50 protein-coding genes (1 of these 50 only partly in view) are annotated in these 56,449 nt (G+C 70.9%); 19 read left to right on the top strand and 31 right to left on the bottom strand.

The genetic code is table 11. The features are described 5' to 3' along the window. Window positions 1-15: 15 nt before the first annotated feature. A complete protein-coding gene (locus tag CRP50_RS19675) occupies window positions 16-1,551 on the top strand; it encodes a M48 family metalloprotease (protein ID WP_097280900.1) in 1,536 nt (511 codons plus the stop codon). Between the two features lie 49 nt (window positions 1,552-1,600). Here CRP50_RS19675 and CRP50_RS19680 read toward each other — a convergent pair whose 3' ends face one another. Beyond that, the gene (locus tag CRP50_RS19680; RefSeq protein WP_097280901.1) at window positions 1,601-2,386 is read right to left on the bottom strand and encodes a class I SAM-dependent methyltransferase; all 786 of its coding nucleotides are present in this window, start codon (window positions 2,384-2,386) and stop codon (window positions 1,601-1,603) included. Between the two features lie 77 nt (window positions 2,387-2,463). Further along, window positions 2,464-2,733 carry a hypothetical protein gene (locus CRP50_RS19685; RefSeq protein ID WP_097280902.1) on the bottom strand — a complete coding sequence of 90 codons (270 nt, stop codon included), beginning with the start codon at window positions 2,731-2,733 and terminating at the stop codon, window positions 2,464-2,466. A 264-nt stretch (window positions 2,734-2,997) separates the two neighbouring features. Here CRP50_RS19685 and gloB point away from each other — a divergent pair, with 264 nt between their 5' ends. Continuing rightward, entirely contained in the window at window positions 2,998-3,768 is a 771-nt protein-coding gene (gloB, locus tag CRP50_RS19690; RefSeq protein ID WP_097280903.1) for a hydroxyacylglutathione hydrolase, read from the top strand. A gap of 49 nt (window positions 3,769-3,817) precedes the next feature. On the opposite strand, the gene CRP50_RS19695 is transcribed toward gloB, so the two are convergent. Next, the gene (locus tag CRP50_RS19695; RefSeq protein WP_097280904.1) at window positions 3,818-4,030 is read right to left on the bottom strand and encodes a dodecin; all 213 of its coding nucleotides are present in this window, start codon (window positions 4,028-4,030) and stop codon (window positions 3,818-3,820) included. A gap of 111 nt (window positions 4,031-4,141) precedes the next feature. Here CRP50_RS19695 and CRP50_RS19700 point away from each other — a divergent pair, with 111 nt between their 5' ends. Then, window positions 4,142-5,368, top strand: coding sequence for an NAD(P)/FAD-dependent oxidoreductase (locus CRP50_RS19700; RefSeq protein ID WP_097280905.1), 1,227 nt, complete (start codon window positions 4,142-4,144; stop codon window positions 5,366-5,368). A gap of 141 nt (window positions 5,369-5,509) precedes the next feature. Here the strand turns inward: CRP50_RS19700 and CRP50_RS25660 are convergent, their stop codons facing one another. Next, window positions 5,510-6,517, bottom strand: coding sequence for a DUF6635 family protein (locus CRP50_RS25660; protein WP_097280906.1), 1,008 nt, complete (start codon window positions 6,515-6,517; stop codon window positions 5,510-5,512). 111 nt (window positions 6,518-6,628) lie between these two features. Between CRP50_RS25660 and CRP50_RS19710 the strand changes: the two genes are divergently transcribed. Then, entirely contained in the window at window positions 6,629-6,805 is a 177-nt protein-coding gene (locus CRP50_RS19710) for a CsbD family protein (RefSeq protein WP_097280907.1), read from the top strand. A gap of 78 nt (window positions 6,806-6,883) precedes the next feature. Here CRP50_RS19710 and CRP50_RS19715 read toward each other — a convergent pair whose 3' ends face one another. Next, a complete protein-coding gene (locus tag CRP50_RS19715) occupies window positions 6,884-7,078 on the bottom strand; it encodes a DUF2892 domain-containing protein (protein WP_097280908.1) in 195 nt (64 codons plus the stop codon). Between the two features lie 218 nt (window positions 7,079-7,296). Here CRP50_RS19715 and CRP50_RS19720 point away from each other — a divergent pair, with 218 nt between their 5' ends. Then, window positions 7,297-8,280 carry an HpcH/HpaI aldolase/citrate lyase family protein gene (locus tag CRP50_RS19720; protein WP_097280909.1) on the top strand — a complete coding sequence of 328 codons (984 nt, stop codon included), beginning with the start codon at window positions 7,297-7,299 and terminating at the stop codon, window positions 8,278-8,280. Between the two features lie 46 nt (window positions 8,281-8,326). Here CRP50_RS19720 and CRP50_RS19725 read toward each other — a convergent pair whose 3' ends face one another. Both CRP50_RS19725 and CRP50_RS19730 read right to left on the bottom strand, forming a co-directional pair. After that, a complete protein-coding gene (locus tag CRP50_RS19725; protein ID WP_097280910.1) occupies window positions 8,327-8,668 on the bottom strand; it encodes a transcriptional regulator in 342 nt (113 codons plus the stop codon). Next, window positions 8,665-8,952, bottom strand: coding sequence for a toxin-antitoxin system TumE family protein (locus tag CRP50_RS19730; protein WP_097280911.1), 288 nt, complete (start codon window positions 8,950-8,952; stop codon window positions 8,665-8,667). The genes CRP50_RS19725 and CRP50_RS19730 overlap by 4 nt, the downstream gene beginning before the upstream one ends. A gap of 129 nt (window positions 8,953-9,081) precedes the next feature. Here CRP50_RS19730 and CRP50_RS19735 point away from each other — a divergent pair, with 129 nt between their 5' ends. Then, a complete protein-coding gene (locus CRP50_RS19735; protein ID WP_097280912.1) occupies window positions 9,082-10,035 on the top strand; it encodes an acetyl-CoA carboxylase carboxyltransferase subunit alpha in 954 nt (317 codons plus the stop codon). A gap of 922 nt (window positions 10,036-10,957) precedes the next feature. Then, entirely contained in the window at window positions 10,958-11,782 is an 825-nt protein-coding gene (locus tag CRP50_RS25265; RefSeq protein WP_141415207.1) for a hypothetical protein, read from the top strand. A gap of 17 nt (window positions 11,783-11,799) precedes the next feature. On the opposite strand, the gene CRP50_RS19740 is transcribed toward CRP50_RS25265, so the two are convergent. Both CRP50_RS19740 and wrbA read right to left on the bottom strand, forming a co-directional pair. Then, window positions 11,800-12,741, bottom strand: coding sequence for a glutathione S-transferase family protein (locus tag CRP50_RS19740; RefSeq protein ID WP_097280913.1), 942 nt, complete (start codon window positions 12,739-12,741; stop codon window positions 11,800-11,802). Between the two features lie 64 nt (window positions 12,742-12,805). Then, on the bottom strand, window positions 12,806-13,402 hold the full coding sequence (gene wrbA, locus CRP50_RS19745; protein ID WP_097280914.1) for an NAD(P)H:quinone oxidoreductase: 597 nt from the start codon (window positions 13,400-13,402) through the stop codon (window positions 12,806-12,808). A gap of 128 nt (window positions 13,403-13,530) precedes the next feature. Between wrbA and CRP50_RS19750 the strand changes: the two genes are divergently transcribed. Further along, on the top strand, window positions 13,531-14,451 hold the full coding sequence (locus CRP50_RS19750; RefSeq protein ID WP_097280985.1) for a LysR family transcriptional regulator: 921 nt from the start codon (window positions 13,531-13,533) through the stop codon (window positions 14,449-14,451). Window positions 14,452-14,572: 121 nt separating this feature from the next. Further along, window positions 14,573-15,520 (top strand): hypothetical protein, encoded by a 948-nt coding sequence (locus CRP50_RS19755; protein ID WP_141415208.1) that lies wholly within the window; start codon window positions 14,573-14,575, stop codon window positions 15,518-15,520. 9 nt (window positions 15,521-15,529) lie between these two features. On the opposite strand, the gene CRP50_RS19760 is transcribed toward CRP50_RS19755, so the two are convergent. From CRP50_RS19760 to CRP50_RS19785, 6 genes are all read right to left on the bottom strand, one after another. Then, window positions 15,530-15,916 (bottom strand): hypothetical protein, encoded by a 387-nt coding sequence (locus CRP50_RS19760; protein WP_097280916.1) that lies wholly within the window; start codon window positions 15,914-15,916, stop codon window positions 15,530-15,532. Between the two features lie 13 nt (window positions 15,917-15,929). Next, window positions 15,930-16,406, bottom strand: a complete 477-nt coding sequence (locus tag CRP50_RS19765) for a hypothetical protein (RefSeq protein WP_097280917.1) — start codon at window positions 16,404-16,406, stop codon at window positions 15,930-15,932. An 84-nt stretch (window positions 16,407-16,490) separates the two neighbouring features. After that, window positions 16,491-17,618: an HD-GYP domain-containing protein gene (locus tag CRP50_RS19770; protein ID WP_097280918.1), complete on the bottom strand. Its 1,128-nt coding sequence runs from the start codon at window positions 17,616-17,618 to the stop codon at window positions 16,491-16,493. A gap of 4 nt (window positions 17,619-17,622) precedes the next feature. Further along, the gene (locus tag CRP50_RS19775) at window positions 17,623-21,435 is read right to left on the bottom strand and encodes a response regulator (protein WP_097280919.1); all 3,813 of its coding nucleotides are present in this window, start codon (window positions 21,433-21,435) and stop codon (window positions 17,623-17,625) included. 13 nt (window positions 21,436-21,448) lie between these two features. Beyond that, window positions 21,449-22,603, bottom strand: a complete 1,155-nt coding sequence (locus tag CRP50_RS19780; RefSeq protein ID WP_097280920.1) for an FIST signal transduction protein — start codon at window positions 22,601-22,603, stop codon at window positions 21,449-21,451. Next, the gene (locus tag CRP50_RS19785; RefSeq protein WP_101614024.1) at window positions 22,600-24,831 is read right to left on the bottom strand and encodes an ATP-binding protein; all 2,232 of its coding nucleotides are present in this window, start codon (window positions 24,829-24,831) and stop codon (window positions 22,600-22,602) included. Before CRP50_RS19785 ends, CRP50_RS19780 begins: the two co-directional genes overlap by 4 nt. 364 nt (window positions 24,832-25,195) lie before the next feature. Between CRP50_RS19785 and CRP50_RS19790 the strand changes: the two genes are divergently transcribed. Next, window positions 25,196-29,161: a PAS domain S-box protein gene (locus CRP50_RS19790; protein WP_101614026.1), complete on the top strand. Its 3,966-nt coding sequence runs from the start codon at window positions 25,196-25,198 to the stop codon at window positions 29,159-29,161. After that, window positions 29,158-30,150: a diguanylate cyclase gene (locus CRP50_RS19795; protein ID WP_097280923.1), complete on the top strand. Its 993-nt coding sequence runs from the start codon at window positions 29,158-29,160 to the stop codon at window positions 30,148-30,150. Before CRP50_RS19790 ends, CRP50_RS19795 begins: the two co-directional genes overlap by 4 nt. Before the next feature lie 31 nt (window positions 30,151-30,181). On the opposite strand, the gene CRP50_RS19800 is transcribed toward CRP50_RS19795, so the two are convergent. Genes CRP50_RS19800 through CRP50_RS19840 form a run of 9 tightly spaced genes read right to left on the bottom strand, consistent with a single transcriptional unit; the run spans window position 30,182 to window position 39,211 of the window. Beyond that, on the bottom strand, window positions 30,182-31,759 hold the full coding sequence (locus tag CRP50_RS19800; RefSeq protein WP_097280924.1) for an aldehyde dehydrogenase family protein: 1,578 nt from the start codon (window positions 31,757-31,759) through the stop codon (window positions 30,182-30,184). A gap of 23 nt (window positions 31,760-31,782) precedes the next feature. Continuing rightward, window positions 31,783-32,616 carry a 3-keto-5-aminohexanoate cleavage protein gene (locus CRP50_RS19805; protein ID WP_097280925.1) on the bottom strand — a complete coding sequence of 278 codons (834 nt, stop codon included), beginning with the start codon at window positions 32,614-32,616 and terminating at the stop codon, window positions 31,783-31,785. A gap of 55 nt (window positions 32,617-32,671) precedes the next feature. Then, entirely contained in the window at window positions 32,672-33,436 is a 765-nt protein-coding gene (locus CRP50_RS19810) for an SDR family NAD(P)-dependent oxidoreductase (RefSeq protein ID WP_097280926.1), read from the bottom strand. A gap of 13 nt (window positions 33,437-33,449) precedes the next feature. Then, window positions 33,450-34,970: an AMP-binding protein gene (locus CRP50_RS19815; RefSeq protein ID WP_097280927.1), complete on the bottom strand. Its 1,521-nt coding sequence runs from the start codon at window positions 34,968-34,970 to the stop codon at window positions 33,450-33,452. A 19-nt stretch (window positions 34,971-34,989) separates the two neighbouring features. Beyond that, on the bottom strand, window positions 34,990-35,436 hold the full coding sequence (locus CRP50_RS19820; protein ID WP_097280928.1) for an acyl-CoA thioesterase: 447 nt from the start codon (window positions 35,434-35,436) through the stop codon (window positions 34,990-34,992). Window positions 35,437-35,458: 22 nt separating this feature from the next. Continuing rightward, window positions 35,459-36,613 carry an iron-containing alcohol dehydrogenase gene (locus CRP50_RS19825; RefSeq protein WP_097280929.1) on the bottom strand — a complete coding sequence of 385 codons (1,155 nt, stop codon included), beginning with the start codon at window positions 36,611-36,613 and terminating at the stop codon, window positions 35,459-35,461. A gap of 17 nt (window positions 36,614-36,630) precedes the next feature. Beyond that, window positions 36,631-37,833: an acetyl-CoA C-acyltransferase gene (locus CRP50_RS19830; RefSeq protein WP_097280930.1), complete on the bottom strand. Its 1,203-nt coding sequence runs from the start codon at window positions 37,831-37,833 to the stop codon at window positions 36,631-36,633. A gap of 17 nt (window positions 37,834-37,850) precedes the next feature. After that, the gene (locus tag CRP50_RS19835; RefSeq protein WP_097280931.1) at window positions 37,851-38,735 is read right to left on the bottom strand and encodes an SDR family NAD(P)-dependent oxidoreductase; all 885 of its coding nucleotides are present in this window, start codon (window positions 38,733-38,735) and stop codon (window positions 37,851-37,853) included. Between the two features lie 11 nt (window positions 38,736-38,746). Then, window positions 38,747-39,211, bottom strand: coding sequence for a MaoC family dehydratase (locus CRP50_RS19840; RefSeq protein WP_097280932.1), 465 nt, complete (start codon window positions 39,209-39,211; stop codon window positions 38,747-38,749). A gap of 257 nt (window positions 39,212-39,468) precedes the next feature. Between CRP50_RS19840 and CRP50_RS19845 the strand changes: the two genes are divergently transcribed. Beyond that, window positions 39,469-40,113: a TetR/AcrR family transcriptional regulator gene (locus CRP50_RS19845; protein ID WP_097280933.1), complete on the top strand. Its 645-nt coding sequence runs from the start codon at window positions 39,469-39,471 to the stop codon at window positions 40,111-40,113. Between the two features lie 25 nt (window positions 40,114-40,138). Here CRP50_RS19845 and CRP50_RS19850 read toward each other — a convergent pair whose 3' ends face one another. Next, the gene (locus CRP50_RS19850; protein ID WP_097280934.1) at window positions 40,139-41,755 is read right to left on the bottom strand and encodes an AMP-binding protein; all 1,617 of its coding nucleotides are present in this window, start codon (window positions 41,753-41,755) and stop codon (window positions 40,139-40,141) included. 226 nt (window positions 41,756-41,981) lie between these two features. Between CRP50_RS19850 and CRP50_RS19855 the strand changes: the two genes are divergently transcribed. The 6 genes from CRP50_RS19855 to CRP50_RS19880 all read left to right on the top strand — a co-directional run bounded on the left by CRP50_RS19855 (window position 41,982) and on the right by CRP50_RS19880 (window position 47,475). Beyond that, the gene (locus tag CRP50_RS19855; RefSeq protein ID WP_176525270.1) at window positions 41,982-42,731 is read left to right on the top strand and encodes an enoyl-CoA hydratase/isomerase family protein; all 750 of its coding nucleotides are present in this window, start codon (window positions 41,982-41,984) and stop codon (window positions 42,729-42,731) included. Between the two features lie 93 nt (window positions 42,732-42,824). Further along, window positions 42,825-43,580: an ABC transporter ATP-binding protein gene (locus tag CRP50_RS19860; protein ID WP_097280986.1), complete on the top strand. Its 756-nt coding sequence runs from the start codon at window positions 42,825-42,827 to the stop codon at window positions 43,578-43,580. Continuing rightward, window positions 43,573-44,277 (top strand): ABC transporter ATP-binding protein, encoded by a 705-nt coding sequence (locus CRP50_RS19865; protein ID WP_097280936.1) that lies wholly within the window; start codon window positions 43,573-43,575, stop codon window positions 44,275-44,277. Before CRP50_RS19860 ends, CRP50_RS19865 begins: the two co-directional genes overlap by 8 nt. A 52-nt stretch (window positions 44,278-44,329) precedes the next feature. Then, entirely contained in the window at window positions 44,330-45,544 is a 1,215-nt protein-coding gene (locus CRP50_RS19870) for an ABC transporter substrate-binding protein (RefSeq protein WP_097280937.1), read from the top strand. A gap of 33 nt (window positions 45,545-45,577) precedes the next feature. Then, window positions 45,578-46,465 carry a branched-chain amino acid ABC transporter permease gene (locus tag CRP50_RS19875; protein ID WP_097280938.1) on the top strand — a complete coding sequence of 296 codons (888 nt, stop codon included), beginning with the start codon at window positions 45,578-45,580 and terminating at the stop codon, window positions 46,463-46,465. Continuing rightward, on the top strand, window positions 46,462-47,475 hold the full coding sequence (locus CRP50_RS19880) for a branched-chain amino acid ABC transporter permease (protein WP_245913551.1): 1,014 nt from the start codon (window positions 46,462-46,464) through the stop codon (window positions 47,473-47,475). Before CRP50_RS19875 ends, CRP50_RS19880 begins: the two co-directional genes overlap by 4 nt. A gap of 59 nt (window positions 47,476-47,534) precedes the next feature. Here the strand turns inward: CRP50_RS19880 and CRP50_RS19885 are convergent, their stop codons facing one another. Continuing rightward, window positions 47,535-50,723: an efflux RND transporter permease subunit gene (locus CRP50_RS19885; protein WP_097280939.1), complete on the bottom strand. Its 3,189-nt coding sequence runs from the start codon at window positions 50,721-50,723 to the stop codon at window positions 47,535-47,537. Window positions 50,724-50,769: 46 nt separating this feature from the next. Continuing rightward, window positions 50,770-52,044, bottom strand: coding sequence for an efflux RND transporter periplasmic adaptor subunit (locus CRP50_RS19890; protein WP_097280940.1), 1,275 nt, complete (start codon window positions 52,042-52,044; stop codon window positions 50,770-50,772). Window positions 52,045-52,156: 112 nt separating this feature from the next. Between CRP50_RS19890 and CRP50_RS19895 the strand changes: the two genes are divergently transcribed. Then, entirely contained in the window at window positions 52,157-52,738 is a 582-nt protein-coding gene (locus CRP50_RS19895; RefSeq protein ID WP_097280941.1) for a TetR/AcrR family transcriptional regulator, read from the top strand. Between the two features lie 77 nt (window positions 52,739-52,815). On the opposite strand, the gene CRP50_RS19900 is transcribed toward CRP50_RS19895, so the two are convergent. The 4 genes in view from CRP50_RS19900 to galE are tightly spaced (at most 46 nt apart) and all read right to left on the bottom strand, a layout consistent with a single transcriptional unit that may run on beyond the window. After that, window positions 52,816-54,060, bottom strand: a complete 1,245-nt coding sequence (locus tag CRP50_RS19900; protein ID WP_097280942.1) for a hypothetical protein — start codon at window positions 54,058-54,060, stop codon at window positions 52,816-52,818. Next, a complete protein-coding gene (locus CRP50_RS19905; RefSeq protein ID WP_097280943.1) occupies window positions 54,057-55,280 on the bottom strand; it encodes an SAM-dependent methyltransferase in 1,224 nt (407 codons plus the stop codon). Before CRP50_RS19905 ends, CRP50_RS19900 begins: the two co-directional genes overlap by 4 nt. A 46-nt stretch (window positions 55,281-55,326) precedes the next feature. Further along, entirely contained in the window at window positions 55,327-56,271 is a 945-nt protein-coding gene (locus CRP50_RS19910; protein WP_097280944.1) for a fatty acid desaturase family protein, read from the bottom strand. 30 nt (window positions 56,272-56,301) lie between these two features. After that, window positions 56,302-56,449 carry the 3' portion of a UDP-glucose 4-epimerase GalE gene (gene galE / locus CRP50_RS19915; RefSeq protein WP_097280945.1) on the bottom strand. It continues 854 nt past the right edge of the window, so 148 of the gene's 1,002 nt are visible here — the last part of the coding sequence; its start codon lies off the right edge, out of view — the gene reads right to left on this strand; it ends in the stop codon at window positions 56,302-56,304.

The raw sequence follows: 56,449 nt of genomic DNA on the forward strand, positions 1-56,449 counted from the left end.
CGCAGGAGAGGCCCGATGACTCCGCCGCGCCCGCCCCATGGCTCCCACCTGCACCACGCCGGCTGCGGCTGTGCGGCCGGCGGCGGGCTCAGTCGTCGGCGCCTGCTGCTGGGCGGGGCGGCGGCGGGCGCGACGCTGGCGCTCGCCGGCTGCGCCCAGAATCCGGCGACCGGGCGGTCGAGCTTCACCGGCTTTTCCGACATCGGCGACGACGTCCGCCTCGGTGCCCAGGAATATCCCAAGCTGCTGGAGGAATTCGGCGGCCCCTATCAGGACAGCCGCCTGCAGGGCTATGCCGACGCCATCCTGCGCAAGCTGGTGCCGTTCACCGAGTTCCCCGACCTGCCGTGGCAGGTGACGGTCGCCAACACGCCCATCGTCAACGCCTTCGCCCTGCCGGGCGGCAAGATCACCATCACCCGCGGCCTGCTCGCCATGGCCTCCAGCGAGGCGGAACTGGCCGGCGTGGTGGCGCACGAGGTCGGCCACGTCACCGCTCGCCATTCCGCCGAACGCCAGGGGGCCGGCCTGCTGGCCCAACTGGGCGTGCTGGTGCTGGGGGCGGCGACCGGCTCGTCGGAACTGGCGAACCTGGCCGGCTACGGGGCGCAGGCCTACATCAAGGGCTATTCCCGCGACCAGGAGATGGAGGCCGACCTGCTCGGCGTCCGCTACATGAGCGCCGCCGGCTACGACCCGGAGGCCATGGCGACCTTCCTGCAGACGCTGGGCGATCAGGCGCGGCTGGAGGCCCGCATGGCCGGGCGCGATCCGGGCGATGTCGATGCCTACAACATCATGGCGACCCACCCGCGCAGCGTCGACCGCGTGCGCCAGGCCATGCAACTGGCCGAGGCGGCGCGGCCGCCCGCCCCGGTGGTGGCGCGCGAGCCCTACCTCAACGAGATCAGCGGCATGCTGTTCGGCGACGACCCCGAGCAGGGCTTGATCCTCGACCGCGGCCGGCGCTTCGTACACCCGCAGTTGCGCATCGCCTTCGACGCGCCGGACGGCTTCCGCCTCGTCAACGGCAAGAGCCGCGTGACGGCGCAGCATCCCTCCGGCGCCGCGGCGGTGGTGGACCTCGCCCGCGGCCGCACGCCGGACGAGGCGCTCGCCCGCTGGGCCGGCCGCGCGGCGGCGGGACGGGCCGAGGCCCTGGCGCTGAACGGCCTGCCGGCGGCGACGGTGCCGGTGCGCCTCGACAGCCGCAGCGGCCCGGTGCGCGGCCAGGCGGTGGTGGCGCCCGCCCCGGCGGCGGGTACGGTGGTGCGCTTCCTGTTCATCGCCCCGGCGGGCCAGTTCGGCCGCTACGACGAGGCCTTCCGCCGCATGACCTACAGCTTCCGCCACCTGAGCGCGGCGGAGGCGTCGGCGGTGCAGCCGCTGCGGCTCATCGTGACGCGGGTGGAGGCGGCGGACACCATCCGCGACCTGTCCGCCCGCATGCCCTACGGTGCCTTCAACGACGACTGGTTCCGTCTGCTCAACGACCTCGCCGTGACCGACGGGCTGCAGGCGGGGGAACTGGTGAAGATCGTGACGCAGTAGGGCGGGGCGGCTGCGGTTCCCGCGCGGCATCCCGCGCGGGCGGGGGCGGTCACCCCTCGCCGTCCATCCCCTCGCGCATGGCCGGACGCACCGGGCGGCCCGAGGTCGCCGGGCGGAAGGGACCGGAGATGACCGAATAGGCCCGCCGCCGCGCCGGCACCTTGTCGTGCGGGGCGGCGTAGATCTGCTTGGCGGCCTCCACCACCAGCACGCCGGCGACCGCGTTGGTCCAGCGCCAGCGGCTCGCCAGGTCCTCGACCCCCTTGGCCCAGGCCAGCGCCATGCGCCAGCGCACCGGCGGCATGTAGAGGGCGGCGGTCACTTCCAGGGGCGTGAACATGTTGTCGCGCAACAGCCGCGTCACCTGGCCCTCGCTGTAGGGGCGCCCGGTGCCGAAGGGGGTGCGCTCCATGCGGGCCCAGATGCCGCGCCGGTTGGGCGTGACGATGGCCATGCGGCCGCCGTCGGTCAGCACCCGCCAGCATTCGCGCATCATCGCCCGCATGTGCTCGGTGTGCTCCAGTCCGTGGACGATGATCAGGCGATCGACGGAGCGGTCGGGCAGCGGCAATTCGGTCTCGTCGGCCAGCATCACCCGGTTGGGGCCGTCGGCGGGCCAGCGCAGCACGCCCTGGGCCGGCGGCATGACCGCCATCACCCGCTCGCTGCCGTCGAGGAACGGGCGCAGGAACGGCGTCGCGAAGCCGAGGCCGAGCACCCGCATGCCGCGGGTGTCCGGCCACAGCTGGCGCAGGCGGCGACTCAGCAGCCGGCGCGCCATCTGGCCGAGGCCGCTGTCGTAGAAGTCGCGCAGGTCGACGATATCGGTCCACATCGCGGCAGGCAGTCTACCACGGGGTTCCGGGGGCTGTCGCGCCGGGGCCGGGAGCACGGGCGGGCGTCGTCCTTTCGTCAGCGCATGTCGGCCCGCATGCGCTCCGACAGGGCGATGCAGGCGTCGATGAGGGCGGGGTCGAGCGCGTCCGCGGGCCGCTCGCGCACCAGCGGCGCCAGTTTCAGCGCCAGCGGATCACCGCCGCAGGCGGCGTGGGTCACCGCCTCGGCGTCGAGCCGGCGCCCGGTGCGGTCGCAGCGGCCGGTCGCCGACTGCTCGATGCGGGAGATCTCGCCGGGCGAGAAACCCCGGCGTCGCAGCGTGTGAAGGGTCTTCTGGGTCAGCATGGCCGTCGTCCTCCTCGGCACCCGACGCTACGCTTTCACATGCGGTCCGGCAGTGAGGCCGGTCACCGTCGGCCGCGACATTTTCGCGGCACAGCCGACAGATAATCGCGCATCTCCGCCAGACAACGCTCCGGAACCCGATCCGGGCGCAGGGATGATACGCCCTTCGATGGTCGAACGGAACGGCCCTTGGGCGGGTGGCGGCGGCGCCCCGTGCGATGATAGCCTGCGGGAAACCCCGTCCTCGCACTGAAGGAGGCGCCCGTGGCGCGGCTCGCGATCGAGCAGATCCCCGTCCTGTCCGACAACTACGTCTATCTGGTGCACGAACCCGACAGCGGCGCCACGGCGGTGGTCGATCCGGCGGAGGCGGCGCCGGTGCTGGACCGGGCCGAGGCGCTGGGCTGGACCATCACCCACATCCTCAACACCCACCATCACCCCGACCACGTCGGCGGCAACCTGGAGGTCCAGGCGCGCACCGGCTGCACCATCGTCGGCCCGCGCGCCGACGCCGGCCGCATCCCGGGCATCCAGGTGCAGGTGGGGCAGGGCGATACGGTGCGGCTGGGGGAGGCGGTGGCGCAGGTGTTCGACGTGCCGGGCCACACGCGCGGCCACATCGCCTATCACTTCGCCGAGTCGGAGGCGCTGTTCTGCGGCGACACCCTGTTCTCGCTCGGCTGCGGCCGCATGTTCGAGGGCACGCCGCCGCAGTTCTGGGACTCGCTGACCAAGCTGCGCGCCCTGCCCGACGGCACGCGCGTGTTCTGCGCCCACGAGTACACCCAGGCGAACCTGCGCTTCGCCCTGTCGCTCGACCCGGAGAACGAGGCGCTGAAGGCCCGTGGCCGCGAGATCGAGTCGCTGCGTGCCGCCGGCCTGCCGACGGTGCCGTCGCTGCTGGGGGAGGAAAAGCTCGCCAATCCCTTCCTGCGGGCCGACGACGCCGACCTGATGGCGCGGCTCGGCCTCGCGGGGGCGGCGCCCGAGGCGGTGTTCGCCGAAGTGCGCGGGCGCAAGGACCGGTTCTGAGGGCAGGAGGGCGGCGCCGCTGCGCCGCTCCCCGCCCGGCGGTGCCGGATCAGTCCTTCTCGTAGCGGAAGCCGATTTTCAGGGTCACCTGGAAGTGGCCGACCTCGCCGTCGACGATGTGGCCGCGCAGTTCGGAGACCTCGAACCACTCGGTGTTGCGCACGCTCTTGGAAGCCGTGCGGACGGCGTTGCGGATGGCGTCGTCGATGGACGTCTTGGAGGAGCCCACGACCTCGGTCTTGCTGTAGACGTTGTCGCTCATGCGCGTCTCCTGTCGCTGGGGGGATGGGGCGGGGAAGGGAAGATCCGTCGCCCTCCTCAACGGGTGCGGGCAGGCTTGCGTTGCCGCCCCGGCTGGGGCACATAGGCGGCCATGACGCCCGCCTCCGCGCCCTCCCGCCGCCCCTCCGTCGCCGTCGTCGGCGCCGGTCCCGCCGGTCTGTTCGCCGCCGAGATCCTGGCGGCGCGCGGTGCCGCCGTCACCGTCTACGAGGCCAAGCCCTCGCCGGCGCGCAAGCTGCTCATGGCCGGACGCGGCGGGCTCAACATCACCCATTCCGAGCCGCTGGAGCGCTTCGTCGGCCGCTACGGCGCCGAGGCGGGCTATTTCGCCGACCTGCTGGCCGCCTTCCCGCCGGACGCGCTGCGGGCGTGGTGCGCCGGGCTCGGCATCGACACCTTCGTCGGCACCTCGGGCCGCGTCTTCCCCGACAGCTTCAAGGCGAGCGTGCTGGTGCGCGCCTGGCTGCGGCGGCTGGAGAGCCTGGGCGTCGTGCTGCACACCCGCCGCCGCTGGCTCGGTTTCGGCACGGATGCCCGGACCCTGCGCTTCGATGGCGGCGAGGACGTGACGGCCGACTCCGTTCTGCTGGCGCTCGGCGGCGCGAGCTGGCCGCGCCTCGGCTCCGACGGCGGCTGGGCGGCGGAACTGGCGGCGCGCGGCGTGCCGCTGGCGCCCTTCCGGCCGAGCAACTGTGGCTTCGTCGCCGGCTGGAGCCCCTATCTCGCCGAGCGCTTCGCCGGCGCACCGGTGAAGACCATCGCGCTGACCTTCGCCGGCCGCACCGTGCGCGGCGAGATGGTGCTCACCGCCCGCGGCATCGAGGGCGGCGCCGTCTACGCCCTGTCGGCGCCCTTGCGCGACGCCATCGAGCGCGACGGCACGGCGACCCTGCTGGTCGACCTCAAGCCCGACCTGACCCCGGCGCAGGTGGCGGAACGGCTGGCGGCGCGGCGCGGCAAGTCCCTGCCGGCCCACCTGAAGGCCGCGCTGAAGCTGGCGCCGGCCCAGGTCGCCCTGCTGCACGAGGCGACCGACGACGCCACCCGCGCCGATGCCGGCCGTCTGGCGGCGGCGGTGAAGGCCCTGCCGCTGCGGCTGACGGCGACGGCGGGGCTCGACCGCGCCATCTCCTCGGCCGGCGGCGTGCGGTTCGAGGGGGTGGACCGGGCGACGCTGGAGTTGCGCGCCCTGCCGGGGGTCTTCGTGGCGGGGGAAATGCTCGACTGGGAGGCGCCGACGGGGGGCTACCTGCTGCAGGGCACCTTCGCGACGGCCCTGCGGGCGGCGGAGGGGATTGCTGCGCGAGTCGGTTTGTAGGCCCTCAAGCGCCGGGCGCGCGCTCCGCGCGCTTGGCTTCCGCGGCAGGGGCCGCGCGGCGCGGTCGCGCCGTCCACTCCTTGACCGGGCAAGGAGTGGCATGAGCCATGCTCCGATCGGTCGCGACCCCGTCCCCGGCCCTCAGCGGGCGCCGAGGGCACGCCAGCAGGCGGCGGTGACGTCCAGCACGTCGAACACGCGGGCGACGTAGTAGTCCTTCACCCGCAGTTCCGCCTCGCGGTCGCCGGTCAGCTGGCGTTCCACCACGTCGACCAGCGTCGTCAACCGGCGGCGATGCAGGCCGAGGCGGCGCTGCACCGGGTCGGTCACCACGCCGGCGAAGGCGGTCAGCACCGCCACCGGCGCGGCCAGGGCCAGCGCCACGCTGCCGACCAGCAGGGGGCTCGCCGCCGGGGCGCCGACCATGCCGTACCACAGGCCGCCGGCCCACGGCCCGGCCCAGAAGCCCGACACCGCCATGGTCTTGGCCAGCGTCGCCGACAGCGGCGCGGCCAGCGACACGACGCCCGGCGTCAGCTGGTGATAGGCGGCGAAGCCGGCGGCGGCGAGGCTCAGGTTGCCGGCCAGCTCGGCGGCGGCGGTGCGGCTGCCGACGTAGGTGGCGAGCGTCTCGGTCAGGCGGTCCTGGAACGCCGCATCGTCGGTGCGCTGCGACAGGGCCGCGAGCAGGGCGCCGAGGCGCAGGCGCACCTGCGGGTCGGCCATTATCGCCTCCATGATGCCGTCGCGGTTCACCCGGCGGTCGCCGACGGTGGCGGGCAGGTGCAGCAGTTCGTCGTGGATGCGGAACAGGATCTCGCGGCCGACGTCGGTCTCCAGGAACCACGTTCGCCGGCCGAGCCAGGCGCCGGCCTGCTTCGCCCCCACCAGACGCGCGGCGGCGCCGGTGGCCTGGGCGCCGGCCGTCGCCACGCCCAGCACCACGTTCACCGGCGCGCGCAGGATGTCGAGCCCGAGCGCCGCCTTGTGCAGGCGCGCCGAGCCGAGCAGCGTGAAATGCGTGTCGACGAAGGGCTCCACCCGCAGCCGCGACCCGCCCGCCCAGCGGCGGGCGGCTTCTTCCACCACCCGCGCGGGCGGGCGGTCGTCGGCGAGGGCGGGCAGGGCGGCGGGTGCGGTCGTGTCCATGCCCGACAATATGGGAGCGGCCTGCGGCGGAAAAAGGGCGGAACCGCCAACCCCGGCCGCGGCGGTCGCGTTGGTCGGGTAACCAGCAACACAAAACACAGGAGAGACCCCATGGACGAAGATCGCACCAAGGGCAAAGCCAAGGACGTCAAGGGCACCGCCAAGGAAGCCGTGGGCAAGGCCCTCGACGACAAGGAGATGCAGCGCGAAGGCCGCGCCGACCAGGCCGAAGGCAAGGTCCAGAAGAAGACCGGCGAGGCCAAGGACGCCCTGCGCGGCAAGGACTAGGCGGTCGTCGTCGACTGCCGGAACGCAGAAAGGGGGAGGCGCCTGGCGCCTCCCCCTGTTCCGTCGAGGCGCGGCGCCTCAGGCGTTCTTAACGTTGCAGGTCTTGATGCCGAACGGCAGGTAGGCCGGGCACCAGCCGATGATGCCGGTGAGCAGCGGCACGGCGCCGATGTAGCCCCACCAGCCGATGACGCCCGCCAGCGCCAGGCCGATGAGGGCCAGGCCGACGACGATGCGCAGGATGCGGTCGATGCCGCCGACGTTCTGAGACATGGTATCCCTCTCCGTGCTGAAACCGTTTCGATGGTCCGAGTGAAGCACCGCCGTCGCCGGCCCGTCTGTAACCTAGTCACACAGGCTTTCCGGCAGCGTGGCGACACCGCCGCCTTCCCCATTGACTTCCGCCCGTGATCCGGCCATCAATGCCGAACGTTTCGCTGCACCGCAGCAGATTGTAATTTAATTTCATGTTTTTTTGGGAGGATCACAGGATGAGCTTCACCATCGTCGAGCAGGCTCCGGCCCGCCTGAACCGCAGCGAACAGGCCGTTCCGGGCTCCAACACCCGGTTCCTGGAGAAGGCCGCGGCGGGCAACGCCGACGTGGTGTTCCTCGACCTGGAGGACGCCGTCGCCCCCTCCGAGAAGGAGCAGGCGCGCAAGAATATTATCCAGGCGCTGCACGACCTCGACTGGTCGGGCAAGACCGTGTCGATCCGCATCAACGGCCTCGACACCCACTACATGTACCGTGACGTGGTGGACATCCTGGAAGCCTGCGTCGACAAGGTCGACCTCATCATGATCCCGAAGGCGGGCACCGCGTCGGACATCTACGCCCTCGACATGCTGGTCACCCAGATCGAGCAGGCCAAGGGCTGGACCAAGCGCGTCGGCTTCGAGATGATCATCGAAACCGCGCTCGGCATGCAGAACGTCCACGAAATCGCCGCCGCATCGAAGCGCAACGAGAGCCTGCACTTCGGCGTCGCCGACTACGCCGCCTCCACCAAGGCGCGCACCGTCAACATCGGCGGCCCGAACCCCAACTACGGCGTGCTGACCGACACGCTGGAGACCGGCAACCGCGACTTCCATTGGGGCGACATGTGGCACTACGCCATCGCCCGCATGGTGGTGGCCGCCCGCGCCAACGGCTTGCGCCCCATCGACGGCCCGTTCGGCGACTTCTCCGACGCCGAGGGCTACAAGGCCCAGGCGCGCCGCGCCGCCATCCTCGGCTGCGAGGGCAAGTGGGCCATCCACCCGAGCCAGGTGGACCTCGCCAACGACCTGTTCTCGCCGTCGGAGAAGGACGTGGCCCAGGCCCAGGCCATCCTCGACGCCATGGAAGAGGCGCAGCGGTCCGGCAAGGGCGCGGTGACGCTCAACGGCAAGCTCATCGACATCGCCTCCATCAAGCAGGCCGAGGTGATGGTCAAGACCGCCGAGCAGATCAAGGCGCTGGGCAAGTAAGGACGGTCTGCGGGGGGCGGCGGCCGGTGGGTCGCCGCCCCGCCGCTCAGGCTGCCTTCAAGGTGAAGTCGACGTGGACCGCGTCGTAAGGGAAGACGATACTGCCCTCCGCCGTGCGGTCGAGCAGGCCGGCATCGAGCAAGGCATGGACGTCGGCATGCACCGCCTTCACGTCGCGTTCCACCCGGCGGGCCGCTTCACGGATGCTCATGGCCTTCTGGCCGGCCAGCGCCTGCAGCAGTTCCCAGCGCTTCGGCGTCAGGGTCTTCCACAGGAGTTCGACGGACGCGAAGGAAATACGGGCGCCCTGCGCCTCCCCGTCGAAGGCGGCCAACGCCCGCCGCGTGACGTCGTCGCGATCGGCCAGGGAGAGGGTGACGGTCGTCATGGCTGTGGCCTCCAGGTGTCGACGTCGGTCCAGAAGTCGTCCAGCAGCTGCCGCGGGCTGCGAAAGTCGTAGGGCTCTTCTGCGTCGCCGCGGTGGCGGTGGTCGCCCTTGCCGGCCTCGTTGTCGTAACGCAGGACGCAGGTGCCGCGGACGACGTAGGCCAGCGCGTATTTGAAGCCGTGGTGGGAGCCGCGAACCGGATCCGGCACGCGCCAGATCCGCAGTTCGACGAATGCGTCCTCCGCCACCACATGGCGTTCGCGCAGCAGGAGCACGGCCTTCATGTTGGAGATTTTACCAACACGCCAGGCGCGGTCAACAGGCCGCGTGGGCCCCCTCAGCCGTTTTTGGGGCTTTCCCCGGGCGTCCTCTGTGCTATCCCTTGGGCCGCACACGGACGAACCCGGGACGCCATGAACTTCCTCGATTTCGAAAAGCCCATCGCCGAGCTCGAAGGCAAGATCGCCGACCTGCGCCACCTGTCCGACGAAGACGGCATCAACATCGCCGACGAGGTCGCGCGCCTGCAGGCCAAGGTGGAGAAGCAGCTCAAGGCCACCTATGCCAAGCTCTCCCCCTGGCAGAAGACGCAGGTCGCCCGCCACCCCGACCGGCCGCACTGCCTCGACTACATCGCCCAGCTGGTGGAAGACTTCCAGCCGCTGGCCGGCGACCGCACCTATGCCGAGGACGAAGCCATCGTCGGCGGCGTCGGGCGGTTCCGCGGCCGCAGCGTCATGGTCATCGGCCAGGAGAAGGGCCACGATACCGAGACGCGGGTGAAGCACAACTTCGGCATGGCCATGCCCGACGGCTACCGCAAGGCGCGCCGTCTCATGCGCCTGGCCGACAAGTTCCGCCTGCCGGTCATCACCCTGGTCGACACCGCCGGCGCCTATCCCGGCGTCGCCGCCGAGGAACGCGGCCAGGCCGAAGCCATCGCGCGCGCCATCGAGACCTGCCTCGACATCCGCGTGCCGCTGATCTCGTGCATCATCGGCGAAGGCGGTTCCGGCGGCGCCATTGCGTTGGCGACCGGCAACGTGGTGCTGATGCTGGAGCACTCCATCTATTCGGTCATCAGCCCGGAAGGCTGCGCCGGCATCCTGTGGCGCTCCGGCGAGCAGGCGCAGGCGGCGGCGGAGGCTCTCAAGCTGACGGCGCAGGACCTGCTGCGCCTCGGCGTCATCGACGAGATCGTTGCCGAGCCGCTCGGCGGCGCCCACCGCGCCCGCAAGAACGCCATCGAGGCGGTCGGCGACACCATCGACCGCCACCTCTCGGGCCTCATCACCACCGAGGGCGGCGTGCTGCGCGCCAAGCGCCGCGACAAGTTCCTGGAAATGGGCCGCCACGGGCTGGAATAAGGGGAAGGGGCGGTGGACCAATCCTCCGCCCTATTCTTCTTTTGCTCAGCCATGACGCTTGCTCAGTTGCCCGGCCGCGTTGGATCGTGCCGGACCGCCGGGCGTGCCGGTCATGTTCTGGCTGACTTTAACGTCCGCGAGTGCTTGCGTATCGCCCAGGGGACTAGAGGTTCAGGCTAATTTGACAGCTGAGACCTCTCGGGTTCCAGTGCCGGCTGGAAGACCAGACATCACTACAGAGACTTGGGCACAGATTCCTGTTGAGGCGCAAGTTGGGGCGGGCAATTACTCGCCCGCCCCGAACTGACTAAGCCCGCGGCCACCGGCGAACGTGCTTCCGCACCCGCTCCCGCATTCCAAAGCGCTTACGCCAATAGGCGCGAACGTGCACGCAGGGTTCCATGGGGACCTCCTGTTCGGTGCAAACGCTTGCCCTACGAGTCGTGGCCTGCGATAATGCAGTGGGGATTATGCCAAGACCCACAAGACTCGTCAGTGCAAGCGCCCGGCGAGTCGCCCATACCTGTGCCCGCCCTTTGCCGACTGGACCTCGGTGAGGGGCGGGCACTGTCCGTTGTGGGGGACCGGGCTGTCTGACCCTATATCCTGCTCCACATGCTGAAGATGCCATGCGGTAGGCACCTGGTCAAGTGGATGTACCGACCCGCAACTCCTGCCGATTATCTATGCGGGTCGCCGTTCTTTTCGCCCGATTTTGCCTGGACGAACAAAAAAACTTCAATCTTTTCGGTCACTTAGCATGTCTTCTGGTCGCAGACGGGGTATGGGGCGCGAGGCCTGAGCAGGCTCGCAGTGGAGGAAATTTTGCTTTCCTAAATCCCACTCCTCTTCCTCTAATTGAATTCTTATTGTGAATGCCTTATAAAATCGCATACAGATCCCCATAAGGAGGTTTGTCGAAATGTCTGATGCATCAGATCATTCGGTATCAACGAAGTTGGAAAAAGAGGATGTATCGCAAGGTCGTTTTCGCTCAACGATCGAATTTCCTTACAATGATCTTGAAACATCAATTCAGATTGCAAATATCTTGTTTAATAGGTTTGGCAGCAAAGCGAGTAGCGATCAGGTCGCAGGACAGCTTGGTCAGGTTGCTTCAAGCGGCACGTTTCGCTTGAAGCTATCTGCCGCTCGGATGTTTGGTTTGGTTGAGGTGCAGCGCGGAGAAGTCGAGCTGACGCAGCTTGGTCAGCGCATCGTAGATCCTTCAACGGAATTGGCTGCTAGGGCAGAAGCCTTTCTAAGTGTACCCCTGTACCGCGAAATCCATGAGCGGTATCAGGGGAGGCTGCTTCCTGAGGCGGGCGGGCTAGAAAACGCGATGGCTTCGCTGGGCGTATCGCCCAAGCAAAAGGACAAGGCGCGCCAGGCCTTCGAGCGGTCTGCGCTTCAAGCCGGATTTTTCGCTCACGGTAAGAACAAGCTCGTTCGTCCGCACGTGCAACACCTGAATGAGCTCAATGAGCGCACTGTTCGCGACGATGAAGAGGAGGCCACTTCAGAAAGTGATGAGCTGGTGCAGCCTGCGCCTGTCAGCTCCAAAGCCTCAGGCGGCATCGAGCAGCTTCATCCATTCGTTCAAGGACTGCTGCAGACGCTTCCGTCACCCGAGTCGCAATGGCCCCTTGAAAAGCGGGTGAAATGGCTTCAGACGGCCGCGAATATATTCTCGCTCATTTATCCCGATGACGGAAGCGCTTCGATCAGGGTGACGCTCGACGAGTAGTGGCGGCCACGCCCGCGTCAGGCGCCGATCCGCTCCCGCCCGTGCGGTGCCCTCAGGTCCAGGGCGGGGCCCTTGGGGATGATGCCGGTCGGGTTGATGGTCGGGTGGCTGCCGTAGTAGTGCCGCTTGATGTGGTCGAAGTCGACCGTCTCCGCCACGCCCGGCACCTGGTACAGCTCGCGCAGGTAGCCCGACAGCGCCGGATGGTCGGCGATGCGGCGCAGGTTGCACTTGAAGTGGCCGACGTAGACCGCGTCGAAGCGCACCAGCGTGGTGAACAGGCGCCAGTCGGCTTCCGTCAGCCGGTCGCCGACGAGGTAGCGCTGGCGGGACAGGCGCTCTTCCACCCAGTCCAGGCTCGCGAACAGGGCGTCGAAGGCGTCTTCGTAGGCGTCCTGGGCGGTGGCGAAGCCGGCCTTGTAGACGCCGTTGTTGATGGTGTCGTAGACGCGCGCGTTGACGGCGTCGATCTCGTCCCGCAGGTCGACCGGATAATAGTCCGGCCCGCTCGCCAGATCGCCGAAGTCGGCGTTCAGCATGCGGATGATCTCGGCGCTTTCGTTGTTGACGATGGTCTGCGCCTGCTTGTCCCACAGCACCGGCACGGTGACGCGGCCCGTGTAGTCGGGCAGGGCGGCGGTATAGACCTCGTGCAGGTAGCGCTTGCCGGTCAGCGGGTCGCCGTCGGAGCCGAACTCCCAGCCGTTCTCCAGCATCAGCGGGTCGACCACCGACACACTGATGGCGTCCGTCAGGCCCTTCAGCGCCCGGAAGATCAGGGTGCGGTGCGCCCACGGGCAGGCGAGCGAGACGAACAGGTGATACCGCCCCGCCTCCGCCGGGAAGCGGTCGCTGCCGATGCGGTGGCGGAAGGCGCTCTCCTGGCGCTTGAAGCGGCCGCCGGTGGACTTGGTGTCGTACCAGCGGTCCTGCCATTTGCCGTCGACGAGAAGGCCCATGGTCGTGTCTCCTTGCGCGGGAGGGGAAGGCGCGCCCCGATGATGTCATCGGGGCGCCGGAACGTCACGCGGACAGCTTGGCGGCGATCTGCGCCACGTGCTTGCCCTGGAACCGGGCCTGGGCCAGTTCGCGCTCGCTCGGCTGGCGGCTGCCGTCGCCGCCGGCGATGGTGGCCGCGCCGTAGGGGCCGCCGCTCTTCACTTCGTCGATCTTGGCGAGGTCGGGCTGCGAGTAGGGCAGGCCGACGACCACCATGCCGTGGTGGAAGAGCGTGTTGTGGAAGCTGGTGATGGTGGTCTCGTTGCCGCCGCCGGTGCCGGTGGAGACGAACACGCTGCCCACCTTGCCGATCAGCTTGCCGGCCGCCCACAGGCCGCCCGTCTGGTCGAGGAAGTTGCGCATCTGCGCGGCCATGTTGCCGAAGCGGGTCGGCGTGCCGAAGATGACGGCGTCGTAGTCGGCCAGTTCCTCGGGGCGGGCGATCTCGGCCGCCTGATCGGTCTTCACGCCCATCTTCTCGATGATGTCCTGCGGCATCAGCTCGGGCACGCGCTTGAGCGTCACCTCGGCGCCGGCCTCGCGGACGCCCTCGGCCACGGCCTGGGCCATGGTCTCCACGTGACCCCAGGTGCTGTAGTAGAGCACGAGAACCTTCGTCATCACTGCGTCTCCGTCCTTGTTCGGTATCGGTGTCGATGTCCCAGCAGAATAGTCGGCAAACGGCCGTGGACAATTTCCCGCTGCGGAATAAGATCGTTTCCCCTGGAGCATCAATGGAGGGCGAGGACATGGCGGGCGATCCGCTGGAGGGATACGCGACCTTCGCCGCGGTGGTCGACTGCGGCGGCTTTTCCGCCGCGGCCCAGCGGCTGAAGGTCACCAAGTCGGCGGTCAGCAAGCAGGTGTCCCGCCTGGAGGAACGCCTGGGCGCCCGCCTGCTCAACCGCACCACCCGGCGCCTGTCGCTCACCGAGGCGGGGCAGGCCTTCCATCAGCACTGCCTGCGCATCCTGGCCGAGGCGGAGGAGGCGGAACTGGCGGTCAGCCACCTGCACGCCAGTCCGCGCGGCCTGCTGCGCGTGTCCGCCCCCATGAGCTTCGGCGTCCGCCACCTGGGGCCGGCGCTGTGTCCGTTCCTGGAGCGCTACCCCGATCTGAACCTTGAGGTTTCCTTCGACGACCGGCTGGTGGACGTGCTGGCGGAGGGCTTCGACGTGGTGGTGCGCATCTCGCGCCTGGCCGACAGCTCGCTCATCGCCCGCCGGCTGGCGCCGGTGCGGCGCGTGGTGGTGGCTAGCCCGGCCTACGTGGAGGCGCGCGGCATGCCGCAGCATCCGGCGGACCTGGCGCACCACACCGGGCTGCTCTACACCCTGCAGACGGACCTGCACACCTGGCCTCTGGTCCATGCCGATGGGACCCGAGTGGATATATCGGTCGCCGGCCGCGTCCATATGAACAACGGCGACGCCCTGCGCGAGGCCGCCGTCGCGGGCCTCGGAATCATCCTCACGCCCACCTTCATCGTCGGCGATGACTTGAAAAGCGGGCGGCTCGTGCGCGTAATGCCTGAATGGTCCGCCCCGGAAATCGCAGTCTACGCCGTCTATCCCCCCGGAAGACATTTGTCGGCGAAAGTACGCGCCTTCGTGGATTATCTTGCCGAGTATTTCGGGCCGCAGCCGTATTGGGATTCCTGGGATCGTTGAAACGATCGTCGACACGGACCCTTGGCTTCTTGTCCCGTCGTCTGGCACCATGGGTACGACTGGATAAGGGGGATCCTTCCGTATGTTCGGATTGCGTGGCCGCCGGCGGATGACGCCCATCGTGGACATCGACGACGGCGCGACGCAGCCCGCGCTCGGACCCGTCGTGGTGTGGCTGTCGCTGGCTGCCATGGCGATCATCGTGGCGGGTATCGTCGGCCACGTGCTCAAGGTGCGCGAAGCGACCTATGGCGGCGCGCTGGAGCAGGCGCGGGTTTCCACCGACCTGCTCAGCGAGAACGCCGGCCGCCTCCTCGACACCGCCGATTTCCTGGTGGACAGCGCCCGCGCCCGGGTGGCCGGCCGCACCTGGGACGCCATCGCCGCCGACCGCAGCCTGTGGCAGGGCCTGAAGGCCGACGCCGACCGCTTCGAGCATGTCGACGCGGTGTGGCTCAACGACCTGGCCGGCAACCTGCGGCTGGTGACGCACGCCTTTCCGGCGCCCGTCTCCAATGTGCTGGACCGTGACTTCTACCGCCACTTCGCCGACGGCCGCGACGGCCCCTACATCAGCCAGCCCCTGGTCGGCCGGGTGACGGAGGAGGCCACCTTCCTGCTCACCCGTCGCCTGAACGGGCCCGACGGCAAGCTGCGCGGCATCGCCTCCGTCACCCTCGATCCGGACTTCTTCGCCGACTTCCTGGAAACCTTCGAGCTGCCCTACGGCGCCGACATGACCCTGGTGCGCGAGCAGGGGGACGTGCTGGTCTCCGACCCGCCGGGCGGCGGTGCGGGTGCGGCTGCCGTTGCCGCCGCCCAGGCTCGCGACGTGATCGGGCACGGTGTCCTGTCCGGCCCCATCTCAGACGAGCGGGTGATCGGCTGGGTGAAGCGTCTGGACGAATGGCCGCTCTTTGCCGTCGTCCGGTTCGACCGCGCCGTCATCGACGACGCCTGGGTCGATGCCGTCACGCCCTATGCGGTGATCGGCAGCCTGGCGCTGCTGTCGCTGCTCGGCCTCGCGGGCTTCGCCCACGCCGGCGAGCGCGCCCGCCGCCGCGGCTGAGGGGCGCCGTCAGCGGCAGGTGACCATGCCCGCCGGACAGGGATCGAGCCCGACCGGCGCCGGCCGCGGAAACGGCGACTCGTCCAGCCGCTCCAACTCGCGGCGGCTCGGCGGCCACGACCGTTCCGCCGGCAGGTCGCGATCCGGCGGCAGCACGTGGTCGGGGTACCGCGGCGTCGGGAAGTTGGTGACGCGGCGGGCGTAATCCTCGTCCACCCGGTCGTCGAGCCGCGGCGTCACCCGCGGCAGGCGCGTCGGATCCACCGCACGCTCCCGTTCCTCCAGCGTCAGCATGCCGCCCGCCGTGGTGCCGTAGGGCGCCGACGGCGGTGTCTCGGTCCAGCCGCTCGGCCGCTCCGGCAGGGCGGGGGCGCAGCCGGCCAGCAGGCCGAGCACGAAAAGCGCGGCGCTAATTCGCGAAACCGCGGCGGTCGGGCAGCACGTCCACGTCGTCGACGATGGGGTCCTTCTCGCGGTCGGTGACGCCCAGTTCCGGCACTTCGTCCACATCCGGCGCATCGATGATGTCCTCACCCGGGGCGGGATCGACGTCGCCCGCCAGTGCTTCCTGTCGGCCCGGCTCGCCGGCCGCGACGTAAGGATCGACGTCGGTGCGGTCGCCCACCTCCGGGATGTCGTCGTCCTCGTCCACGCCGACCTCGAACTCGGGCGTCTCGCCGACGTCGACGTCGATGGTGGTGCTGGTCTGCGGGGCGTCGGTCACGTCGGCGATGGGCGCGCCGCGGTCGATGCCGACATCGTCGTCGATCCCGACCCCGCTGTCGAGCGGGCTCCAGTCGCCCACGTCGGCCGCCGCTGCCGGCACGGCGGACGTGGCGGCGAGAAGGGCGGCGGTGGCGACGGCGGGCAGCAGGCGGTGCGTCATGGCAGGCTCCTGTGCGGCGTGGTCCTTGCCCTAACAACCATCGGCGGGGGATGGAGGTTGGCACGACCGTCGCCGCGCGGGCCGTCAGAGCGAATGGATCTCCGGAATGGCGTCGTCTTCCAGCTCGTCGGCGTAGGTCGCCGCGATGGTGCGGAAGTCTTCGGCGATGGCGAGGAAGGCATCGACGATATCGGGGTCGAAGTGACTGCCGCGACCGCGCGCGATCATGTCCACGGCCTGTTCGTGCGTCCATGCCGGCTTGTAGACGCGGCGGCTGATGAGGGCGTCGTAGACGTCGGCCACCGCCATCAGGCGGGCCGACAGCGGAATGGCGTCGCCGGCCAGCCCGGCCGGATAGCCGGTGCCGTCCCAGCGTTCGTGGTGCCCGGCGGCGATCTCCATGGCGTAGCGCAGGAACCCGCCACGCTCCGGCGTGCCGTCGTCTTCGAGGGCGTTCTCGATGGCGGCGCGGCCGAGGGCGGCGTGCTGCTTCATGACCGTGAACTCGCCGTCGTCGAGCTTGCCCGGCTTGAGCAGGATGCGGTCGGGAATGCCGACCTTGCCGATGTCGTGCAGCGGCGCCGACTTGAACAGCAGGTCGATGGTGCGCTCGTCGAGGGCCGCGGCGAAGCGGGGATGGTCGCGCAGGGCCTCGGCGAGGCGGCGGACGTAGTGCTGGGTGCGGCGGATGTGGTTGCCGGTCTCGTTGTCGCGCGTCTCGGCGAGCGAGGCGAGGGCGCGGATGGTGACGTCCTGGGTGCGTTCCAGGTCGCGGGTGCGCTGCCGCACGCGATCCTCCAGGGCGGCGTTCTGGTCCCGCAGGGCCGCCTTCGCCCGTCGCAGGCTCAGGTGGGTGGCGACGCGCGCCAGCACCACGGGCGGGCTGATGGGCTTGGTGATGTAGTCGACGGCCCCGGTGGCGAAGCCGAGCGTCTCGTCGTGGGTCTGGCCGAGGGCGGTGACGAAGATCACGGGAATGTCGGCGGTGCGCGGGTCGGCCTTGATGCGGCGGCAGACTTCGATGCCGTCCATGCCGGGCATCATGACGTCGAGCAGCACGAGGTCCGGAAGGACGTCGCCCTCCAGCCGCGACAGGGCCTGCGGGCCGTCCTTCGCCACCACCAGCGCATGGCTGTCGCGCAGCAGGTCGACCAGAACCTTCACGTTGATGGGCTCGTCGTCGACGATCAGGAGGCGTTCACTCGGCGTCATGGTCTCACTCCAGTCCGTGCTCCGTGGCCGTGTCTGCTGCGTCGGGCAGCAGGCGCGGCAGCAGGGCCAATGCATCCTCGAAATCGAAGCGGGCGGCGTGGTCGGCCACCGCGCGGGCGGCGGCGGCGGCCGGCGTGCCGGCGAGCGCTTCGGCCAGAAGCCGGGCATCGTCCTCGGCCTGCGGGTCGAAGGTCGTCAGCCGGTCGCGCAGGTCCGCGACGCGGGCGGCGACGTCGACCGCCGACGGCGGCGGCGGCGGCACGGCGGGGGCGGCCGGGGCCACCGCATCCTGCAACTCGCGCACGCCGGCCAGTGCCGTCGACATGCAGGCGGTGAGGTCGCCGAGCAGGCCCTCGATCCGGAAGCGGTCCGGTTCGGGCGCGGTCGCCAGCGTCTCCATCTCGCCGGCCACCCGCGCCACCTCGCGGGCGCCCAGGGTGCCGGCGGTGCCCTTGAGGGTATGCATGGCCGCCCGCACCGCGGCGAAGTCGCCGTCGCCGACGACGCCCCGCATCACCAGGACCTGGCTGCCGTAGCCGACGGCGAACTCCTCCAGCAGCCTCAGGTAGAGGGTGCGGTTGCCGTTGACGTTGCGCAGCCCCGTCGCCACGTCGATGCCGCTGACGGCGCCCGGCAGGCCCGGGCCGTCGCCCGTCGCGGCGGCGCCGCTGACGGCGCCGGCGGCGGTGGCATCGTCGTCGCCGAACCAGCGGCCGAGGACCCGGGCCATCTCGCTCGGGTCGATGGGCTTGGCGATGTGGTCGTTCATGCCGGCCCGCAGGCAGTTGTCGCGGTCGCGGTCCATGGCATGGGCGGTCATGGCGATGACCGGCAGGCGGGTCAGGCCGAGGTCGCTGCGGATCAGCCGCGTCGCCTCCATGCCGTCCATGCCCGGCATCTGCACGTCCATCAGCACGCCGTCGAAGGTTTGCGCCCGCAGCTGGGCGAGCGCCGACGGCCCGTCGCCGGCCACGGTGACCTCCACCCCGTAGGCGCCCAGCAGTTCGCGGGCGACCAACTGGTTGATGGGGTTGTCCTCCACCACCAGCAGCCGGATCCCGGCCAGCGCCGGCCCGCCCTCGGCAGCGACGGCGCCCGCCGCCGCGCCGGCGCCCGCGTCGGGGGCGACGACGGCGACGACGGCATCCAGCAGGCTCGACGGGGTCACCGGCTTTTCGAGCACGCCCTGCACGGCGAGCGGTCCGAGGGCATCCACCAGCTCGTCCCGCCCGAAGGCCGTCAGCATGAGCACCGGCACGGCGACGCCGCGGGCGCGCAGGGCCCGGAGGGTGGCGACGCCGTCCATGTCCGGCATGCGCCAGTCGAGCACGACGAGGTCGACGTCGCTTCCCGCCTGCGCCAGACAGGCGGCGCCGTCGGACACCGCCGTCACGGTCAGGCCGAAGCGGCGCAGCAGGTCGCTCGTCACCTCGCGCGCGGTGCGGCAGTCGTCGACCACCAGGACGCGCCGGCCCGTCAGCAGGCCGGTCCCGCCGCGCGCCACGGCCGGGGCCGGGTCGTGGGCCGTCGCCGGGTCGACGGCGGCGCGCACCGTCACGGTGAACGTGCTGCCCTGGTCGGGGACGCTGGTGACGGCGATGTCGCCGCCGAGCAGGCCGGCGAGCTGGGCCGAGATGGCGAGCCCGAGCCCGGTGCCGCCGAAGCGGCGGCTGGTCGAACTGTCGGCCTGGGTGAACGGCTTGAACAGGCTGGACGCCTGCTCGGCCGTCATGCCGATGCCGGTGTCGCGCACGCGGATCTCGAGCAGGAAGCCGTCGCTGCCGATGCGCCGGCCGCCGATGGACAGCACCACCTCGCCTGCCGCCGTGAACTTCACCGCGTTGCCGAGCAGGTTGAGCAGGATCTGGCTGACCCGCAACGGATCGCCGATCAGCCGCCGCGGCACGGCGGCGTCGATGTCGACCACCAGTTCGAGGTCCTTGTCGCGCACCCGCGGCTGCACGACCACCGCCACGTCCTGGACCATGCGGTTGACGTCGAAGGGCACCGCCTCGATCGTCATCTTGCCGGCCTCGATCTTGCTGAAGTCGAGGATGTCGTTGATGACGCCGAGCAGGGTGCGCGAGCTGGCCGCGATCTTGTCCAGGTAGTCGCGCTGGCGCGGCGTCAGGTCGGTGCGGGAGAGCAGGTGCGACAGGCCGATCACCGCGTTCATGGGCGTGCGGATCTCGTGGCTCATGTTGGCGAGGAAGTCGCTCTTGAAGCGGTTGGCGCGCTCCGCCTCTTCCTTGGCGGCCGACAGCTCGTCCATGAAGCGCTTGCGCTCGCCGATGTCCATGTGGATGCCGGTGATGCGGGTCGGGCGCCCCTCGGCATCGCGCTCGACCAGCTTGCCGGCGCTGAGGATCCACACCCAATGGCCCGCCTTGTGGCGCATGCGGAACTCGACCTCGTAGGACGCGATCTCGCCGGCGATGTGCCCCCGCATGGTGGCGCGCACCCGCGAGGCGTCGTCGGGGTGCAGCAGGCGGCCCCAGGTGGCGCCGCATTCCTCCACTTCGCCGCGCCGGTAGCCGAGCATGGCGAGCCACTGGCTGCTGAAGTAGGCGACGTCGGTCTTGGGGTTCCAGTCCCACAGGCCGATGCCGGAGGCGTCCAGCGCGATCTTGAGCCGGCGCTCGCTCTCCTTCAGGGCGTCGAGGATGCGCTTGCGTTCGGTGATGTCGCGGAAGACACCCACCGAGCCGACGATGCGGTCGCCGTCGCGCTGCGGCACCGAGACGATGGAGATGGGGAAGACGGTGCCGTCGCGCCGGGTGAAGTGCTCGTCGTCGCTGCGGAAGACGGCACCGGCGCGCACCGCGGTCATGGTGCCGCAGGCCTCGGCGGCGATGGGGTGGCCGTCGGCGTCCTGGAAGTGGACGGCGTCGTGCAGGGTGAGGCCGTCGAGGTCCGCGAGGGTCCAGCCCAGCAGACGCTCCGCTTCGGGATTGAGGAAGGTGGCGTGGCCCTCGGCATCGAGGCAGAACACGCCCTCGCCCATGGCGTCGGTGATGCTCTGGAGGAAGCGCCGGCTTTCCAGCAGGTCCTCCTCCATGCGCTTCTGGTGGGTGATGTCGGTGCGGATGGCGATGTAGCCGCCGGGGCCGTCGGGGCCCATGTCCTGCGGCACGATGGTCGCCGACACCCAGTAGAGCGACCCGTCGCGGGCGCGGTTGCACACCTCGCCGTGCCACACCCGGCCGCTGCGGATGGTGCGCCACATCTCGGCGAAGAAGGCCGCGTCGTGCAGGCCGGAATTGACGACCCGGTGGGACTGCCCGAGCAGCTCGTCGCGCCGATAGCCGCTGATCTCGCAGAAGCGGTCGTTGGCGTAGACGATGGTGCCGGCGGCGTCGGTGATGCTGACGATGGCGTGCTGGTCGAGGGCGAATTTCTGCTGTTCCAGCGCCCGCTGCGCTTCCTTGCGCTGTTCCACCATGGCGACGATGGTGTCGGACAACTGGTCCAGTTCCTGGCCGTCGTCGACGACCGCGCCGCCGGTCAGCGCCGCGAGCGAGCGGCGCAGGGCGGCGATGGCGGCGTTCTGGGCCGCCGCCTCCTTGCGCAGGCGGTCGTTGGCGCTCAGCAGTTCGTCGGAACTGAGCATGAGGCTGCGGCTGCGCAGGTCGATGTCGCGGTCGAACTGCTCGTAACTCTGGCCGACGCGGGCCAGCAGCGGCCCGATGGCGCGGACGAGCAGGCCGGCGTCGCCGTCGAGGTCGAGCCCCGCCAGCGTCGCCACGGCCGCGGCGACGCGATCCTCGTGGTCGAGGCCGGCCACTCTCTTCAGCTGGGTGCGCAGGAGTCGATGCATCGTGCGGGGGTGCTCAGGCTTCCGCGACGACGGCGACCGTCATCGTCTGGTTGTGCAGCCGGCAGGCGCCTTCGCCCGCATGGGGGCCGAGCTCGCCGTAGGAGTAGAAGCCGGCGACCGTGAGGCCGCCGCCGAGCACGTCGACCACCGCCTCAACCTCCTCGTCCACCCGGTCGCCCATGACCAGCTTGCGGCCGACGCAGCTCACCAGCAGGGCGAGCCCGCCGGGAGGGGCGGCGAAGGCGTCGCGGCTGGCGGCCGCCGCCTTTTCCGCACCGGCGACCAGGGCGTCGGTGGAGGCGCTCATCATCCGCAGGTAGCCGGTGGCGTCGACGTCGCCGGCCAGGATCAGGCTGCCGCTCGCCTCGTCGATGCCGAGGATGGTGCGGATCAGGCCTTTGGGGGCGGCCTGGGCGTCGAGCATCTCGAAGGGGAACAGAAGCCCCGAGGCCGGCAGGTCGCGGGCATAGTCGCCGAGGTAGCGGCGGTAGACCTCGAGGGCGGGTTCGTCGTCGAGGCTGTGCAGGATGTTGCCGGTGCAGCCGGTGACGCGGCGGGTGGGGCCGAAGGGCTGCCAGCCGCCCACCGAACCGAGGCCGACGCGCACCGCCTCGCCGTAGAGCCCGACGGCGACCGGGCCCTGCGGGTCGGAGCCGCCGATCACCAGGGTTTCGGCGAAGGCGCCGTCGTCGCCGGCGAGGCCGCCGCAGACCGGCACGGCGTGGCCGATGCGGTCCATCAGCCCGTCGATGAGGGCGCTGCCGTTCATGTCGGTGCCGCGGCCGAACATGAGCACGGCGGCGAGCCGCGGCCCGTCGGGGTCGGCGGCCAGGGCCTCGCCCAGCCGGGCGCCGGCGGCGCGCGAATCGGTCAGACCGGCCATGGCCGTGCCGACGACGCGGCACGGCGACCGCTCGAACGCCAGGGCGGTGACGGTCACGGTACCGGTCTCCACCCCCTGCGGCGTGATTTCGCCGGCGGTGGAACAGCCGACCGCCGTCGCCGTCGGCAGGGCGGTGCGCAGGGCCTCGAGCAGCCGGGCATCCCGCAGCAGGGCGACGGTCCCGAAGACGAGGACGACCTGCGGCGCCAGTGCGGCGAGGGGAGATACGGCGGCGGCCACGGCGGCGGGATCGGAACTGCGCAGGACGACGGATGCGGTCTTCATGGCTTGACGAACTCCGTGGAAGGGCCGTCCGCGGGCGGGCAGGCGGCGTCGCAGTGGCGGGCGAGGTCGACCACCGCGGCGGCGGCGGCGTCGAAGTCGAAATCGTCGACGAGGGCGAGAAGGCGGGCGCCGGCCTCGGCCAGGGCGGTGCCGGCCAGGGCCTCGGCGATTTCGCCGGCGGTGGCGCTGGCGGCGACGTCCCCGCCGCCGACCAGGCTCGCCAGGGTGACCAGGAGCGGCCGCACCCGCGCCGCGAGTTCGGGCGGCAGGGGCGCCGGCCCGGCGGCGGCAACGGGACCGCACCAGCGGTCCAGGCAGTCGGACAGGTCGTTCAGGCGCACCGGCTTGCCGAGGTGGTCGTTCATGCCGGCGGCGAGACAGCGCTGGCGATCCTCGGGCGAGGTATGGGCCGTCAGGGCGATGATCGGCACCGACTGCCAGTCGGCCAGCGCGCGGATGCGCCGCGTCGCCTCCAGCCCGTCCATGCCGGGCATCTGCAGGTCCATGAAGATGGCGTCGAAGAAAGCGCCGGGCGCCTGCAGGAGGGCGAGGGCGGCGTGGCCGCCGTCGACGGCGACGAGATCGTCCGGTCCGTCGCCCATGTAGCCGGCGATGACGGCGCGGTTCACCGCGTTGTCCTCGACCAGCAGGACGCGGCGGCCGCCGGCGCGGGCGGCGGCCGCGACGGGTGCCGGCGGCGGCGACGGCGGCGCCGCGGCGCCCGCCGCGGGCTCCGGCGATGCGGGCGCGCGGTCGGCCTCGGGGCTCGCGGCCGGTCCAAGCAGTGCGTCGGCCTCGGTGAGTTCGAAGGGCAGGTCGACGATGAAGCGGCTGCCCCGGCCGGGGGTGCTCTCCACCGCGATCCCGCCGCCCATCAGCGCCGCGAGGCGGTCGGCGAGGGCGAGCCCGAGGCCGAGGCCGCCGTAGCGCCGGGTCCGCGAGTCGTCGCCCTGCCGGGCGCCGCCGAACAGGCAGGCCAGCGTCTCGGCGTCCATGCCGATGCCGGTGTCGCTCACCTCGAAGCGCAGGCGGACGCGGCCGGGCGCCGGCGGTGGTTCCGGCGCCGTCACCGTCAGGGCGACGCTGCCCCGTTCGGTGAACTTCACGGCATTGCCGAGCAGCTTCAGCAGGATCTGGCGCACCTGGTCGGCGTCGCCGAGAACGGCGGTGGGAAGCGGTGTGGGGCAGACCAGGACGACCGTCAGCCCCTTGGCCCGCGCCCCGGCACGGACGGCGGCCACGGCGTCCTCGGCGACGGCGCGCGGATCCATGGCGGCGGCGACGATGCGCAGCGCCCCGTCCTCGATGCGGGAGAAGTCGAGGATGCCGTTGAGGGTGCGCAGCAGGCTCTGCGCCGACTCGTTGATCTTGCCGAGATAGTCCCGCTGCGCCGGCGTCGGGTTGGTGCGCTGCGCCAGATAGCACATGCCGATGATGCCGTTCATGGGCGTGCGCAATTCGTGGCTGACGTTGGCGAGGAAGCGCGTCTTGGCCCGGTCGGCGTTCTCGGCGGCCTCGCGCGCCCGCATGTTCTCGGCCGCCAGATCGGCCAGGGCCCGGGTCTGGCGGCCCTGCCGGCGGGCGGCGCCGAGCACCAGGCCGATGACGAGGCCGGTGGCGACCACCACGACGGGGCCGGTCGCCAGCACCAGGCGGCGCACGGCCGACCGCGCCTCCTCCACCGCCGCGGTACGGTCGGCGTAGATCTCGAGGACGGCGGCGACACCGCCGGTCGCTCCGGGCAGCGGGGCGTAGGTGCTCACCAGCCAGCCGCCGCCGGCGGCGCGGTTGAGGGCGCTGACCACGTCGCCGGCGGCGGCGGCCTGGAACAAGGCGCTGCCCGACCCGTCCCCGCCGGCCCGGCCGCGATCGGTGGCATACAACGTGAGCCCGTCCGGCGAGAACACCTTCAGGGCGACGATGTCCGTGCCCTGCGTCGCATGTCGCATGAGGAAGTCCATGGCACCGAATTCCGGGCTGCCGGCCACCTCTTCCGGCGGCACGGCGGCGAGCCCGGCGATGAGCGCGCGCAGGTCGTCGCCGCGCTCGTTGGCGATGACGCCGAGGGCGGTGTGATTGGCGTTGCCGGTCGCCTGGACGATGCCGTCGGTGAGGATGCGGCCGGCGACCCACACGGTCAGCCCGTAGGTGAGGACGATGAAGATCGCCGCCACGACGGCGAGCGTCGTCGAGTGCCCGAGCACCGATGCCCTGGCCTTTGCCGCCATCGTCCTATTCTTTCGCATTAGTCCCCAACGCGGCGACGATAGACCAGCCGCGCGTTCCGCAAAATCTGGCGGAAGGTCATAGCGGCCCTTGCTTTGCGCATGGCGGCGACAACCTCGCCGTCGTCGGTGGCGGCTACGCCATCGCCGCGCGTGCCCTTATACCTTTCGGCATCCGATGGACATACGATGTGGCGTCGGCGACCCTATGGCGGCTGTCCTGTGGTGGCTGGCGGAGAAGGGGTGTAACGTGAAGGGTCGATGGGTTCGTCCGGCAGCCCCCGCATTCCGGCAGGATGCCCCCGACCGTGCTATGTAATGGCCGATGCGGGGCCCGTGTGAAGGACGCAGGAAGAAGGTACGACGCTTGACCATCCGGACGGTTCTCGTCGGCGCCCTGTGCGCCATGCTCGCGGCCCATGCCTGGTTCGTCGGCACCACCCTGCTCGACCTGTGGCAGAGCCAGACGGTGGCCGACGACCTGCGGCGCGAAGCGCGCGTGACCCGTCATCTGGTCGACGGCGCCCAGGCCATGGCCTACGAGCGGGGCCTCACCGCGTCGATCCTCAAGGGCCTCGCCATTCAGCCGGAGGAACTGGCGGCGCGGCGCCGGGCGACGCAGGACGGGCTCGAGGCCGCGCTCGCGGCGCTGCCGCCGGGCGATCCCGCAGAACAGGTGTTGCGCGAGGGGACGGCCGACCTGCGGCGCCTGCGCACCGACGTCGACGCCGCGCTCGCCGCCTCCGTCACCGCGGCGGCGGCGGCCCGGGAACCGTGGCTGCGCCAGGCCAGCGCCTTCGTCCGCCGCCTGGAGGACACGGTGCTCGACCGCTCGCCGCCGCCGACGACCGAGCGGGAGCTGCTGCTGCGCTGGCATGCGGTGCAGCAGAGCCTCCGGTTCCGCGTCGTCATGGGCCAGGACGGCTCGCGCCTCAACACGGTGGCCTACGATGGCCGCATCCTGCCGCTGGAAGAGATCGGCGAGCACGACCGCTACTTCGGCCACATCAAGGAGTCCTTCGAGACGCTGCAGCGCATGCGCGCCGACCAGCCGGAACTCGGGCCCTTCCTCGACGCCGTGCAGGACATGTACTGGGCCCGCTTCGTCCCGTTGCGGGACGACATCCTCGCCGAAGCCCGTGCGGGGCGACCGCCGCCGGTTGCCGGTGATGCGCTGGTGGCGGCCATCCTGCCGGCGGTGGACAGCATCGTCCGGCTGATCCACGGTTCCCTCGACCGCGCCGAGGCGGCCGCCGGCGAGCAGGCCGCCGCCACCCGCCGGGCTCTGGTCGTCAACGGGGCATTCTTCTTCGGCTATCTGGCGGTGGCGGCGGGCGTCCTCGTGCTGGTGCAGAGGCGGATCATCGGCCCCATCGCCGGCATGGTCAGCCGCCTCGCGACGGAAGACGACGGCCGCGCCGGCTCCGTGACGCCGGCGGCGGCGGACGGCGACGAGGTGCGCATCCTCGGCCGCGCCGTCGACGGCTTCCTCGTCGGCCGGGCCTTGCTGCGGCAGTCGGAACAGCGGTTCAAGATGGCGGTGGAAGCCGCCAGCGACGGCATCTGGGACTGGGACCTCGTCACCGGGCGGATCTGGTTCTCGCCCCAGTGGAAGGCGCAGCTCGGCTATCGCGACGACGAGATCGAAAACACGCTCGAAGCCTGGCGCACGCTGATCTACCCCGAGGACGCCGAGGCGGCGCTGCGGCTGGTGGACGCCTATGCCGCCGGCCACGTGCCGGTCTTCGAGATGGTGCAGCGCTTTCGCCACAAGGACGGCCACACCGTCTACATCCGCTCGCGCGCGGTGCACGAGAAGGACGCCGGCGGCGCGCCGGTCCGCATGGTGGGCGCCCATACCGACATCACGGACCAGACCCTGGCGCTCACCGCCCTGCAGGCCAGCGAGGCCAAGTTCCGCAATCTCGCCACCCAGGTGCCCGGCGTGATCTACCAGTGGGAGGAGCATCCCGACGGCCGCCGCGGCTTCATCTACGTCAGTCCGCGCTCGGCGGAGCTGCTCGGCGTCGCGCCCGCCGACCTGGTGGACGACTGGCGGGGCCTGCCGCTGCATCCCGACGACCGCGTCGGCTTCACCGACTCGCTGCAGGCGGCGGTCGCCGAGGTGCGCGACTGGGAGTTCGAGGGGCGCCTGCTGCTGGCCGGCGACCGGGTCCGCTGGTGGCGCACGCACTCGCGGCCCGAGCGCCTGCCCGACGGCGGCCTGCTGTTCACCGGCGTCATCCTCGACATCAGCGAGCAGAAGCGGGCTCAACAGGCGCTGGCCGACAAGGAACGCGAACTGTCGTCCATCCTGGCCAGCGTGGTCGACGGCATCATCACCATCGACGCCAGCGGCATCATGCGGTCGGCGAACCCGGCCGCCGAGCGCATCTTCGGCTTTGCCGCCGCCGACATGCTCGGCCGCAACGTCCGCATGCTCATGCCCGCGGCCATCGCCGAGGCGCACGACGGCTACATCGGCGCCTTCGTCCGCACGGGGGAGCCGCGCATCATCGGCATCGGCCGCACCGTCACCGGACGGCGCGCCGACGGCACCGAGTTTCCGCTCGATCTCAGCATCTCGCAATCGACCCTCGACGGTACCCGCCTGTTCACCGGCATCGTCCGCGACGCCACCGAGCGTGTCCGCTACCAGGAGGAACTGGAATTCAGCCGGTCGGTCATGGAGGATCGCGCCGCCGAACTGGCGACCCTCGCCGAGGAGCTGGAGGCGGCGCGGATCGAGTCCGAGAACGCCAACGAGGCCAAGTCGCGCTTCCTCGCGATGATGAGCCACGAGTTGCGCACGCCGATGACCGGCGTCCTCGGCATGGCCGACCTTCTGCTTGCGTCGCAACTCGAGGCGCGCCAGCGCACCTGGGTGGACATGCTCCGGCGGTCGGGCGCGACGCTGCTCACCCTGCTCGACGACATCCTCGATTTCTCCAAGATCGAGGCGGGGCAACTGACCATCGAGCAGGTGGACTACAGCCCCGCCGCCATCCTGCACGAGGTGGTGCAGCTGCTGGCGACGCGGGCCAGCGAGAAGGGCGTGGTGCTGGAGGTGCACGAGGATGCGGCTCCGCCGCCGGCCGTGGTCGGCGACCCGACGCGGCTGCGTCAGGTCCTGTTCAATCTGGTCGGAAACGCCGTGAAGTTCACCGAGGCGGGCCGCGTCGTCGTGCGCCTGGGCGCCGCCGACCGGCTGGCGGGCGACGGCTGGCGCCTGCGTTTCGAGGTCGTCGACACCGGCATCGGCATGACCGACGAGCAGATGGCCCGCCTGTTCAAGCCGTTCAGCCAGGCGGACAGCTCCACCACCCGCCGGTTCGGCGGCACCGGCCTCGGGCTCGCCATCTCGCGCAGCCTGGCGGAGGCCATGGGCGGCGCGATCGGCTGCACCAGCCGCCCGGGCCACGGCTCCACGTTCTGGTTCACGGCGGTGGTGCGCGACGGCTCGCCGCTGCGCCTCGCCCAGGGACACGACGACTCCGCCCTGCTGTCGACCCCGGCGGCCCAGCGCCTGCGCATCCTGGTGGCCGAGGACAACGACACCAACCGCCTGCTGCTGACCGAAGCGCTGACCGGCCAGGGCCACGAGGTGGTCGCGGTGGAGAACGGCGCGCTGGCGGTGGAGGCCACCACCCAATACCGCTTCGACATCGTGCTCATGGACATGCAGATGCCGGTGCTGGACGGCCTGGGCGCGGCGCGGGCGATTCGAGCGACCGAGGCGGCCCCCGGCACGCTGCCCATCGTCGCCCTGACCGCCGACGTCCTGATGGCCCGGCACGAGGCGGCGGGGGGCGACGTCCTGTCGGCGGTGCTCACCAAGCCCATCGACTGGGCGCGCCTGGACAGCACCATGCGGCGGCTGACGGCGTCGCGCGTCGGCACCCTGGCGGACACCGAGGCCCTGGGCGGAGTTGCTTCGGCGCCGCCGTCGGACGGCGCCGCCGAGCCGCCGGATGCGATGCCGGTCCTGGCGCCGGACTGGCTGGGCGACTGGGCGGCGCGGCTGCCGCCGCCGCGGCTGCGGGCCATCCTGCAGTCGCTGGTCGACCGCATCGACCGCCCGCTCGCCGACCTCGACGCCGCGCTGGAGGCGGCCGATGCCGCCGCCGTCGGTCGCTGCGGCCATGCCCTCGCCGGGCTGGCGAGCCAGTTCGGGCTGTTGCGGCTCGCGGGGCTCGGCCGAACGCTGCAGGACCTGGCCGCGCGGGAGGACGTGGACGCCGCGGCGGCCCTGCGGCCGCGGCTGGCGCAGGAAATCGCCGCCGCGCGCGACGCGGTCGCGGAACGGATGGAACGGGAGACGACGACACCATGACAGCACAAGCCCCCTTCACCGGCCCGACGGCGGGCATCCTCGACGCTCCGCTCGTGCCGGCGAAAGTGGTGATCGTCGACGACATGCTGCCCAACGCCCTGCTGGCCGCCGCCGTGGTCGAGCGCCTGGACGGCGTCGAGGTCGAGGTGTTCGAGGATGCGCCGGAGGCCCTGGCGCGCTGCCGCGCCGCGCCGCCCGACCTGGTGCTGCTCGACTACGTCATGCCGGGGCTGGACGGCATCGCCTTCGCCCGCGCCCTGCGCGATGGGCTGGACGGCGAGTTCGTGCCGATCATCATGGTGACCGGAGAATCCCGCAGCGGCACCCTCGCCGAGGCCATGGCCGCCGGCGCCACCGACTTCCTCCGCAAGCCGTGGGACGAGACGGAGCTGGAGGCCCGCGCCCGCAACATGCTCTCCCTGCGGCGGTCCTACCTGGAACTGCGCCAGAAGACGCAGGCCCTCCACGTCCTCGCCACCACCGACCCGCTGACCGGCATTCTCAACCGCCGTGCCTTCAGCGAGGCGGCGACGGCCGAGGTCGACCGCGTGCGGCGCTACGGCCGGCCGGCCAGCCTGCTGATGATGGACATCGATTTCTTCAAGCGCATCAACGACGGCTGGGGGCATGCGGCGGGCGATGCCGTGCTGCGCACCTTCGCCGACCACTGCCGGAAGCACCTGCGGGACACCGACCACCTCGGCCGCCTCGGCGGCGAGGAATTCGCCGTGCTGCTGCCGGAAACGGACGCGGCGGGCGCGCTGGTCCTGGCGGAACGGCTGCGCGCCGACCTGGCTGCCGTCCGTGTCACGCCGGACGACGGGCCGCCCATCGCCATGACGGTGAGCATTGGCGTCGCCGAAGCCGGGGCCGCCGAAACCCTGGACGGGGTGCTGCGCCGCGCCGACGCCGCGCTCTACGCGGCCAAGCAAGCCGGGCGCGACCGCGTCCTGCTCGCCGACGCGCGGGCGGCCGACGGGGTCGCGTGACACCCATGGCCGCCCGCCGCCGGGAGGCGCATCAGCCGCGCCAGACGGTGCGGCTCTGCTCGCGCATGAACTGCTGGACGTAGTACGGCCCGAGCCCGCCCTTGCCGGTGGTGCCCGATCCCTTCCAGCCGCAGAAGCTCTGGATGCCCGGCCACGCGCCGGTGGTGGCGCCGCTGGCGCGGTTGGCGTAGAGGGCGCCCGCCTCGGCGCGGTCGAGGAACAGGGCGAGGTCCGCCTCGTCGCGGGCGTAGCACCCGGCGGTGAGCCCGAAGTCCACCGCATTGCCGTCGGCGATGGCCTCGCCGAGGTCGGTGTAGCCGAGCACCGACAGGACCGGCAGGAACAGTTCCTCCTTGTTCAGCCGGTGATCGCGGGGCAGGTCGGCGACGATGGTCGGCTGCACGTAACATCCGTGGTCGTAGAGGCCGCCGGTCAGCCGCTCGCCGCCGGTCAGGATGACACCCTCCCGCCGCGCCTCGGCCGCCGCGGCTTGGAAGCGGTCGAGGGCGGCCTGGTTGATGACCGGCCCCATGAAGACGTCGCGCTCCGCCGGATCGCCGACCGTCACCCGCGCCGTGGCGGCGAGCAGCTTGTCGAGGAAGGCCGCGCGCACGTCGTCGTGGACGTAGACCTTCGATCCGGCGGAACACTTCTGCCCCTGCAGGCCGAAGGCGGAGCGCAAAACCCCTTCCGTGGCGGCGTCGAGGTCGGCGCTCGGGGTGACGTAGGTCGGGTTCTTGCCGCCCATCTCGACGATGACCGGCCGGTTGAAGCGACCCGCCGCCACCTGGCGCAGCAGGCCCATGCCGACGGCGTGACTGCCGGTGAAGGCGAAGCCGTCGATGCCGGGGTGGGCGGTCAGCGCCCGGCCGGTCTCGGCACCGCCGCACAGGAGCGCGACCACGCCCTCTGGCAGCCCGGCCGCCTCCGCCGCCGCGACCAGCAGCGCGCCGGTGAGGCCGGCGGCCGGGCTCGGCTTGTAGACCACCGTGTTGCCGGCCACCAGGGCCGCCGACATCATATTGACCGACAGGGCCAGCGGGAAGTTGAACGGCGCGATCACCGCGAACACGCCCACCGGCCGCAGGCGGTCGGAGGTTTCCTCGGCCTCGAAGGCACGCGCGAGCGGGCGCTCGAAGCCGGCGTTCTCCTCCATCTGGTCGCAGTAGTAGCGGGCGAGGTCGACGGCTTCCTCCGCCTCGCCCACCGCTTCCATGCGCGACTTGCCCACTTCCAGGAGGCAGGCGACGGCGAGGTCGTACTTGCGGCGGTCCAGTTCCGCGGCGAAGGCCCGCACGGCGGCGACCCGCTCGCGCCACGGCAGGGCGCCCCAGTCGCGGGCGGCCGCCCGGGCGGCGGAGACGGCGCGGTCGACGGCGGCGGCATCGGCCGCCCGGAAGCGCCCGAGCAGCAGCCGGTCGTCGATGGGACTGCGCGCCTCGTAGAGCGCGCCGCCCTCGTCCGCGCGGCCGGCGATGCGGTTGGGCCAGTCCTTGCCGAGCGCACCGTCCCGCGCCTCGGGGATCAGGCGGTCGAGCAGGGCGTGGACACCGGAGAAGTCGGCGCGGATGTTGGAATAGGTGACGCGCGGCAGGGTCGTCTCGGTCATCGGGCTGTCTCTCCTCTATGGCGTCAGGTCGGCGGCAGGGTCAGCAGGCGGCGGGCTTCCGCAGCGGTCGCCGGACGGCGCCCGCGGGCGGTGCAGGCTTCCACGGCTACCCGCACCAGGGCGGCGTTGCTGTCGGCCAGGCTGTCGCGGCCGAGGCGGATGTTGTCTTCCAGGCCCGTCCGCAGGTGCCCGCCGAGGTCGAGCGCCCAGTCGTGCAGCGGGCGCTGCGCCCGGCCGATGCCGGCGGCCGTCCAGGTGGCGTCGGGTGCGAGGCGGCGCAGCTCGGCGACCATGAACTCCAGCGCCTCGCGTCGGGCGGGCAGGGCGTTGCGGATGCCCATGACGAACTGCACGTGCAGCGGCCGCGCGAGCAGGCCGTCCTCCGCCATGCGCACGGCGGTGTAGAGCATGGACAGGTCGAACACCTCGATCTCCGGCTTGACGGTGGTCTCGGCGAACACGGCCGCCAGACGCTCCACGAAGTCGGGCGGGTTGGGATAGATGCTGGTCGGGAAGTTCACCGACCCGGTGGCCAGCGATCCCATGTCGGGCTTCAGCCTCAGCGGCGCGATGCGGTCCTCGTAGTCCCGGCCGCGGCCGCCGGTGGAGAACTGCACGATCATGCCCGGGCAGTGACGGCGCACGCCCTCAAGGACGCGGACGAAGCGGTCGACGTCGGACGACGGGGCCTCGTCGTCGTCGCGCACGTGGACGTGGACGAGGCTGGCGCCGGCCTCGAAGGCTTCGTGGGTGCTCTCGACCTGCTCGGCGGGCGTCACGGGCACCGCCGGCGTGTCCGCCTTGCGGGGGACGGAGCCGGTGATGGCGACGGCGATGATGACGGGCGTATCGGTCACTGCGTACCTCGCTCTGTGGAAGGGGCTCGGGGGCCGGCTGCTCGGGGCCGCGTCGTCACGACAGGCGGGCGCCGCCGTCGAGGCGGTAGCAGGTGGCGTTGACGTAGGGGTTGCCGATGACGTGGTGGACGAGGTCGGCGAATTCCGCCGGATCGCCGAGCCGGTCGGGATAGAGAAGCGACCGCTGAAGCGCCGCGACACCCGTCGCGGGGATGGCGTCGAAGATCGGGGTCTCGAACAGCCCGGGCGCGATGGCGACGCAGCGCACGGCATGCTCCTGCAGGTCGCGGGCGACGGGCAGGGACAGGCCGACGATGGCGGCCTTGCTTGCGGCATAGGCGGCCTGGCCGCGCTGGCCGTCGAAGGCGGCGACCGAGGCGGTGTTGACGATGACGCCGCGTTCGCCCGTCGCCGGGTCGGGCGTGTTGGCGACCATGCGCTCGGCGGCCAGGCGCATGACGTTGAAGGTGCCCGTCAGGTTGATGTCGATCACCCGCCGCCACAGGTCCAGATCGTGGGCGGCGCCGCGGGAGACGATCTTGGCCGAGGACGGGACGCCGGCGCAGTTGACGGCAAAGCGCACGGCGCCGAAGGCCTCGCCGCACAGGTCCAACGCCGCCGTCACCGCCGCCGGGTCGCGCACGTCGGCGACCGCCGGGCGTGCCCGCTCGCCGAGGGCGGCGGCGGCGTGCGTCACGGCGTCCTCGTCCAGGTCCAGGAGCACCACGCGCGCGCCTGCCGCCGCGAGGCGGGCGGCGACGGCGCGGCCAAGCCCGGAGGCGGCGCCGGTGACGATGCCGGGCGTGTCTTCCAGAGTCATGGCGGCGGCCCCCTCATGTCTCGGCCCCGGCGGCGAGCAGGTCGGCCGCTTGCCGGCGCAGGACGTGGCGTTGCACCTTGCGGCCGTTGGGGCCGACGGTGGTGGGGAACTCCGCACACCGCACCACGCGCGCCGGCACCTTGTAGCCGGCGAGCCCGGCGCGGCAGTGGGCGATGACGTCCGCCTCGGCCGCCGTGCCGACGACGAAGGCGACGGCCACCAGACGGTCGCCGCTCGGGGCGGCGACGACAACGCAGGCCTCCACGTCCGGCAGCGCCTCGATATGCTTCTCGATCTCCGCCGGGGAGACGAGGAAGCCGCCGAGGCGCACCGCGTCGCCGAGCCGGCCGTGGAAGACGAAGCCGCCGTCGTCGGTCAGTTCCGCCAGGTCGCCCGTGCGGAAGAAGCCGTCGTCGGTGAAGGCCTCCGCCGTCGCCTCCGGGTCGCCGAGGTAGCGGCGGAACAGCGAGGGCCCCTTGATCTCCAGCGATCCCTTGGACCCGGCCGGCAGCACGGCGCCGGTCTCGGGATCGCGCACGCGCAACTCCGTCGCCGCATCCACCGGCACGCCGCCGCCGAGGTGCGCCCGCTCGCCCTCGGGCTGGAGCGCGAACAGGGCCTGGCACTCGCTCATGCCGTAGAGGCCGCGTAAGGGGATGCCGACGGCGGCGGCGCGCTCGGGCAGGTCGGCCAAGGCCGGCGAGAAGGCCGCGAAGCCGAACAGCCGCATGCCCGGGAGCGGGCCGGGCAGGGCGCGGACGAAGGCATCGGCCATCTCGTCGCTGCCGTAGCAGTGGCTCGGGCGGTGACGCATGGCCATGCCCGTCAGCACGTGGGGCGCGAAGTAGGGCGGCACCAGGCTGTCGACACCCGCATGCAGGGCGGCGAGCAACTGGCAGAAGCCGAAGATGCCGCAGAACGGCAGCGCCTGCAGGCTCGGGCCGGGGCCGAAGCCGTGGGCCTGCGCCACGGCCTGCGCATGGCGCACCAGGGTCGCCTGGTCGTGCAGCACCAGCTTGGGGCGGCTGGTGGTGCCCGAGGTGGTGAAGACCGCCACCGGAGCCTCAGGCCGCGACAGGTCGTCGTCCAGCGGCGCCGTCGTCTCCACCTCGGCCCAGGTCACCGCCCGGCGGCCGGGCAGGGGAGAGCCTCCCGCCGGTACCACCACGGTCTCCACCGCCGCGAGGTCGTCGGCGGGGATGGCGGCGAGGATGCCGGCGAAGTCGATGGCCTTGAAGGCGGGGTCGACGGCCAGCACCTTGCAGCCCGACCGCCGCAGGATGTCGCCCACCTCCGTCGCCCGGTAGCGGGTGTTGAGCGACACGGCGATGACGCCGCGGCGGGCGCAGGCGAACAGCAGGGCCACCCACATGGGGCCGTTGGGCAGCCACAGCCCGACCGCATCGCCGGGGCCGACGCCGACGGCCGCCAGGGCGGCCGCGGCGCGCCGCGACAGCAGATCGAGCTCGGCCGCCGAGACGCGCCCCTCGGGCGTCACCAGGGCACCGTTCAGCAGGGTCGGGAGCGTGCTCAAGGCCGGGCCTCCATCGGGGTCAGGTCGCGGTCTCCGTCACCGCGATGCGGGCCAGCGCCTCGCGCATGGCCGGCGGCAGGGGAACGGGGCGGCGGGTCTCGCGGTCGACGTAGACGTGGATGAAGTGCCCCGCCGCCGCCGGGGCCGGCTCGTCGCCGCGGAACAGGCCCACCTCATAGCGCACGCTGCTGTTGCCGAGCTTCGCCACCCGCAGCCCGGCCTCGACCCGGTCGGGGAAGGTGATGGGGGCGAAGTAGCTGCAGCTCGTCTCGATGACCAGCCCGATGACCGGGCTGGTGGCGATCTCCAGCACGCCGGTGTCGATCAGGTAGCGGTTCACGACGGTGTCGAAGTAGCTGTAGTAGACCACGTTGTTGACGTGGCCATAGACATCGTTGTCCATCCAGCGCGTCGGGATGGTGAGGAAATGGGGGTAGGCGGAGCGGTCTTCGGTCTTGCGGGACATGGCCTGGCGTCCTTCCGTGCCGTCAGAGAATGGAGCGGTAGATGGCGAGCGCCGCCTCGGGCGTGAGGTCGCGCGGGTTGTTGACCAGCAGGCGCTCGATCTTCATGGCGTCACGTGCGAGCAGGTCGAGGTCGCCCTCGCCGACGCCGACCTCGCGCAGCGTCTGGGCGAAGGGCATGCGGCCGACCATGTCGGTCATGGTGGCGATGAAGGCGTCGCAGGCCTCGGCGGCGTCGGCGAAGGTGCGGCCGGGGCAGGTCACCGCCGCCAGCTCGGCGTAGAGGGCCTCCGCCGCCGGCCGGTTGTAGGCCAGCACCGGCGCGAGCACGAGGGCGTTGCTCAGGCCGTGCGGCACGTGGAAGTGGCCGCCGAGCGGATAGGCGAGGGCGTGAACGGCGGCCACCGGCGCATTGGCGAAGGCGATGCCGGCGAGGCACGACCCCAGCAGCATGGCCGAGCGCGCCTCGATGTCGCGGCCGTCGGCGATCACCCGGTCCATGTTGGCGGCGAGCAGCCCGAGGGCCTTGAGCGCCATGGCGTCGGAGATGGGGTTCTTCTTGTGCCTGCTGGTATAGGCCTCGATGGCGTGCACCATGGCGTCGATGCCGGTGGCGGCGGTGACCGCCGGCGGCAGTCCGAGCGTCAGGTCGGCGTCGAGCAGGGCGACGTCGGGGTAGAGCAGGGGCGTGACCACGCCCTTCTTCTCCTGCGTCGGCGTCGTCACGATGGAGATGGGCGTCACCTCCGACCCCGTGCCGGCGGTGGTCGGCACCTGGATCAGGGGCAGGCGCGGCCCCTTGGCGAGGCCGATGCCATAGATCTCGGCCAGCGCCTGCGGCGTGCCGCACAGCAGGGCGACCAGCTTCGCCGTATCCATGGAACTGCCGCCGCCAAGGCCGACGACGGCATCGATGCGCGCCTCGCGGGCCCTGGCGACGGCAGCCTCGACCGAGGCTTCGGGCGGGTCGGCCTCGACGTCGCTGAACAGGACGGTGTCGAGGCCGCTTTCCGTCAGCGACGCTTCGGCGCCGTGCAGCAGGCCCGCCTTCACGAGGCCGGGGTCGGTGACCAGCAGCACGCGGCGGGCGCCCAACTCGGCGCACAGGCGGCCGAGGTGGCGGATGCCGCCGGTCTCGCACAGGATGCGCGGGGTGGTTTCGAAGGTGATCGCGTTCATGGACGGATTTCCTTTCGTCAGGCCACTTCGAACAGGCCGGCTGCGCCCATGCCGCCGCCGACGCACATGGTGACGACGACGTACTTCACGCCGCGCCGCCGCCCCTCGATCAGCGCGTGGCCGACCATGCGGGAGCCGGACATGCCGTAAGGGTGGCCGATGGCGATGGCGCCGCCGTTCACGTTCAGGCGCTCGTCGGGGATGCCGAGGCGGTCGCGACAGGGAATGACCTGGGCGGCGAAGGCCTCGTTCAGTTCCCACAGACCGATGTCGTCGACCCGGAGGCCGTGGGCGGCGAGCAGTTTGGGCACGGCGAAGACAGGCCCCATGCCCATCTCGTCAGGGTCGCAGCCGGCGACGGCGATGCCGCGGTAGACGCCGAGCGGGGCGAGGCCGCGCCGTTCCGCCTCGCGGCGCTCCATGACCACGCAGGCGGAGGCACCGTCGGACAGCTGCGAGGCGTTGCCGGCGGTGACGTACTCGCCGACCGCCACCTGCTGCCCGTCGCGGAACACCGGCGCCAGTTTGGCGAGGCTTTCCAGGCTGGTGCCGGGGCGGTTGCCTTCGTCCCGCTCCAGGGTGACGTCGCGGTGCGACACCGCACCCGTGGCGCGGTCGACCACCGCCATGCGGGCGGTCAGCGGCACGATCTCGGCATCGAACCGGCCGGCGGCCTGGGCCTCGGCGGTGCGCGCCTGGGATTGCACGGCATAGGCGTCCTGCGCCTCGCGCGAAATCCCGCAGCGGCGCGAGACGATTTCCGCCGTCTCCACCATGGAGATGAAGATGTCCGGGCGGTGCTCCACCAGCCAGGGGTCGCGCCAGCGGTGGGTGTTCATGCGCTCGGTCTGCACCAGCGACACCGACTCGAGGCCGCCGCCGACGGTGACGGTCATGCCGTCGGCGATGATCTGGCGGGCGGCGATGGCGATGGCCATGAGGCCCGAGGCGCACTGGCGGTCGACGCTCATGGCCGCGACCGAGGTCGGCAGCCCGGCCCGCAGGGCGCTCTGGCGGGCGATGTTCATGTGGGTGGAGCCCTGTTGCAGGGCGGCCCCCAGGATGACGTCGTCCACCTCGGCCGGATCGACGCCCGCGCGGTCGAGGGCGTGGCGGATGGCGTGCCCGCCCAGCGCCGGCGCTTCCAGGTCGTTGAAGGCGCCGCGGTAGGCCTTGCCGATGGGCGTGCGGGCGGTGGAGACGATGACGGCTTCTCGCATGGCGCGGCCCCCGGCGGTCAGGATGCGGTGCGGCGGGCGGCGCCGGCGCGCGACAGGATGCGCTCGACGTGCTGCGGCCCGGATTCGAACTCGGTCGGCGCGCCCATGTCGGCGATGCGGTCGAAGGCGGCGGCGACGGCTTCGGGCGTGCGCTCGTCCTCAGGCAGGAAAACGCCCTCGGACTCGACGATGGCGAGGCGGGCGTAGGTGCCGGCGCCGGCCAGCAGGACGGTGCGGCTCGGGGCGTTTTCCGACACCAGGAACAGGGCGGCGGGGGTGGCGTATTCCGGCTTCAGGGCGGCGAGCGCGTCGGCGTCGAACAGGTCCTGGGTCATGCGGGTGGCGGCGGTCGGGGCCAGCGCATTGACGCAGATGCCGTACTTGGCGCCTTCCAGGTGCAGCACGTTCATCAGGCCGACCTGGCCGGCCTTGGCGGCGCCGTAGTTGGACTGGCCGAAGTTGCCGTAGACGCCCGAGGTCGACGTGGTCATGAGGATGCGGCCGTACTGCTGCTCGCGCATGATGGCCCACACCGCCTTGCTGCAGGTCGCCGCGCCCATGAGGTGGACGTCGACCACGGCGCGGAAGTCTTCCAGCGCCATCTTCACGAAGGTCTTGTCGCGCAGGATGCCGGCGTTGTTGATGAGGATGTCGATGCGGCCCCAGGCCTCCATGGCGCGGCCGACCATGGCGTCGACCTGGGCGGCGTCGGTGACGTCGACGGCGGCGGCCATGGCCTCGCCGCCGGCGGCGCGGACTTCCTCGGCCACCGCCTCGGCGCCGCTCATGTCGGCGATGACCACCTTGGCGCCGCGGGCGGCCAGGGCGAGGGCGTGGGACCGGCCGAGCCCGGTGCCGGCGCCGGTGACGATGGCGACGCGGCCGTCGAATCGCAGGGACATGGAAAGGCTCCTTACTTGAGAACGGTGAGAATCAGCCAGTCGGCGGCGAGCGCCGGACGGGCGGCGCCCTCGGCTTCGACGGTCACGGCATAGGTGGCGAGGTGCTGGTTGCGGCCCTTGTCGGTCAAATCCGACAGGGTGAAGCGGCCGCGGATGCGGCTGCCGGCCGGCACCGGCGACAGGAAGCGGACCCGGTCGAAGCCGTAGTTGATGCTCACCGCGGTGTTCTGGATACCGGGGAGTACGTCGAGGCTCATGGCCGTCAGCAGCGACAGGGTGAGGAAGCCGTGGGCGATGGTGCCGCCGAAGGGGCTGTCGGTGGCGGCGCGGGCCGGGTCGACGTGGATGAACTGGTGGTCCTCGGTCAGGTCGGCGAAGGCGTCGACCTTGGGCTGGTCGAGCTGGAACCAGCGGGAAACCCCGATCTCGGTCCCCGTGCGCCGAGCCAGTTCGGCGATGTCGATGGCGGGCTGCATCCCTGTCTCCCGTTGATGATCCGCAAGGCGGCGGTGGCGGATTTCCTTGCTCCGCCGGCGACGAACATACTAAGTAGTATGTCAGCGGACGCCGGTTGTCCAGCCATCGCATCGGGCGCCGGTGCGGCGGGCTTCGTCGGCACTGGGAATGAGGCGGGCCGCGGTGTAAGTGTAGGAGCGCCGCGGCAGGGCGCGGGAGGGGGCCGGACCACCGGCCCGACCGGCCGCCGCGGGCATCGATGGACGGGACGAACGACATGGCGAGAGGGACGCTCCGCGAGGCTCCGCGCAGCGACAAGAACGGCAACGCCGAGCTTCTGCAGGCGGCGGCCGAGTGCTTCATGGAGCAGGGCTTCCATGCCACCAGCATCGACGACGTGGCGCGGCGGCTGGGGGCGACGAAGGGGCGCGTCTACCACTACTACCGGTCCAAGACGGACCTGTTCTTCGACGTCCACCGCGAGGGCATGCGCCGCAACTTCGAGGCGGTGCGGCCGGTGGTGCGCGGTCCCGACAAGGGCGGCGTGCGCCTGCGCGCCATGTTCCTGCGCCACGCCCTGTCGATGATGGAGAACCTGGCCTTCGAGACGGTCGTCGTGCAGGGCGTCCACATGCACCGGCTGGCCGCCACGACGCCCGAACAGCGCCGCGTGCTCAACGAGCTGATGACCATCCGCAACGACTTCGAGGCTCTGTTCAAGTCCGTCGCCTACGAGGGCGTCGAGGACGGCAGCATCAAGGCGCCGGACGTCTCCATCGCCATCAAGGCGGCGCTCGGCGCGCTCAACTGGATCTGCATCTGGTACCGCCCGCGCACCGGCGAGACCGAGGACGACCGCCTGATCCTGGCCGAGAAGATCGTCGACACCATCATGCACGGGCTGGCGGCGGAGGCGGAGTAACTCCGCCGCCGTCGTCGCGCTCCCGTCAGGTCAGGCGCTCGCGCTGGAGGCGCACGCCGGCCGCCTCGCGGTCCCAGGTGTCGGCGGTCAGGCCCTGGGTGCGCAGGACGTGCTTCTGCAACTTGCCGCTGGCGGTCTTCGGCAGGTCGTCCACCACCCGCACGTAGCGCGGCACCATGAAGTGGGGCAGGCGCGGGGCGAGGAAGGCGATCAGCTCCGCCGGGTCCACCGTCTCGCCCGCCACCGGCGTCACCACGGCCAGCACGTCGTCCTCGCTGACGGCGCTCGGCACGGCGATGGCCATGGCTTCGCGGACCTTGGGGTGGGCGCAGATCTCGGTCTCCAGCTCGAAGGACGAGATGTTCTCGCCGCGCCGGCGGATGACGTCCTTCATGCGGTCGACGAAGAAGAATCGGCCGCTTTCGTCCTTGCGGAAGGCGTCGCCGGTGTGGAACCAGCCGTTGCGCATGGCCTTCACCGTCGCCTCGGGGTTCTTGTAGTAACCGCTACACAGGGCCCACGGCCGCGACGAGCGGATGATGAGTTCACCAACCTGGCCGACCGGCACTTCCTGGTCGTTGGCGTCGACCACCCGCAGCTCGAAGCAGGGGCGCGGCAGGCCGGCGAGGCCGGCTTCGGTGATGCCGGGGCCGGCGGTCAGCGGGCTCGCGATCTCGGTCATGTTGTAGACGGTGTAGAGGTCGACGCCGAAGCGGCCGTGGAAGGCCGCCGCCTCCTCGCCGAAGGGCACGATGAAGGCCTTCTTCAGCGGGTGGTCGCGGTCCTGGTCGGTGGCCGGCGCCTTCAGCAGGAAGTTGGCCATCACCCCGAGCAGCAGCACCACCGTCGACCCGGTATCCCGGATGGCCGGCCAGAAGTCGGCGGTGCGGAACTCGGGCACCATGGCCATGGTGCCGCCGTGGGCGAGCACGGCATAGACATAGAGCGTGCTGCCGCAGTGGAAGATGGGGCCGCAGATCATGCAGCAGTCGTCTTCCGTCACCGCCGCCATGGCGTCCGGCCCCATGGTGTAGAGCTGCACGTAGGACGACACCACGCCCTTGGCCGCCCCGGTGGTGCCCGAGGTGTACATGATCGCCTGCACGTCCCACGGCTTGATGGGGCGGTCGAGCGCCAGGTCGGCGGGCGTCGGGTCGACGTCCTCGAGCGGCGCCACCGTCACGCCGGGCAGGGCGGGCGGCGCTTCCGCCGAGTCGCCGACGCAGAGGATGCGCGTCACCTTGCCGGGCGACAGGTCGGCCAGGCGCGGCAGCAGGGCGCGGTGGGCGATCAGCGTCGGGGCGTCGGCGTCGTCCAGGATGTGCTCCAGCGGCCGGCCGCGCGCGGCGGTGTTGAGCGGCACGTAGACCGCGCCGAGCAGGTTGATGGCGAACCAGGCCGTCAGCAGGTCGGGGCCGTTGCCCATCCAGCACAGCACGTGATCGCCCTGGCCGACGCCGGCCCGGCGCAGGGCGGCGGCGCGGCGGCGGACGCGGTCGAGCGTCTCGGCGTAGGTCCAGGTCTCGCCCTTCCAGAACCGGACGAACGCGCGGTCGGGGAAGCGTGCCGCCTGCTTCTCCAGCAGATCCTTGAGGACGCAGTCTTCCGGCGCGGGAATACGCGAGGCGTCGTGGGCGGTCATGGTCGGAGGGCCTCCCTGGTGCGAGCGCGGCGCCCGACGGGCTGCGTGCGTCTTGTGGCTTAAGCTGCCGGCGTCCGTCCCGCGGGGGATCGTCACCGGCCGTCGTGCGTTTCTAGAAATTCCCGGCGGCTCCCATCGGCGCCGCTTATCGAACTATTGCAACATACTCCGTAGTATGTCAAAAGGGTTCTAAGAGCGAAAATGCACGCCGCCGGGAGGAATGACGATGGGATTGGTGACCGTTGAGCGCAGCGGGGCCGTGGCGCTGGTGCGCTACGATCGCGGCGGATCGGCCAATGCACTGAGCGCCGCCGCCATGGCGGAACTGATCGCCACTGCCGACTCCTTGCGCGCCGACCGCACCGTCGCGGCCGTCGTCCTGACCGGCACGCCGCGCGTCTTCTGTGCCGGCATCGACCTCTCCGATCCCGCCCTGTGGGGCGCGCCGGGCGAAGAGCAGTCGCCGGCGCCGCTGGCCGCCGCCGAGCAGGGCAAGGCCCTGTGCGAGGCCTGGGCCGGGCTGCCGCAGATCACCGTCGCCGCCGTCGAAGGCGCCGCCATCGGCGGTGGGGCCGTGCTGGCGCAGGCGCTGGACTGGCGGGTGATGGGGCGCGGCGCCCGCATGCGCCTGCCGGAAGCCCGCCTCGGCTTCAACCTCGCGTGGGGCACGCTGCCGCGGCTGGTGTCGCTCATCGGGCCGGCGCGGGCCAAGCGCGCCCTGTTCACCGACATGCAGATCGATGCCGCCCTGGCCGCCGATTGGGGCCTCGCCGATGCCGTGGTCGACGATGGCGCCGCCGTCGCCGAGGCCATGCGGCTCGCCGCCGAGGCCGCCCAGGTACCGGGGCCGGTGCTGCGCATGACCAAGCGCGCCATCGCCGCCCAGGTGGAGGCGCCGCACCTCGCCCATGCCGATGCCGAGCAGTTCCTGCTGAGCATCTGGATGGCGCAGCGGGACAAGGGCGCGCGCGCCTGATCCGGCGAGCGGACGAGGCGGCGGGTCAGGCCGCGAACCAGAGCGCGACCAGCGCCGAACGGTGATGGGTGGGGAGTAACGGCGAGAATGGCGATGAACGACGATTACGTCATCGAAACCCGCGACATGTCGAAGTCTTTTCGCGGCTTCATGGCGGTCACGGGCGTGAACCTGCGGGTCCGGCGCAACACCATCCATGCCCTCATCGGGCCGAACGGGGCCGGCAAGACCACCTGCTTCAACCTCATCACCAAGTTCCTGCAGCCGAGCAGCGGGCAGATCCTGCTCAACGGCCGCGACGTGACGCGGCTGAAGCCGGCCCAGGTCGCCCGCCGCGGCATGGTGCGCAGCTTCCAGATCTCGTCGGTGTTTCCCCACCTGACGGTGCTGGAGAACCTGCGCGTCGCCTTGCAGCGCAAGATGAACAACAGCTTTCACTTCTGGCGCTCCGACCGCTGCCTCGACCAGTTGAACGACCGCGCGCGCGAGCTGATCGCCGACGTCGGCCTGGCGGAGTTCGAGGGGGCGCTCGCCGCCGAGCTGCCCTACGGCCGCAAGCGCGGCCTGGAGCTGGCGACCACCATGGCGCTGGAACCCGAGGTCATGCTGCTCGACGAGCCCATGGCCGGCATGGGGACGGAAGACATCCAGCGCACCGCCGAACTGATCCGCCGCGTCGCGCAAGGGCGCACCGTGCTGATGGTGGAGCACAACATCAACGTGGTGGCCGACCTGTCGGACACCATCACCGTCCTGCAACGCGGCGAGATCCTGGCCGAGGGCTCCTATGCCGAAATCTCGTCCAACCGCGACGTCATCACCGCCTACATGGGAAGCGAGCATGAGTGAGACGCTGCTGTCGGTCCGCGACCTCCAGGCCTGGTACGGCGAAAGCCACATCCTGCACGGCATGGCCTTCGAGGTCGGCAAGGGCGAGGTCGTCACCCTGCTCGGCCGCAACGGCGCCGGCAAGACCACCACCATGCGTTCGATCATGGGGCTGGTGCGCCAGCGCCAGGGCTCGGTGACCTTCGACGGGCGCGAGACCATCGCCTTGCAGGCCAATCAGGTGGCGCGCCTCGGCCTCGCCTTCTGCCCCGAGGAACGCGGCATCTTCTCGTCGCTCGACGTGACCGAGAACCTGACCCTGCCGCCGGTGATCCGCGGCGGCGGCATGAGCCTCGACGAGGTCTACGAGCTGTTCCCCATCCTGCGGGAGCGCGGCGGCAGCCAGGGCACCAAGCTGTCGGGCGGCGAGCAGCAGATGCTGGCCATCGCCCGCATCCTGCGCACCGGCGCCACCATGCTGCTGCTCGACGAGCCGACCGAGGGCCTCGCGCCCGTCATCGTCGAGCAGATCGGCCAGGTGATCCGCACCCTGCGCGACCGCGGCTTCACCATCCTGCTGGTCGAGCAGAACTTCCGCTTCGCGGCCGGTGTCGCCGACCGCCACTACGTGGTCGAGCACGGGGAAGTCATCGACATGATCCCCCGCGCCGACGTCCAGGCCAGCCGCGACAAGCTGAAGGCCTACCTCGGCGTCTGACCGCGCCGTCGCACGACAAGGAAGAAACCGTACTCAACAGGGAGAAGCATCCATGTCGAAGTTGAAGACGGCCCTCATGGCCGGCATCGCCTCCGTCGCCCTCGCCGGCACCGCGCAGGCGGAGATTACCAACAACGTCGTGAAGATCGGCGTCCTCGACGACATGTCGGGCGTCTATGCCGACCTGGCGGGCGAGGGCTCGGTGCTGGCGGCGCGTATGGCGGTGGAAGACGCCGGCGGCTCGGTGGCCGGCAGCCCGATCGAGGTCATCTCGGCCGACCACCAGAACAAGGCGGACATCGCCGCCAACGTCGCCCGCCAGTGGATCGACACCGATCAGGTGGACGTGGTGGTCGACGTCGGCAACTCCGCCGCCGCGCTCGCGGTGCAGGAAGTGACGGAGACCAAGGGCAAGGTCCACCTCAATTCCACCGCCGCCACCACGGCGCTGACCAACGAGAAGTGCTCGCCGACCGGCGTCCACTGGACCTACGACACCTATGCGCTCGCCAACGGCACCGGCAAGGCGCTGGTGGAGCAGGGCGCCAAGAAGTGGTTCTTCATCACCGCCGACTACGCCTTCGGCCACAGCCTGGAAGAAAACACCAGCAAGGCCGTGAAGTCCGCGGGCGGCGAGGTCGTCGGCAGCGTGCGCGCGCCGTTCCCCAACAACGACTTCTCCAGCTACCTGCTGCAGGCGCAGGGCTCGGGCGCCGACGTCATCGCCTTCGCCAATACCGGCGGCGACTTCGTCAACGCCCTGAAGCAGGCGCAGGAATTCGGCATCACCCAGAGCGGCCAGAAGATCGCCGGCCTGCTGGTGTTCCTGACCGACGTCCATTCGCTCGGCCTCGAATCCACCAAGGGCCTGACCATCACCACCGGCTGGTACTGGGACCAGGACGAGGACTCCCGCGCCTGGGCCGACCGCTTCGCCGAGCGTAACGGCGGCAAGCGTCCGACCATGGTGCAGGCCGGCGTCTATTCCGCCGTCAGCCACTACCTGAAGGCCATCGCCGCCATCGAGAGCGACGAGGGCAAGCCGGTGGTCGACCAGATGAAGCAGACCCCCATCAACGACATGTTCGCCAAGAACGGCAAGATCCGCGAGGACGGCCGCATGGTGCACGACATGAAGCTGGTGCAGGTGAAGACGCCCGACGAGTCCAAGGGTGAATGGGACTACTACAAGATCCTGTCCAACATCCCGGGCGACCAGGCCTTCATGCCGCTGTCGGAAAGCACCTGCGACCTCGTGAAGCAGTAAAGAAGACCGCCTGACGCACGAGGGGAGCGATACATGGTCGACATTCTGGGCGTACCGATGCCCGTGCTCATGGGGCAGTTGCTGCTCGGGCTCATCAACGGCGCCTTCTATGCCGTGCTGAGCCTGGGGCTGGCCCTGATCTTCGGGTTGCTCAACATCATCAACTTCGCTCACGGCGCCTTCTACATGCTGGGTGCGTTCGTGGCGTGGCTGGCGCTGCAGTACCTGGGCATCGGGTACTGGCCGGCGTTGATCGTCGCCCCCCTCGTCGTCGGCGTCTTCGGCGTGATCGTGGAGCGGCTGCTGCTCAAGCGGCTCTACGAGCTGGACCATCTGTACGGGCTGCTGCTGACCTTCGGCCTCGCCCTGGTCATCGAGGGCACGTTCCGCCAGCTCTACGGCATCTCCGGCCAGCCTTACCAGCTGCCGGAGTCGCTGTCGGGCGGCATCAACCTCGGCTTCATGTTCCTGCCCAAGTACCGCGCCTGGGTGATCGTCGCCTCGCTGGTCATGTGCCTCGCCACCTGGCTCATCATCGAGCGCACCAAGCTTGGCGCCCTCATGCGGGCGGCGACGGAGAACCCCGACCTGGTGCGCGCCTTCGGCGTCAACGTGCCGCTGCTGGTGACGCTCACCTACGGCTTCGGCGTGGCGCTGGCGGCCTTCGCCGGGGTGCTGGCGGCGCCGATCTACTCGGTCAACCCGATCATGGGCTCGCACCTCATCATCGTCGTCTTCGCGGTGGTGGTGATCGGCGGCATGGGCTCGATCATGGGCGCCGTGGTCTCGGGCTTCATGCTCGGCGTGTTCGAGGGGCTGACGCGCGTGTTCTGGCCCGAGGCGTCGAGCGTGGTCATTTTCGTCATCATGGCCGTGGTGTTGATGGTCAAGCCGGCCGGCCTGTTCGGGAGGACGGCATGATGGGGTCCGTGAAGATGCACAAGGGCCTGTGGCTGGTGCTCGGTCTGGTCGCGCTGGCGGTGGCGCCGCTGGTCGTCTACCCGGTGTTCCTCGCAAAGGTGCTGTGCTTCGCGCTGTTCGCCGCGGCCTTCAACCTGCTGCTCGGCTATGTCGGCCTGCTGTCCTTCGGCCATGCCGCCTTCTTCGGCTTCGCCGCCTATTGCGGCGCCCACGTCACCAAGGTGTGGGGCTTCGGCCCGGAGGTGGCGATCCTCACCGGCACCGCGGTGGGCGCCGGCCTCGGCCTCGTGTTCGGCGCCATCGCCATCCGCCGCCAGGGCATCTACTTCGCCATGGTGACGCTGGCCCTGGCCCAGATGGTCTACTTCGTCGCCCTGCAGGCGCCCTTCACCCACGGCGAGGACGGCATCCAGGGCGTGCCGCGGCGGCCGCTGTTCGGCCTCATCGACATCGGGTCCAACATCGCGATCTATTACTTCGTGCTGGCGGTGTTCCTGATCGGGGTGTTCATCATCTACCGCACGGTGCATTCGCCGTTCGGCCAGATCCTCAAGTCCATCCGCGAGAACGAGCCGCGCGCCATCTCGCTCGGCTACGACACCGACCGCTACAAGCTGATCGCCTTCGTGCTGTCGGCGGGCCTGTCGGGCCTTGCGGGGTCCACCAAGGTGCTGGTGTTCCAGCTGGCGTCGCTGACCGACGTGCAGTGGCAGATGTCGGGCGAGGTCGTGCTGATGACGATCCTCGGCGGCATGGGCACCATGCTCGGCCCCATCGTCGGTGCCGCCGTGGTGGTCAGCATGCAGAACTACCTGGCGCAGGTGGGCTCCATGACCACCATCGTCCAGGGCGCCATCTTCGTGGTCTGCGTGCTGCTGTTCCGCCGCGGCATCGTCGGCGAGCTGGCGGCCTTCCTCCGCAGCCGGCGGAAGACCCCGGCGGAGCCCGAAAGCTCGTACCAGCAGGCGGGGGCCGCCGCACCGGCCCCGGAGAGGCCGCGCGGCGGCTGAGCCGCCACCGTCGCCGCGGCGGCGGCTCTGGGGGCGACTCAGGGGGCGGCGGCTCCGGCCTATTCGGCCGGCGCCGCCTGCGCCTCGGCCGCCGGAGCCGCCATCACCCGCCGCAGCGGGCGGTTGCCCGCCAGGGCGCGGAGGACGACGTAGAACACCGGCGTCAGGAAGATGCCGAACAGCGTCACCCCGATCATGCCCGAGAACACGGCGATGCCCATGGCCTGGCGCATCTCCGCCCCGGCGCCGGTCGCCAGCACCAGCGGCACCACGCCCATGATGAAGGCCATGGAGGTCATGAGGATCGGCCGCAGGCGCAGGCGGCTCGCCATGAGCGCCGCGGCGCGCGGCGAATGGCCGGCGAATTCCAGCTCGCGGGCGAATTCCACGATCAGGATGGCGTTCTTCGCCGACAGGCCCACCAGTACGATGAGGCCGATCTGGGTGAAGACGTTGTTGTCGCCGCCCACCAGCTCGATTCCCGCCAGCGCCGCCAGCAGGCTCATGGGCACGATGAGGATGATGGCGATGGGCAGCGTCAGGCTCTCGTACTGCGCCGCCAGCACCAGGAACACCAGCAGGAGCGCCAGCGGGAAGACGATGACCGAGGAATTGCCGGCCAGGATCTGCTGGTAGGTCAGTTCCGTCCACTCGAAGGCGAAGCCCTTGGGCAGGGTTTCGGCGGCGATGCGCTCGACGGCCGCTTCCGCCTCGCCCGAGGAATAGCCGGGGGCGGCCGCACCACTGACGTCGGCAGCGAGGAAGCCGTTGTAGCGCATGGCGCGCTCCGGCCCCGCCGCCGGCTCGATGGTCATGAGGGCGGACAGCGGGATCATCTCGCCGCTCGCCGAGCGCACCTTCAGGCGGCCGATGTCCTCGGCGTGCGAGCGGAACGGCGCGTCGGCCTGGACGCGCACCGTGTAGGTGCGGCCGAACTCGTTGAAGTCGTTGACGTAGAGGCTGCCGAGGTAGATCTGCAGCGTGTCGAACACGTCCGACACCGACACGCCCAGCTGCTGCGCCTTGGTGCGGTCGACGTCGGCGAAGACCTGCGGCACGTTGATCTGGTAGCTGGTGAACAGGTTGGCGAGTTCCGGCGCCTTGGCCGCCTCGACCAGGAAGGCCTTCACCGCGCCGTCGAGGGCGGCGTAGCCCTGGTTGCCGCGGTCCTGCACCTGCAGCTTGAAGCCGCCGGTGGTGCCGAGGCCCTGGACGGGCGGCGGCGGGAACATGACGACGAAGGCTTCCTGGATGCCGGCGAACTGCCCGTTCAGGCGGCCGGCGATGGCGCCGGCGCTCTGCTCGGGCGTGGTGCGCTCGTCGAAGGACTTGAGGGCGGCGAAGACGATGCCCGAGTTGGTGCTGTTGGTGAAGCCGTTGATGGACAGGCCGGGGAACGACACGGCGTGCTCGACACCGGGGTCGGCCAGGGCGATGTCGCCCATGCGGCGGATCACCTCTTCCGTGCGGTCGAGGGTGGCGCCGTCGGGCAGCTGGGCGAAGCCGATGAGGTACTGCTTGTCCTGCATGGGCACGAAGCCGCGCGGCACCTGCTGGAACAGGCCGACGGTGACGGCGAGCAGCGCCACGTAGATTCCCATCATCACCGCCTTGCGCGACAGCACGCGGCCGACGCCGCCGTCGTAGGCGCGCGCCCCCGCCCCGAAGACGCGGTTGAAGCCGCGGAACAGCCAGCCGAGGCCGGCGTCCATGATGCGCGTCAGGCGGTCCTTCGGGGCGTCGTGGCTCTTCAGCAGCAGGGCGGCGAGGGCCGGCGACAGGGTCAGGGAGTTGACCGCCGAGATGACGGTGGAGATGGCGATGGTGAGCGCGAACTGCTTGTAGAACTGCCCGGTCAGGCCGCTGATGAAGGCGAGCGGCACGAACACCGCCACCAGCACCAGGGCGATGGCGACGATGGGGCCGGAAACCTCCTGCATGGCCTTGTAGGTGGCCTGGCGCGGTTCCAGCCCTTCGGCGATGTTGCGCTCGACGTTCTCGACCACGACGATGGCGTCGTCGACCACGATGCCGATGGCGAGCACCAGCCCGAACAGCGACAGGGCGTTCACCGACACGCCGAGCAGGTGCATGACCGCAAAGGTGCCGACCACCGACACCGGCACGGCGAGCAGCGGGATGATGGAGGCGCGCCACGTCTGGAGGAACAGGATCACCACCACGACCACCAGCAGCACCGCTTCCAGCAGCGTGTGGACCACCGACTCGATGGAGGCGTGGACGAACTGGGTGGTGTCGTAGACGATCTGGTAGTCGACGCCCTCGGGCATGAGCGTCTTCAGCTCGGCCATGGTCTCCTGCACGCGGTCGGAAATCTCGATGGCGTTGGAGCCGGGCGCCTGGAAGATGGGGATGGCGACCGCCGCCTGGTTGTCGAGCAGCGAGCGCAAGGCGTATTCCGCCGCCCCCAGCTCCAGCCGGCCGAGGTCGCGCAGGCGGGTGACGGCGCCATCGTCGTCCACCTTCACGGCGATGTCGCCGAATTCCTCGACCGTCTGCAGGCGGCCGCGGGCGTTGACCGACATCTGCAGGTCGACGCCCGGCGCGCTCGGCGAGGCGCCGACCACGCCGGCCGCCGCCTGCACGTTCTGCTCGCGGATGGCCGCCACCACGTCGCCGGCCGACAGGCCGCGCCCGGCCACCTGCTGCGGGTCGAGCCAGACGCGCATGGCGTAGTCGCCGGCCCCGAACAGCTGCACGTCGCCGACGCCGTTGAGGCGCGCCAGCCGGTCCTTGACGTTGAGGACGGCGTAGTTGCGCAGGTAGGTCATGTCGTAGCGGCCGTCGGGCGACAGCAGGTGGACGACCATGGTGAGGTCGGGCGAGCTTTTCAGCGTGGTGACGCCGATGCGCCGCACTTCCTCCGGCAGGCGCGGCTCGGCCTGGGCGACACGGTTCTGCACCAGTTGCTGGGCCTTGTCCGGGTCGGTGCCGAGGCGGAAGGTGACGGTCAGCGTCATGGTGCCGTCGGTGGTCGCCTGGCTGCCCATGTAGAGCATGTCCTCGACGCCGTTGACGGCCTCTTCCAGCGGCGTCGCCACGGTGGCGGCGATGACGGCGGGGTTGGCGCCGGGGTACTGGGCGCGCACCACCACCGTCGGCGGCACCACCTCGGGGTATTCGGAAACCGGCAGGCCGCGCAGGGCGAGCAGGCCGGAGATGAAGATGAGCAGCGACAGGACGCCCGCGAAGACGGGCCTGTCGACGAAGAAGCGCGAAAGGTTCATGGCGGGGCGTCCCGGTGACGGTGTGATGCGGCGCGGCGGCGGGCGGTCAGCGCTGCGCCAGGGCCTGGGCGGCGGCGGGCGCGGCGGAGACGGCGGCCATGGCGACCTCCTCGGCGGCGACGAGGCTGCCGGGGCGCACGCGCTGCAGGCCGTTGACGACGATGCGCTCGCCGGCGGACAGGCCGGCGGTGACGATGCGCAGGCCGTCGGCCCGGTCGCCGAGCATCACCTCGCGATAGGCGACGCGGTCGTCGGCGTCGACCACCAGGACGAACTTCTTGTCCTGGTCGGTGCCGACGGCGCGGTCGCTGACCAGCAGCGCCGCGGCGGTGGCCGGCTGGCCGAGGGCGAGGCGGGCGAACTGGCCGGGCATGAGGCGGCCGTCGGGGTTGGGGAACTGCGCCCGCACCCGGATGGTGCCGCTGTCGACGTCGACCACGTTGTCGATCATCTGCACGTGGCCTTCCACCGGCACCTCGGAGCCGGAGACGGTCATGCGCACGGGGATGCGCTCCACCGGCAGGGCGCCCGCGGGCGGCTGGGCGCGCAGGCCGGCGAGGGCCTGCATCACCGTCTCCTCGGTGGCGGCGAAGGTGGCGTAGATGGGGTCGACGGAGACCAGCGTGGTCAGCACCGGCGCCTCGCCGCCGCCGCCCACCAGGTTGCCGACCGTCACCTCGGCGCGGCCGACGCGGCCGGCGACGGGGGCACGCACCTCGGTATAGCCGAGGTCGAGACGGGCGCGGGTCAGCGCGGCGCGGGCGACGCCGAGGGCGGCCTGGGCCTCCTGGTGGTCGTGGGCGCGGCCTTCGAGGACGCTGCGCGGGATGGTGCCGCTGTCGGCCAGCTGGCGGCCGCGGGCATGCTCGCGCCCGGCGAAGGCGAGCCGCGCCTCGGCGGCGGCGACCTGGGCCTCGGCGCGGGCGACTTCGGCGGCGTAGGGGGCGGGGTCGAGGCGCATGAGCACGTCGCCGGCGGCTACCATGCCGCCTTCGCGGAACAGCACCTCGGTCACCTGGCCGGCGACGCGCGGCCGGACGGCGACACTGTCGACCGCCTCCAGTCGACCGGAATAGCTCTGCCAGGACACCACCTGGCGCTGTTCGACCACGACGACGGAAACGGGCACCGCCGGCTCGGCCTGCGGGGCGGCGGCCTCGGGGCCGGCTTCGGCGAGGGCGGGGGAGACGGTGGCGACCAGGGTGTCGCCGGCGGCCGCGGCGGCCAGCACGGCGACCGCCGCTCCGGCCAGCAGCAGGCGGGACAGGCGACGGCGGGGGCGCGGCGCCGGGCGTTCGGCGGGGGAGTGGGGATGCGTCATGGGAGGAGGGCTCCAGAAGCAATTTTGTACCGTTCGGTAAAAAATGCAGACTGGACCCGACCGTGTCAACACACTAATTTACCGACTGGTACAAAAAGAGGAGAGCCATTGGATGGGCCGGCCCCGGGCCTTTTGCGCCGAAACCGCCCTCGACCGTGCGCTGGAGGTGTTCTGGCGCAAGGGCTACGAGGCGACGTCGCTGAGCGATCTGACGGAAGCCATGGGCATCAACCGCCCCAGCCTCTACGGCACCTTCGGCAACAAGGAGGAGCTGTTCCGCCGGGCGCTGGACCGCTACGTGCGCGGCAAGGAGGCGCACCTGCGCGCGGCCCTCGATCAGCCGACGGGCCGGGCGGCGGTGGAGCGTCTGCTGCTGGACGCGGCAGAGGCCCTGACCGACCCGGAGCACCCGGCCGGCTGCATGGCGGTGCAGGGCGCGCTGACCTGCAGCGAGGCGTCGGAGTGCCTGCGGCAGGAGCTGGACGGCTACCGGGTGGCGCAGCAGCAGATCGTGCGCGAGCGCCTGGAACGGGCGGCGGCGGCGGGCGATCTGCCGCCGGGGACCGATCCGGCGGCGCTGGCGCAGTTGGTGACCACGCTCATCCACGGCATGTCGGTCCAGGCGGCCGGCGGGGCGACGCGGGCGGACCTCGAAGCCATCGTCCACGCCGCCCTGCTGTTCTGGCCGCCCTGACGCGAAACGCCGTCGCGGCATGCCGCGATGGTCGGGTCACCCCAACCGCGCTGCCCGCCGGCCACGGCGGGACGGCGTCAGCCGGATGACCGAAGGGGCAGGCCGCCGTCGGGCTCGAGGATCGCCTCGACGATGCCCGGGATCTCGGCCGAGGCGGTGTTGGAATGCGCCTTCGGCCCGTCGACTCCCCGATCGATCTGCGCGAGCAGGCGGTGCACGATGCGCCGGAAGTCCTTCGGGCCGCGAAACGACGCGCCCGCACCGGTTCGCTTGACCCACTTCAGCACCGGCGTTTCCTGGGGCAACGCCATGGTGCGGTCGAGCAGAAGGTGCAGGCCGAAACTCAGCGCCTCGCTGACGCTTCCCGGGCCGGGCTTGCCGACGAAGATGTCGGAGGCGCCGAGGTACTGCGGCACGTCGCGGGTGAAGCCGACCACGCGCGTCGGGAAGGGCCACTGCATCTGCGCCAGGGCGGCGGCCAGGTCGCGGTTGTGGCCGCACAGGAACAGGATCTGGGCGTCGGGGGGCTGGTCCGTCAGGGCCACCGCCATCTCCCGCATGCGCCAGCCGCCGTGGGCGCCGTAGAGCATGCAGATCACCGGCTTGTCGGGCGCGAGCCCGAGCGCCGCCTTGGCGGCCGCCTTGTCGGCCGGCGGTCCGCCCTGGAACGACGGCTTCAGCAGCAGGCCCTGGGTACGGAACACCCGCCCGGCCAGCGCCTTGTAGCCGGTGGCGCGGCGATAGGAGTCCTCGGTACCGCAGATGGCGGCGTAATCGTCGCCCTTGGGGAACCAGATGTGGCGGCCGTATTCGGTCCAGTCGGTGATGAGCACCGCCTTGCGGACGTGGGCGCGGTCGGCGGATCGACGGCGGTAGTCGTTCACCGCGTCGAAGATGATGCGGTTGGACATGGGCAGGACGCTGATGACCATGTCCGGCTTCTGCTCTTCCAGATAGGCCGCGATGGCACGCTGCGCCTCGCGATGGACCATGCGGAAATTGAGCAGCACGCCGCCGTAGTAGGTCAGGCAGTAGAGTCCGGTCCTGCCGTCGCGAATGATCGACTGGTTGTAGATGTCTTCGGACGTGCGCCCGGTCAGGCGCCGCCACAGGTCCAGGTGCGGCACCAGGTCGACGTAGGGGTTGACCAGCGTCACCCGATAGGCGCCCGTCGCCTCCAGGATCTCCTTCAGCGCCGTCGCCGCCGCCACGTGCCCGCCGCCGGCCACGGTGTAGAAGACGACGACGTGCGTCTGCGTCGCCGGAGCGGGGCAGCTCGCCCCGCCCGGCGTCACCAGGGTGGAGGTGGCCGCGGCGGTCACGCCGGCACCGGCTCGGGCGACGCCACGGGCGCCGGCGCCGTGTAGAGGTCGCTGCGGGTCAACGGCACCAGATCGCTCAGGCCGTTGGTGAACAGCACCTGGAACAGGCGGTTGTCGCCGTAGCGGAACGACGACGCGCAGACTTCCAGGTAGAGGCGGTACATGCGCAGGAAGACGTCGTCGTAGGTGGCGCGGATCCAGTCCTCGTTGGCGCGGAAGTTCTCGATCCAGTGGAAGAGCGTCAGCTCGTAGTGCAGGCGCAGGTTCTCCACGTCGACCACGTTCATGCCGTTGTCGCACACGCCGTCGATGAGCATGGACAGCGGCGGCACCTGGCCGCCGGGGAAGATGTAGCGGTCGAACCACGGGTCGGCGTTGCGCAGCACGTCGTTGCCGATGGTGTGCACGAGGCCGATGCCGCGCGGCTTCAGCAGCGCCTTGATCTTCTTGAAGCAGCCGGGAACGAAGCGGATGCCCACGTGCTCCATCATGCCGATGGAGGCGACCTTGTCGTAGGTTCCCTCCAGCTCGCGGTAGTCCTTCAGCTCGACACGGATGCGGTCCTGCAGGCCGAGGGCGGCGATGCGCTGCGTCGCGTAGTCCACCTGTTCCTTCGACAGGGTGACGCCGACGCCGGTGATGCCGTAGTGCTGCGCCGCGTGGATGAGGAAGCCGCCCCAGCCGCAGCCCAACTCGGCGATGTGGTCGCCCGGCTGCAGGCGCAGCTTGCGGGCCACCAGCTCCAGCTTGGCGGTCTGCGCCTCTTCCAGCGTCCGGTCGGGACGGTCGTAGTAGGCGCAGGTATAGGCCATGGTGGGGCCGAGGAAGCGGCGGTAGAACTCGTTGCCGACGTCGTAGTGGTGGGCGATGTTCTTGCGCGCGCCGGTCAGGGTGTTCTGCTTCAGGATGTGCAGGATCAGGATGCGGATCTTCGACTTCAGCGACATGGAGTGGTCGGTGTAGCCGACCGCGAAGCCCAGGCGGAACAGCAGCTGCATGTCGCCGTCCACCTCGATGGCGCCGGTCATGTAGGACTCGCCGAACCCGAGGAAGCCGTCGGCGATGACCGCCGAGGCGGCGGCCTTGTCGCGGAACGACAGGGTGAAGGCGGGAGCCGTGCCGATGGTGTGGACCTCGCCGTCCCAGAAGCGCACCGCGAAGCTGGCTTCGGGCACGGCGGCGTGCATGGCGTTGGCGATGTCCTTGAGGGCGTTCTTCATGGCGAGACGGGGCTCCCTGTCTGCGGGCGGTCGGGCAGGGCGATGCTCATGCGGCACCGTCGGCGGCGGAGGGCTTGGGCTTGGGGCCGCGGATGGCGGTCCAGTACGACACCACGCTGTCGCCGTAACCGGGAACGGTGGCCTTCAGGTGGGCGTGCAGGGCGGGCAGGTTGTGGTAGGGCACGCCCGGGTACATGTGATGCGCCGTGTGGTAGCGGAACCCGATGGGCTGGATCAGCAGGGCGAGCGGCGTCTCGACCGTGAAGCTGTCGCGCATCTGGTCGCGCCGCACCGAGGTCTCGGCGTAAGTCTCCAGTTCGTGCTCCAGCGGAATGCGCAGGACGACGATGAGCCAGGCCCCCACCAGCACGGCGTAATAGAGCGGCAGGGCCTGCGGCACCAGGACGGCGAAGGTCGCGAAGACGAGCAGGTAGTAGCGCGACAGCCACGTCACTTCCGCCTTCTTGTCGTCGGGCAGCGGCGTGCTGACGGAGAAGTTGAACCGCCGCCGCGTGAAGCGGTCCAGCCGCTCCTCCAGTTCCACGCCGCCGATGCTGGCGATGACGGCCTGGAGCAGGGTGTAGACCGGCGTGACGAGCGGCAGGCCGATCAGCACGAAGGCCATCAGCAGCCTGTTGCTGCGGACCAGCAGGTACTGGGGGTCGTCCTTGGTGCGGAAGATGCCCGTGGTGTGGTGCGCCTTGTGCGGCCCGACGAAGCGGGCGGTGGGCACCAGGATGACGGCGCCGCAGGTGAGGTGCCACGCCCAGTAGAAGGGCTTCATGCGCGCCTCGTTGGGGCGGTGCGAGATTTCGTGGCCGAAGATGCCCGCGCGCGCCAGGAAGGCGGCGGCGAGGCCCCAGGCGACGACGACCAGCGGGCCGTCCGTCTGCACACCCCACGCGAAGGCGGCCGCGAAGACGGCCATGGACACCAGGAAGTCGCGGAAATACACCGCCGGTTTCGCTTCGAAGTACGCTCTGTCGATCATGTCGGCCGCCCCCTCCCCTCCCGTGCCCCGTCACACCGCCACGGCGGCCTGGGCGGCGGCGCTGGTATGCCATGCCCAGGCGTCGGCGATGATGGAGGTCAGGTCGCTGCGCCGCGGCGTCCACGACAGGGCGGCCATGGCGCGCGAGGGGTCGCCGACCAGGGCCGGCGGGTCGCCG

This window comes from Caenispirillum bisanense, from assembly GCF_900230255.1.
GTDB classification, from domain to species: Bacteria; Pseudomonadota; Alphaproteobacteria; order Rhodospirillales; family Rhodospirillaceae; genus Caenispirillum; species Caenispirillum bisanense_A.

Bases quoted from the DNA above. Each gene is read 5' to 3' on its own strand.
- CRP50_RS19675 (WP_097280900.1), top strand. From the start codon at position 16: ATGACTCCGCCGCGCCCGCCCCATGGCTCCCACCTGCACCACGCCGGC.
- CRP50_RS19680 (WP_097280901.1), bottom strand. From the start codon at position 2,386: ATGTGGACCGATATCGTCGACCTGCGCGACTTCTACGACAGCGGCCTC.
- CRP50_RS19685 (WP_097280902.1), bottom strand. From the start codon at position 2,733: ATGCTGACCCAGAAGACCCTTCACACGCTGCGACGCCGGGGTTTCTCG.
- CRP50_RS19695 (WP_097280904.1), bottom strand. From the start codon at position 4,030: ATGAGCGACAACGTCTACAGCAAGACCGAGGTCGTGGGCTCCTCCAAG.
- CRP50_RS19700 (WP_097280905.1), top strand. From the start codon at position 4,142: ATGACGCCCGCCTCCGCGCCCTCCCGCCGCCCCTCCGTCGCCGTCGTC.
- CRP50_RS25660 (WP_097280906.1), bottom strand. From the start codon at position 6,517: ATGGACACGACCGCACCCGCCGCCCTGCCCGCCCTCGCCGACGACCGC.
- CRP50_RS19710 (WP_097280907.1), top strand. From the start codon at position 6,629: ATGGACGAAGATCGCACCAAGGGCAAAGCCAAGGACGTCAAGGGCACC.
- CRP50_RS19715 (WP_097280908.1), bottom strand. From the start codon at position 7,078: ATGTCTCAGAACGTCGGCGGCATCGACCGCATCCTGCGCATCGTCGTC.
- CRP50_RS19720 (WP_097280909.1), top strand. From the start codon at position 7,297: ATGAGCTTCACCATCGTCGAGCAGGCTCCGGCCCGCCTGAACCGCAGC.
- CRP50_RS19725 (WP_097280910.1), bottom strand. From the start codon at position 8,668: ATGACGACCGTCACCCTCTCCCTGGCCGATCGCGACGACGTCACGCGG.
- CRP50_RS19730 (WP_097280911.1), bottom strand. From the start codon at position 8,952: ATGAAGGCCGTGCTCCTGCTGCGCGAACGCCATGTGGTGGCGGAGGAC.
- CRP50_RS19735 (WP_097280912.1), top strand. From the start codon at position 9,082: ATGAACTTCCTCGATTTCGAAAAGCCCATCGCCGAGCTCGAAGGCAAG.
- CRP50_RS25265 (WP_141415207.1), top strand. From the start codon at position 10,958: ATGTCTGATGCATCAGATCATTCGGTATCAACGAAGTTGGAAAAAGAG.
- CRP50_RS19740 (WP_097280913.1), bottom strand. From the start codon at position 12,741: ATGGGCCTTCTCGTCGACGGCAAATGGCAGGACCGCTGGTACGACACC.
- wrbA (WP_097280914.1), bottom strand. From the start codon at position 13,402: ATGACGAAGGTTCTCGTGCTCTACTACAGCACCTGGGGTCACGTGGAG.
- CRP50_RS19750 (WP_097280985.1), top strand. From the start codon at position 13,531: ATGGCGGGCGATCCGCTGGAGGGATACGCGACCTTCGCCGCGGTGGTC.
- CRP50_RS19765 (WP_097280917.1), bottom strand. From the start codon at position 16,406: ATGACGCACCGCCTGCTGCCCGCCGTCGCCACCGCCGCCCTTCTCGCC.
- CRP50_RS19770 (WP_097280918.1), bottom strand. From the start codon at position 17,618: ATGACGCCGAGTGAACGCCTCCTGATCGTCGACGACGAGCCCATCAAC.
- CRP50_RS19775 (WP_097280919.1), bottom strand. From the start codon at position 21,435: ATGCATCGACTCCTGCGCACCCAGCTGAAGAGAGTGGCCGGCCTCGAC.
- CRP50_RS19780 (WP_097280920.1), bottom strand. From the start codon at position 22,603: ATGAAGACCGCATCCGTCGTCCTGCGCAGTTCCGATCCCGCCGCCGTG.
- CRP50_RS19785 (WP_101614024.1), bottom strand. From the start codon at position 24,831: ATGGCGGCAAAGGCCAGGGCATCGGTGCTCGGGCACTCGACGACGCTC.
- CRP50_RS19795 (WP_097280923.1), top strand. From the start codon at position 29,158: ATGACAGCACAAGCCCCCTTCACCGGCCCGACGGCGGGCATCCTCGAC.
- CRP50_RS19800 (WP_097280924.1), bottom strand. From the start codon at position 31,759: ATGACCGAGACGACCCTGCCGCGCGTCACCTATTCCAACATCCGCGCC.
- CRP50_RS19810 (WP_097280926.1), bottom strand. From the start codon at position 33,436: ATGACTCTGGAAGACACGCCCGGCATCGTCACCGGCGCCGCCTCCGGG.
- CRP50_RS19820 (WP_097280928.1), bottom strand. From the start codon at position 35,436: ATGTCCCGCAAGACCGAAGACCGCTCCGCCTACCCCCATTTCCTCACC.
- CRP50_RS19825 (WP_097280929.1), bottom strand. From the start codon at position 36,613: ATGAACGCGATCACCTTCGAAACCACCCCGCGCATCCTGTGCGAGACC.
- CRP50_RS19830 (WP_097280930.1), bottom strand. From the start codon at position 37,833: ATGCGAGAAGCCGTCATCGTCTCCACCGCCCGCACGCCCATCGGCAAG.
- CRP50_RS19835 (WP_097280931.1), bottom strand. From the start codon at position 38,735: ATGTCCCTGCGATTCGACGGCCGCGTCGCCATCGTCACCGGCGCCGGC.
- CRP50_RS19840 (WP_097280932.1), bottom strand. From the start codon at position 39,211: ATGCAGCCCGCCATCGACATCGCCGAACTGGCTCGGCGCACGGGGACC.
- CRP50_RS19845 (WP_097280933.1), top strand. From the start codon at position 39,469: ATGGCGAGAGGGACGCTCCGCGAGGCTCCGCGCAGCGACAAGAACGGC.
- CRP50_RS19850 (WP_097280934.1), bottom strand. From the start codon at position 41,755: ATGACCGCCCACGACGCCTCGCGTATTCCCGCGCCGGAAGACTGCGTC.
- CRP50_RS19855 (WP_176525270.1), top strand. From the start codon at position 41,982: ATGGGATTGGTGACCGTTGAGCGCAGCGGGGCCGTGGCGCTGGTGCGC.
- CRP50_RS19860 (WP_097280986.1), top strand. From the start codon at position 42,825: ATGAACGACGATTACGTCATCGAAACCCGCGACATGTCGAAGTCTTTT.
- CRP50_RS19865 (WP_097280936.1), top strand. From the start codon at position 43,573: ATGAGTGAGACGCTGCTGTCGGTCCGCGACCTCCAGGCCTGGTACGGC.
- CRP50_RS19870 (WP_097280937.1), top strand. From the start codon at position 44,330: ATGTCGAAGTTGAAGACGGCCCTCATGGCCGGCATCGCCTCCGTCGCC.
- CRP50_RS19875 (WP_097280938.1), top strand. From the start codon at position 45,578: ATGGTCGACATTCTGGGCGTACCGATGCCCGTGCTCATGGGGCAGTTG.
- CRP50_RS19880 (WP_245913551.1), top strand. From the start codon at position 46,462: ATGATGGGGTCCGTGAAGATGCACAAGGGCCTGTGGCTGGTGCTCGGT.
- CRP50_RS19885 (WP_097280939.1), bottom strand. From the start codon at position 50,723: ATGAACCTTTCGCGCTTCTTCGTCGACAGGCCCGTCTTCGCGGGCGTC.
- CRP50_RS19890 (WP_097280940.1), bottom strand. From the start codon at position 52,044: ATGACGCATCCCCACTCCCCCGCCGAACGCCCGGCGCCGCGCCCCCGC.
- CRP50_RS19895 (WP_097280941.1), top strand. From the start codon at position 52,157: ATGGGCCGGCCCCGGGCCTTTTGCGCCGAAACCGCCCTCGACCGTGCG.
- CRP50_RS19905 (WP_097280943.1), bottom strand. From the start codon at position 55,280: ATGAAGAACGCCCTCAAGGACATCGCCAACGCCATGCACGCCGCCGTG.
- CRP50_RS19910 (WP_097280944.1), bottom strand. From the start codon at position 56,271: ATGATCGACAGAGCGTACTTCGAAGCGAAACCGGCGGTGTATTTCCGC.